We start from the raw sequence: 57,671 nt of genomic DNA, 5'->3' as shown, positions 1-57,671 counted from the left end.
GAATATACATGTATATACAACTATACATTTAACAAATATCCAAAGAGCAAAAGGAGTCAGACCGTGACCGCCCAGAATAATAAATTTCGTAATGTCGATATCCGGGCACCCAGAGGGACGCAACTCACAGCCAAAAGCTGGTTAACCGAAGCGCCTCTGCGCATGCTAATGAATAATCTTGATCCAGAAGTTGCTGAAAACTCGCATGAACTGGTGGTATATGGGGGCATTGGTCGGGCTGCCCGAAATTGGGAATGTTATGACAAGATTGTCGAAACACTGAAAAGGTTGGAAGACGATGAAACGTTGTTAATCCAATCGGGTAAACCGGTTGGGGTGTTTAAAACGCATAAAAATGCACCACGGGTACTCATTGCGAATTCGAATCTGATACCGCATTGGGCTACCTGGGAACATTTCAACGAGTTGGATGCCAAAGGGCTGGCTATGTACGGTCAGATGACGGCGGGTAGCTGGATCTACATTGGTAGCCAGGGAATTGTCCAAGGCACCTATGAAACGTTCGTGGAAGCTGGCCGTCAGCATTATAACGGTAATTTACAGGGGCGTTGGGTGTTAACCGCCGGTTTAGGGGGTATGGGGGGAGCGCAACCGCTGGCTGCAACATTGGCTGGAGCATGTTCTCTGAATATTGAATGTCAGCAAAGCAGGATCGATTTCCGCCTGCGCACTCGTTATATCGATGAACAAGCTAAGGATCTGGACGACGCACTGGCCCGGATCGAAAAGTACACTCAGGAAGGCAAAGCTATCTCTATCGCACTGTGCGGTAATGCCGCTGAAATTTTACCGGAATTAATTCGTCGAGGTGTGCACCCGGATTTGGTCACTGATCAGACCAGCGCACATGATCCTCTCAACGGTTATCTGCCGAAAAACTGGCGCTGGGAAGAGTACCGCCTGCGTGCCATTTCAGAGCCGGCGGAGGTTATCCAAGCAGCAAAATCTTCAATGGCGGAGCATGTTAAGGCGATGTTGTCTTTTCAGAGACAGGGAATTCCTGTTTTTGATTACGGCAACAATATTCGTCAAATGGCATATGAAGTCGGTGTAGAAAATGCTTTTGATTTCCCTGGTTTTGTTCCTGCCTATATTCGCCCGTTATTTTGCCGTGGTATCGGGCCTTTCCGTTGGGTAGCACTTTCCGGCGATCCACAGGATATCTACAAAACTGACGCCAAAATTAAAGAATTGCTGCCCGATGATAAACATTTGCATCACTGGCTGGATATGGCCAGAGAACGCATCAGTTTTCAGGGATTACCTGCCCGTATCTGCTGGGTTGGTTTAGGTGAACGCGCCAAACTCGGACTAGCTTTTAACGAAATGGTGCGCAGTGGAGAGCTTTCTGCGCCGATTGTTATTGGTCGTGACCATCTGGATTCCGGTTCTGTCGCCAGCCCGAACCGGGAAACCGAATCCATGCGTGATGGTTCTGACGCTGTTTCGGATTGGCCGTTGTTGAATGCCTTACTTAACACCGCCAGTGGTGCTACCTGGGTTTCTCTACATCATGGCGGCGGCGTCGGCATGGGCTTCTCACAACATGCAGGTATGGTGATCGTGTGTGATGGAACCGATGAAGCCGCAGAACGTATAGCCCGAGTACTGCACAACGATCCGGCTACCGGAGTGATGCGTCATGCCGATGCAGGTTACGAAATCGCTATTCATTGTGCCAAAGAGCACGGATTAGATTTGCCTATGCTCAATACAAAGTAAGGAACATTATGAAACAATTAACTATCTACCCAGGCAAATTGACCCTTGATGAACTGCGTCAGGTTTATCTGCAACCCATAAAAGTGACTCTGGATAGCCAGACTTTTCCGGCTATTGAGCACAGCGTGGCATGTGTTAATGCTATTCTTGCTGAAAAACGCATCGCGTATGGAATTAATACCGGATTCGGACTACTAGCCAGTACCCGGATTGAGGAAAATAACTTAGAAAAACTGCAACATTCGCTGGTCGTGTCTCATGCCGCTGGAATAGGTGAAGCGCTGGACGATAACATGACCCGGTTGATCATGGTATTGAAAATCAACAGCCTCTCCCGTGGTTACTCAGGCATTCGTCTGGACGTCATTCAGGCGTTGATCACTTTAGTGAATGCGGAGGTTTATCCCTGTATTCCCTGTAAAGGATCTGTCGGCGCATCTGGTGATTTAGCACCGTTGGCACATATGAGTCTGTTATTACTTGGGGAAGGACAGGCGCGTTATCAGGGCGAATGGTTGCCAGCCAAAGAAGCTCTGGCAAAAGCCAATTTACAACCTATTACATTGGCGGCCAAAGAGGGTTTAGCGTTGCTTAATGGCACTCAAGTCTCCACTGCTTTTGCGTTACGTGGATTATTTGAGGCAGAAGATCTGTTGGCGGCAGCAATAGTTTGCGGCTCTTTATCCGTAGAAGCGGCATTGGGTTCCCGCAAACCATTTGATGCCCGCGTGCATGAGGTTCGTGGGCAACAGGGGCAGATTGACGTAGCTGCATTGTATCGTCATGTATTGGGAGAGAGCAGTGAACTATCGGATTCTCATATAGACTGTCCCAAGGTGCAGGATCCCTATTCATTGCGTTGTCAGCCACAGGTCATGGGGGCTTGCCTGACCCAGCTCCGCCATGCTGCCGATGTTATTCTGACTGAATCTAATGCTGTATCTGATAATCCATTGGTATTTGCTGAACAGGGTGAGGTGATTTCCGGCGGTAATTTTCATGCTGAACCCGTTGCAATGGCGTCTGATAACTTGGCGCTGGCATTAGCGGAAATCGGTGCATTGTCAGAACGACGTATTGCATTGTTGATGGATTCACATATGTCACAGCTTCCGCCTTTCCTGGTTGAGAACGGTGGTGTGAATTCTGGTTTTATGATTGCACAAGTGACGGCAGCGGCTCTTGCCAGTGAAAATAAAGCGTTAGCCCATCCCGCGAGTGTTGACAGTTTACCGACTTCGGCCAATCAGGAAGATCATGTATCAATGGCACCGGCTGCCGGGCGTCGTTTGTGGGAGATGGCAGAAAATACCCGGGGTATTCTGGCAATTGAATGGTTATCGGCCTGTCAGGGAATAGACTTCCGAAATGGCCTGAAAAGCAGTCCGATTCTGGAAAAAGCGCGTCATATTTTGCGGGAAAAGGTAGATTATTACGATCAGGATCGTTTTTTTGCGCCAGATATTGCTGCTGCGGTACAACTATTGATTGAGCAACACCTTTCCTCATTACTTCCTGCTGGACAGATATTACAGACTAAAAATAACCGTTAAATAAACCGAGGGCCGGCTTCTGTCCGGCCTGATTGTTGCAGCTATCTTTCATAAAACCCAATAATAAAAGATAAGAGGGTAAATCATGCAAGCCACATTACACCTAGAACGGGGACTCAACGCTCGCCATATTCGGTTTATGGCGTTGGGCTCTGCGATTGGCACCGGTCTTTTTTATGGTTCGGCTGAAGCCATAAAAATGGCAGGTCCGGCGGTATTATTAGCTTATTTAGTCGGCGGCACCGCTGTCTTTATGGTCATGCGCGCTCTGGGAGAAATGGCGGTCCACAAACCGGACGCCGGTTCTTTTGCCAGTTACGCCCATCAATATTTAGGCCCGTTACCGGGGTTTATTACGGGTTGGACTTATACTTTCGAAATGATAATAGTCTGTCTGGCTGATGTAACGGCTTTCGGTATTTATATGGGGCTATGGTATCCGGAAGTACCGCGTTGGATATGGGTACTCAGTATTATTTTTATTATTGGCGCGCTGAATCTTTGTAAAGTCAAAGTATTTGGCGAAATGGAGTTCTGGCTATCGATTCTGAAAGTTGCGGCGATCAGTGCCATGATTATTGCTGGGGCCGGCATTATTCTGTTTGGTTTCAGCGGCCATTTTCAGGCAACAGGCGTTCAAAATCTGTGGCAACACGGTGGATTTATGCCTAATGGATTTGGCGGCATCATTGAATCTCTGGCCGTCGTTATGTTTGCTTTCGGTGGTATTGAAATCATTGGCATAACATCCAGTGAAGCTAAAAATCCGGCGAAAATGATCCCGCAAGCAATCAACTCTATTCCGGTTCGTATCCTGCTATTTTATGTACTGACTATTTTTGTATTAATGGCAATTTACCCCTGGAGCAGCATCGGCCAGGAAGGCAGTCCATTTGTCGCAATATTTCAGGGACTGGGAATTAGTTCGGCGGCAAATATTCTGAATATTATCGTGATCACAGCGGCAATTTCGGCTATTAACAGCGATATTTTTGGTGCAGGCCGGATGATGTACGGTATGGCGGAGAAAGGATTAGCGCATAAAAAATTTATGCAATTAAGCCGTAACGGCGTACCTTGGGTGACTATCATGGTGATGACATTGGCATTGCTGTGTGCTGTCGTTCTTAATTACTTACTCCCTAAACAGGTGTTTGTCATCATTGCTTCGATTGCCACTTTTGCCACGGTATGGGTTTGGTTAATGATTTTGTTTTCTCAGTTTGCTATGCGCAGAAAGATGTCACCAGAAGAAGCACAAAAATTAAAATTTCCAGTGCCGATGTGGCCTGTTGCACCGATTCTGACTATCGTGTTTATGATATTTATTATTGCTGTTTTGAGTTACTTCCCAGCGACACGAATCGCGTTCTATGTGGGAGGAGTATGGATCCTGCTGTTAACCGCAGCCTATTATTTATGGATTCGAAATAATAATGTCATCATTGTTAACGTTCAGTCTGCTAACGAGAAAACATAATATAAATATTATAGAAGCCGTCTTGTTGCTGACTGAATAAGACGGTTTCCGCGGAAAATTGGTCAAAAATCTGTAATAAAACACCGGCACCATCCTTTTATTGTCATTAGCCTGACATGAAAGCTGATTTGTCTCAGTGATCGTGGCAAACTAACGGGTCAATGAATTTACGGGGCTGGAGGGGCTTTTGGACAAGATTTTTATCGATGAGGCAGTGGCTGAATTATATACCATTCAGGATATGTTGCGCTGGTCTGTCAGCCGGTTTAATGCGGCGAATATTTATTACGGACACGGTACAGACAATCCTTGGGATGAAGCTCTGCAACTGGTTCTTCCATCGCTGTTTCTGCCGCTGGATATTCCACAGGAAATGATGACCGCACGGCTGACATCAACTGAACGTCATCGTATTATCGAGCGGGTTCTTCGCCGTATTAATGATCGTATTCCTGTTGCTTACTTGACTAACAGAGCCTGGTTCTGTGGTCATGAATTTTATGTTGATGAACGGGTTCTGGTTCCACGCTCCCCGATTGGGGAACTGATTAATAATGAATTTTCAGGGCTGATTTCTGATGAGCCAGTCAATATCCTTGATCTCTGTACAGGTAGTGGTTGTATTGCCATCGCCTGTGCATATGTTTTCCCGGAAGCGGAGATCGATGCGGTGGATATTTCCGCTGATGTATTGGCAGTGACTGAACAGAATATTCAGAATCACAACCTTGAGCATCGGGTCATTCCTATTCGTTCCGATCTGTTCCGCGATATGCCACCTGTTAAGTACGATCTTATCGTCACTAATCCGCCTTATGTCGATGCTGAGGATATGAGTGATTTGCCGGAAGAGTTCCGCCGTGAGCCTGAATTGGGGTTGGCTGCGGGTTCAGATGGTTTAAAACTGGCACGCCGCATTCTTGCAACCGCTCCCGATTTTCTTACAGAACAAGGTGTGTTGATTTGTGAAGTTGGCAACAGCATGGTGCATTTGATTGAGCAATATCCTGATGTGCCATTTACCTGGCTGGAATTTGAATATGGTGGAGACGGTGTATTTATGATGACACGTCAACAGCTTATCGAACATCACGAACATTTTCGTTTATTCAAAGACTGATAGTTGCGTGGGTAGTCGCTGCGGTCATTAATGCAGAACTTGCAGAATTAAATATAGAATTAAAAGAATTAAATAAAAGAACAATTAACAGGAAGGAACTGAGATGGCTGGAAATAGTATCGGGCAGTTTTTCCGGGTTACCACCTTTGGTGAATCTCACGGTTTGGCGTTGGGATGTATCGTCGATGGTGTACCGCCGGGTATCACAATCACCGAAGCGGATTTGCAAATTGATTTAGACAGGCGCCGTCCGGGAACTTCCCGTTATACAACGCAGCGCCGTGAGCCGGATCAGGTTCGCATTCTTTCCGGTGTATTTGAAGGGGTAACAACCGGTACCAGTATCGGTTTACTGATTGAAAATACGGATCAACGTTCTCAGGATTACAGTGCGATTAAAGACGTGTTTCGTCCGGGACATGCTGATTACACTTATGAACAGAAATATGGCATCCGTGACTACCGTGGTGGTGGCCGTTCTTCTGCCCGTGAAACGGCAATGCGAGTTGCGGCAGGTGCGATAGCGAAAAAATATTTGCTGGATAAGCATGGTATTCGTATCCGTGCCTGTCTGAGTCAGATGGGTAATATTCATTGCGAATTAAAAAATTGGGAACAGGTGGAACAAAACCCCTTTTTCAGCCCTGATGAAACCAAACTTGAACAACTTGATGCTCTGATGCGTGAGTTGAAAAAAGCGGGTGATTCTATTGGCGCGAAAGTGACGGTTGTAGCAGAGAATGTGCCAGCCGGATTGGGAGAACCTGTTTTCGACCGCCTTGATGCTGATATCGCTCATGCGTTGATGAGTATTAACGCAGTAAAAGGCGTTGAAATTGGTGAAGGTTTTGGCGTTATTAATCTGCGTGGCAGTGAAAACCGGGATGAAATGACGACTCAGGGTTTCACCAGTAATCATGCAGGTGGAATTCTGGGGGGGATCAGCAGCAGCCAGCCAATTATTGCTCATATTGCGTTGAAACCCACTTCCAGCATCATGGTGCCGGGCAAAACGGTTAACCGTCAGGGTGAAGAGATGGAAATGGTAACTCGTGGTCGCCATGATCCTTGTGTTGGTATCCGAGCGGTACCGATTGCAGAAGCCATGATGGCTATTGTTCTGATGGATCACCTGTTACGTCAGAGGGCACAGTGCGCGGATGTTGAATCCCGTCTTCCCCGTTGGTGATTAGGAAGATGAAGCTAGCCTTGAAATCCCGGATATTGAAATGGGTAGCTGAATACGGATAAGCGGTTTCTTTTGATGGGATAAAATATGGACTGGTTATTATCAGGAGCGGAAATTTATGGTCTGCTCTTTCTGGTTGCGATAATCGCTGGATTTATCGACTCGATTTCTGGCGGTGGCGGTTTACTGACCATCCCTGCGTTACTGTCAGTCGGCGTCTCGCCTGTGCAGGCGTTGGCGACAAACAAGTTGCAGGCAGTGGGTGGTTCCTTCTCTGCCAGTCTCTATTTTGTCCGTTATGGCGCGGTTGATCTCAAGTCTCAGCGCTTTGCCATACTGATGACATTGTTTGGTTCAATGGCTGGAGCCATGATTGTCCAGTTTATCAAACCCGATTTTCTCAGCCAGCTATTACCGGTTCTGGTTATTATTATTGGCCTTTACTTCCTGTTGACCCCAACGATAGGCAGGGAAGATCGCCATCGTCGTCTGGCTCCGGTGGCATTTGCCTGTCTTATCGGGGGTGGATTGGGCTTATACGATGGCGTATTTGGTCCCGGTGTTGGCTCATTTTATGCGTTAGCTTATGTTACCCTGTGTGGCTATAACCTGGCGAAATCCACCGCTCATGCCAAGGTACTGAACTTCGCTTCCAACATGGGTTCACTGGTGCTGTTTATCCTTGGCGGTCAGGTTTTGTGGGTACTGGGCCTTGTTATGCTGGCAGGGCAGGTAATCGGTGCACGGCTGGGCGCACGTTTGGTTTTAACACATGGTCAAAAACTTATTCGCCCTATGATCGTGACTATCTCTTTTTTAATGAGTATCAAATTATTGAATGATAATCACGGAGATACGATCCGTACCTGGCTGGCATATTATTTCTGATTCAGGATTTTGTTTTTAATTCATGACAACGCATAACTATCAACAAATTATAGATATTTTTAATCGCTGTTTTGGCGACGAATACAATACACGTCTGGTAAAAGGTGATAACGAACCTATTTACCTGCCGGCAGATGAAGACGTTTCTTATAACCAGATTGTATTTGCTCATGGTTTCTATGCCAGTGCGTTACATGAAATTGCCCATTGGTGCATTGCGGGTGAAAAGCGTCGGAAATTAGTGGATTTTGGCTATTGGTATTGCCCTGATGGGCGTGACGCACAGACGCAAAGTGAATTTGAGAAAGTAGAAATTAAACCCCAGGCGCTGGATTGGATGTTTTGTACCGCCGCAGGTTTTCCGTTCAATATCAGTTGTGACAACCTTGACGGGGATTTTGAACCTGACAGGCTGGCTTTTCAACGTAAAGTTCGTGCTCAGATCATGGACTATTTAGCGCAGGGAATACCGGCAAGAGCAGAGTGCTTTATTCAGAGACTACAATCGTTCTACAATACGCCCCCATTGAAAGCGGAACATTTTCCTTAGCCGGAAGATATATTCGCAGATTGAAACTGAATTTAAGGAAAGATGATGCTCGCTGAGTTTGAAACGCGTATTTTGGCGCAAATTGATGACATGGTAGATCATGCCAGTGATGATGAATTATTTGCTGGTGGCTATCTCCGCGGGCATCTCACTTTGGCGGTGGCGGAATTGGAACAAGAAGGTGCTCATACTGCTGAACAGCTTCATGATCGTGTTGAAGAAAGTATCCAAAATGCGATTAAAGCAGGAGAATTGGCACCACCGGATCAGATTCTGGTTCTCCATACTTGGCAGCGCCTGCTGGATAACGCTAAAACTCAATAAATTGATTAAAACAATAGAAAAGACAAACTGCACCCAAAAAACCATATAAGTTTCTGATAGCTGGCGGTGCAGTGCATTGAAGCGAAGACTTAATGGTGATTTCCATTTTAGCTGTTTGATGGCGGCCCAGGCTGTTTTCTTCCATTCAAGAACGAGCACGAAGTTTCCTGTTAATCAATTCTTGGGCTTCATCCATCATCTGCTGATGTGGGATAGGTGGACGCGTATCGTCGAGCGCTTCTTGTACTTTAGCACGAAACCAGGCGTCGTAAGTTTCCGGATCGGCAGTGAAGCCAGCAGGTAACGCTCCATCTTTGGCGACACGGGTTAGCAGGATACGCACGGCATCCGATATAGTCAGGCCTAGATTTGCGAGTTTTTCCGTCGCATCGGCCTTGAGTTTGTCGTCTACACGGACGTGCAGCATTGATGTTTGAGCAGCCATTTTGTGTCCTCCGTTTTATCAGGCTTTATTATGTATCTCATTTGAGATCTATCTGCAAGAAGATTGAGATGTATTGAGCTGCACCTCCCAAAAGTGACACAAACATTTCACTTCTTGGGCGGTGCCGTTTCTTATGGTTTTTCGGTTTTAACTTCGCGGCCTTTCAGTAGTTTTCTGATCCAAAAACGGTTTGGATGAAGGGCTGCCAGTGTTTCATTATCCAGTGGCAAGGGTTCACCAAAGATCTGCCCTGCAAGTATTTCCGCACTGAGTGGTGCAGAGCATAATCCACGGGAACCTAATGCTCCGATAACAAACAGATTGGAATAACAGGCGGCATCTGTGACAGGGTTTCCTGTGCGGATTTGTTCTGATAGATCCTGATAATTTTCCATTATTTCATTGAGATTCGGCACATTTCCCACCATTGGCATATGGTCACGAATAACGCAGCGAATGCCCTGGCGAGATTTTCCGGCAGAAACATCAACCTGACTTATCCATCCGGCATCAGGTAAACATTTCAGTAATCGATCACGATTCTCTTGTTGTTCTGTTGCAGAATATTCGCTATCAAGCTGATGGCGCTGATAACTGGCCCCGATGCAGTGGTACTGATTGCTTGGATTAGCAGGTGTCATATAGCCATCATAGCAAAGCACATTTTTCAATTTACTCAGCTCTGTTGTCGTTGGAATATGGCTGACTTGACCACGAACGGCGGTAACCGGCAATTTTTCGGTTTGTCTAAATTGGGGCAGTTGATAGCCATTGGCAATCACTACCGTTTTATGATGTGTGTTTAAGCGTTGCCCTTGATGCATCAAATGCAGCTGCCAACCCTTTTCGCTATGGTCAAGATCGGTAATTTCATGATTGAAGAAACAGAGCATTCCTTGCTGTTGTGCTAATTCTGTTGCCGCTTTGGTCAATTCGGCCGGACATAGCCACCCGCCTTGTGGATAGTGAATGCCGTGGTGATTAATATCCAGTCCACATTCTTTACTTAATTGGTGGTGACTCATACCAACAGCGATTTCATCCGGCCATTCTGTTGCCAGAATTTTTTCAATTTTCCTGCTACTTTTTTCATCATAAGCAAGTTGGCTGACACCACACCATTGATGGTCGAAATGAATTTCCTGAGCTGATAGTTGATCATACTGACGACGGGCAAAAGTAAATGCAGATATAAAGAATTTTTCGAGCCCACTATTATTACCGTTAAGTAACGGGTAGAGCGCTCCCTGACGATTACCGGACGCACCTTGTGCCGGAAATTCATCCTGACAATAAAGAGTAACTTGCGCGCCACGACGCAGTAGCGCAAGAGCGGTGAGAATACCGGCAATACCTCCGCCAATAATCGCGATATCATCTGTGTGGCTTGCCGCTGGACGAGCAAACCACGGTGTGGGCAATGACTGAGATTTCTGTGCTGCCAGAACCCCAGTCAGCATTTCTCTTTTGCGACCAAATCCTTTTACTTTACTGACACTAAAACCTGCTTGTTGTAAACCACGACGGACGATACCGGCAGAAGTGAAGGTTGCAAAGGTGCCGTCTGGGCGGGCAAATTGCGCCATTGCGGCAAACAGTTGTTCGCTCCACATTTGTGGGTTTTTTGCAGGCGCAAATCCATCTAAAAACCAGGCGTCTATTTTACCGTAAAGGTTGGAATCCATTGTTGGCAACAGATCATTGACATCACCAAACCATAAATCCAAGGTGACAGTTCCATTTGCCATAATTAGCCGGTGGCAGCCTGCCAACGGTTGAGGCCACTGCTGGCAGAGCTGTTGTGAAAAAAGGCCAAGCTCAGGCCAGCGTTGATGTGCAGCCCGTAAGTCACAGGTTTTCAGTGGGTATTTCTCGAAACTAATGAAATGCAGACGTTTCAACGGGGCATCAGGATTTTGCTGCCGAAATGCAGCAAATGATTGCCATAGTGTCAGAAAATTTAAGCCTGTTCCGAAGCCAGTTTCTGCTATGACACAGTTGGTACGAGAATGAGTACTGAATCGTTGGGGAAAGTGATTACCGTTAAGGAATACATAACGGGTTTCTTCCAATCCATCCTGATTTGAAAAATAAACGTCGTCGAATTGTGCTGAAACCGGAGTGCCTTGATCATTCCAGTTCAGGGTTGCGGTACGGATGGCAGAGTTTTTCACGGTAATGCCTGCAATGTTACTGATAATAATGTGATTTTAGCGATATTAGGCTTGATGTACCACCTGACAGGAGAAAAGATAGGAAACCCATAAACCAGAACGCTGGTGCTGATGAAAATCGCCGAGAAAAAGAATATTATCTGAAAAAACATAAAATGGTATCTTCATACTATCAGACTATTTACGGATTGCTTTATGAGGATAAAATAAAGGGGGTAACTTATAAAAACTGCTCAGAATTGCCAGTAAAACAGTATCAGTAAAGATAAAAGGCGAATATGATTAACATTGGTTAAACGTAAAACACAATATACCATGATGATTAAACTTAATAAAAATCAGACGTTAAAAGTGATAAAAACAACAGTGAAAACTTCATAAAACTCAGGTCGGGATCCCACTTTGGTTATAAAAAGAATATTATCTGAAAAACTGCACCTTAATCAGTTAGTATCCAACTTTTGGGGTGCAGTTCATTAAAATGGGGTTTAAGTTTATAAAGGAATATGAAATTCACACAATTTTTTAAATTCCTTCGACTGTGTTTCCTTTAAGTGTGAGGAAATAATATCAATCATTGATATCACTTTGCGCCTGGCTGCTGCTTTATCACCGTTCTTGTGATTGACCTCTTCAATATAAGATGAGCATAACTTACAAAATTCAGCTACTCTTTTTTCAAGGACATTTGAGTCTTTATCGATAAAATCGTAATGGCGGTGATTATTAGCCTGCTTTAGGTAATCTGAATTTGGTATAGGTGCCCGTATGAATGTTTTCTCTGAGTTTAATCCAGAAATATCCTTATCGTGGCTCTGGTATATAGACTCTAATAACCGCTGATTTTTACTGGATATAATCATAATTAGCCCGTAAAGTGTGATGAATGCTCCAATTAGGATATGGTTCTGTTGTGACACAACCAATCTAATATTGTTAATTTTGTTGCCGTATTGTGATGAGATATTTGTATCCATATTAAAAGCTACTAAAATCCATACAATACCAACGCTTAATAGAAGATAACCCAGTCCTCTCATTATTAACCCCCATAAAGTTAGTGGGTGGAAGTGCTCTAACTCACTTAGGTCTTACAATGAACCGACCATTTTATATGACGTAACATCATTACAATCATTTTGTATGTGAATAATGGCTTGATTACTAATAAAGTCAGAAAATTTTTTATTTCAAAATGTTTGTTACTGTAAGTTTGGAAAATTTAAGTAATTCTGCTAGTAAGATAACATAAGAGCCGGTTCTTTTCATAAAAATTCTATTCATGATTATAGCGGCTACTATTAAACTCGTTTCTAATTATAAGAAAACGTAATAAAAATAACGGACATAGTTGTCTCTATATAAATTAAACTTTTAATCATTGATTTAGATACCTGATAAACTCAGGTGTTTCCTAGTGTTATGACTTACCGGAAGAATCTTTACCTGAAATTTATTGTCATCCATTGCTATCTGAATAGTTTTTGCCATGTTCTATGTAGGTTAGTTGTTGTTTTGACCAGAAAATATATTGAAATCTTTCGATGGATGAATTTTTCTTCGTAATTTTATCCTGATCGGACTTGTTCGGCGTACAAGTGTACGCTAAAGTGCTGTTAGCATTGATAGAGATCCCGCAGATAAACATATTTAATGAGGTATTTAATGAAGCGTGCAGTGATCACTGGATTGGGTATTGTCTCCAGCATTGGTAATAACCAGAAAGAAGTACTGGCATCTCTGAAAGAAGGCCGCTCCGGGATAACTTTTTCCGAAAAATTCAAAGAGATGAAAATGAGAAGTCACGTCTGGGGTAATGTAAAACTGGATACTACAGGGCTAATAGACCGAAAAATTCAGCGTTTCATGAGTGATGCTTCTGTTTATGCTTATCTGGCGATGGATGAAGCAATTAAAGATTCTGGCCTGACTGATGATCAGGTTTCTAATATTCGCAGTGGATTAGTTGTAGGTTCTGGTGGTGGTTCTCCTCATAACCAGGTGGCTGCCGCTGATGGTATGCGTTCTCGTGGTCTGCGTGGTGTGGGGCCTTATATGGTGACTCGTGCAATGGCTTCCGGTGTGTCAGCTTGCCTTGCAACTCCTTTTAAAATCAAAGGGGTAAACTACTCTATCAGTTCTGCTTGTTCTACCTCTGCCCATTGTATTGGTCATGCGGCTGAACTTATTCAGTTAGGAAAACAGGATGTTGTTTTTGCCGGCGGTGGTGAAGAGCTGTGCTGGGAAATGAGCTGTGAATTTGATGCAATGGGTGCACTTTCAACGAAATACAACGAAACTCCCGAACAAGCTTCTCGTACTTATGATAAAAACCGTGATGGTTTTGTTATTGCTGGCGGTGGCGGTATCATTGTTGTTGAAGAGTTGGAACATGCATTAGCACGCGGCGCACACATATACGCTGAAATTGTTGGCTATGGTGCAACATCTGATGGAGCGGATATGGTGGTTCCATCCGGTGAAGGTGCAGTTCGTTGTATGCATATGGCATTGCAAGGTGTAGAAGGTTCTATTGACTATGTGAATACGCATGGTACTTCTACTCCAGCGGGTGATTTGAAAGAGTTGGAGGCTATCAGGGAAGTATTTGGTGATACAACACCGGCAATTTCTGCAACAAAAGCGATGACAGGCCATTCACTAGGTGCTGCCGGGGTACATGAAGCGATTTATAGCCTGCTGATGTTAGAACATAGTTTTATTGCACCGAGTATTAACATTGAAGATCTTGATGATAAAGCGGCTGGCATGAATATTATTACGAAACCTACCGAACAAAAGTTAAATACGGTAATGTCCAACAGCTTTGGTTTTGGTGGTACGAATGCTTCGCTGGTGATGAGCAAGTATTTGAGGTAATTCTCCTCATCAGGTTTGGACAGTGCTCAGGCAAAAGCAATAACTTTTGGCGCATTTTAGGCGACTAGGTGAGCGAAACGAGTTAACCCCGTGTACTAATATGTACACTCCTATTTCTGTGTGCTGTCCGTATTACTATTATTTTGTTTTCTGATCCTACTAATCACATACTCAGAAGAGAGTCCTTCAGAATATATGGGGATTAAAAGAAGACCGTCTTGTCGGATGATGTCAAGAGGTTGTATCCTCGTTGGGTTTAACACAAGGAACAGAGTGTAGAGCTCTGAAATAAAGAACTGGAAGTTATATGATAATGCGTTTATTGCCCTATTTTTTGTTACTTTTGCCATTTAATATATACGCTGACAGCGAATCTTGTATTCAAACAGGCGGCTATATTGAAATGAACATGCGGGGAAAAATGATAAATGATTTGAATATTCATTCTCAGGATGTTGATTTTAAAAAAACAAGAATCGAATTACTTTCTGATATCGAAATCAATAAAATTCTTGCTGCGGAATTTGCTAAAAAAGCGGTGGAAAAAGATAAATCGAGAGACAGTTCAGTTCGACTCAGGTATAAAGACTATTATGAAAATTATACAGAATATAATCCTCATAATTTAATTTTAAAATTTACCTACTTTAATAAACAAGACGATAGAAATATTTTTATTGCATCGGCAATTGTTAATGATATTGAGTGCTCTGTATCATTTAGTGATTATTTAACGGTAAATCGAGAGTTTTAAATCATGGGTTCATTAAATATTGCGATTTACCAAAGTTGAGGTTAAATATCAATGAAATTCCATCTTGCTGAATCTTAACTTTTTGTGAAATATAATATTAATGTGATGCGTGTTTTTATCATCCTGGAAATAAAATCCCATAATTTTTCTTGATAATAATTATAGGATTTTTCCTGTTAGGCTTTAAGTTTCAGTAACTATTTTTTGAATACGTCGTTTACGGATGATTCGTAATACTGGCGGAATAATCAGGACTAGTACGGCCAATACTAATAAACTCTGAGCAATTGTGCTGTTCCACAGAATTCCAAACTCTCCATTGCTAATAGAAAGTGCGCGACGTAAATTTTGTTCCAGCATTTCTCCCAATACGAAACCGAGAATTAATGGCGACATGGGGAAATTCATTTTCCTTAGAATGTAACCGAAAACGCCCAGCCCTATCATCAGCAAAAGATCGAATGTCGTACTGTGTACCGCATATACACCAACGGCCGAAACGGTAGCAATCGCAGGGACAAGGAACCATAACGGAATAGTTAACATTCGGGTAAACAGACCTATCATTGGGATATTCATAATCAGCAGGATAATATTGGCAATCAATAATGCTGCAATTAATCCCCAAACGATATCCGGTTGCTCAGTAAACATTCCCGGCCCTGGCGTAATGTTATAGAGCGTTAATGCACCCATCATGACGGCAGTGGTGCCTGAACCTGGAACTCCTAATGTTAGCATTGGAATAAAGGAGCCGCAGGCCGAAGCGTTGTTGGCAGCTTCCGGTGCCGCAACGCCACGAATATCACCTTTACCAAATGAATCGCTGTTTCCACTGATCTTTTTCTCGGTCATATAGGTAATTGCGCTGGCAATTGTCGCCCCTGCACCAGGCAAAATACCGACAAAGAAACCGATAAAAGATGATCTGATCGTTGGCATGGCGCATTCAGCCGCTTCCTTGCGATTAAACAACAAACGGCCTGTTTTGCGGATAATGGTTTTGCCGGTTGATGTATTCTCTAGCATCAGCAGAATTTCGCTGACAGAGAACAGTCCTATCACTACAACGATAAATTGAATGCCATCTGACAGATGAACGTTGTCGAAAGTAAAACGGTAAACCCCGGTGTTGGCGTCTACTCCGACAGTTGCCAGACCTAATCCGATCAGTGCCGCTAATAGTGATTTCAGCGGATTCTGACTCATCATGCTACCCAGACAGGCAATAGCAAAAACCATTAGTGCAAAATATTCAGCAGGGCCGAAAGCCAATGACCACTGCGCCAGTAATGGTGCAAATAAAATAATGCCGAAAATTGCCAGCAAAGAACCACAAAAAGAACTGACTGCGGAAATAGACAGCGCCACACCCGCACGGCCTTGTTTGGCCATCGGATAACCATCCAGTGCGGTCATAATGGCGGCAGCATCGCCGGGAACATTCAGCAGAATCGATGATATACGCCCACCATACTCACAGCCGATATAAACAGTTGCTAATAAGATCAGAGCTGATTCAGCAGGCAGTTTTAACGCGAAAGCCAGTGGCAAAAGAATCGCGACACCATTAATCGGCCCAAGCCCCGGTAACAGGCCAACAATCGTACCGACAAAACAGCCAATTAAAGCAATAATCAGGTTTTGCGGCACCATTGCAACTTCAAAACCCTGACTGAGATACATCCAAGTTTCCATAAAATTCTCCGTCAGTTGAGCCAGTTGCCAAGAGGCAGGGTTACATCAAGTAAGCGGTCAAAGGCGAAGTAGAGCGTGACGCCAAGGAACACCCCGGAAATGATTGCGGCAAGCAGTGTCGCGTTAAATAACAGAGCGACACTGAATGTCAGCAGAGCGGTAGCCAGAGGAAAACCTAGCCATTCAAATGCCCAGCCATAAATAACCAAAGAGACAATCAGTATCATCAGGCGACGAATAACCGATGCATCGGGCCAGTTGTTCTGTTCTGGTTTTTTGAAAAGCAGCAATAAAGCACAGAGAGCCATCAGAGACAGAATAATCATCGGAAAAGGTCTGGGCCCCAAGGGTTCATAAGTGTATTCACTCTGGATCCCCCAACCAATAACCATGCCGATGGCACAGAGTACTAACCAGACAGCCGCGAAGAGGCGATCGCTCATGATAATTACCCTGTTATTTGGCTAAACCAAAAGCTTTGGCTTGTTCATGATACTGTTCAACCTGTTTTTTCACATAGCTGTCCAGTTCCTTGCCGGTCATGTTAAATTCGAACAATCCACGGATATCACGCTGCTCTTTAAAAGCATCTGTTTGTTGTAATTTATTAAAAGTATCAACCCACCACTGATATGCTTCATCGGAGACTTTTGGTCCCATATAAAATCCGCGGATAATCGGCCATACCAGGTCATAGCCTTGCTCTTTGGCGGTAGGAATATTGGCTAAATCACCCTCCAGCCGTTTATCTGAATAAACAGCCAGAACACGGATTTTGTCTCCACTCAGGTAAGGCATCATCTCGCTCAGATCACCGGAGACAGCCTGAATATGGTTACCCAGCAGAGCCGTGACTGGCTCACCACCCCCCTCAAAAGCGACATAACGCATTTTGTGAGGATCAACACCAACCTCTTTTGCCAGCAGTGCTGTTTTCATCCAGTCCTGACTGCCGATAGAAGCGCCGGCACCAAACACAATGCTGGTGGGATCGTCTTTGAAAGCATTCATCAGATCATTCAGGGTGCTATGAGGAGAATCAGCACGAACGGCAATCATGCCATAATCAGTACCAACACTTGCCAGCCAGCGAACATCATTAACGTTGTAGCGGCCAAATTTTCCCTGAGACAAATTGAGCAGAGAGCCACCGGAAAAGGCAACGATGGTTCCCGTTTCAGCAGGTCGCTGTGCGACGATAGCGTTGTAAGCGACAGCACCGACACCACCGGGCATAAAGGTGACGCGCATGGGTTTACTGATCTCTTTCGTATCCAGTAATGAAACCTGTACCAGCTTGCAGGTCAGATCAAACCCGCCACCCGGTTTTGCCGGGGCAATACATTCGGTTCTACCAGGGGCGTCGGCAGCAAAAACACTGCTTGCGCTAAATAGTAAAACGGTTGCCGCTAATATTTTGATTGTTATCGTTTTCATTTATTTTCTCTCATCAATACCCGTGTAAGATATAGCCACCATAAACGGATCTGTTGACACAATTGATAATAACAAAACCTTTCATTTACCTTTCATTAACAAGAAAAGTTGTTGATATGTGATTTTAATCGCTTAATTTGCGTAGCGTTTCGCATTAATGAGTCAATAAATGGCGACAGACTTTCTTTTTTGTTTGGGTTTGTTGTAAGTTTCTCGTAGTGCTGATGTTGCTTTGTTTGGTGTTAGGTAACTCAAGGAGAAATTGTTCGAAGGTGGTGTGGTTTTTGGCAAAAATAGCCGTAACTTGCGCCCAATGCGGATGGAGATATAGAGTAAAAAGCCTAATCGAAACAGCCGCGTTATGGGCGGCTGTTTAATAGCTTTACATCTTCATACTTAATTTAAATCTTCGCTAGGAGCGCATAATTTCTTCAATGTCACTCAGTTTTGGATTTTGTTGGCAGCAAGGGCATGTTACGTCAGCTATTCCAAGTACTCTGTTTGAGTCAACTTCAGCTTGGAAGACTTGTTTCAAACATTCCGTATGCATTGGATGGCTTTCGGGGCTGCCATGATTGCAACTGAGTTGGTAAAAAGGCTTGTCGTTATTTTTAAGACAAATGGTACATTCTTTGGTTGTATTTGGTTCAATGTGTGGCATGTGACTTCTCCTATATGAGGGATTATTTCGCTTTTCTGGCTTAAATAGCGTTTCAAAACAGTAGATCACTCGAAGGGAACTTAATCTGGTTTTTGCGATCTGATTAATCGCAAAAAATCACAAATCACTCGTTGGACTGAGTTATGTCAATTATAGCACCTATATTTTGGAATGAATGGCGCTGAACGGTAAATAAAATGGGTTAAGTCAGATAGATTCTAAATGTCCGGCTATTTTTCAGAATATTACAACAGTAATATAAATCGTAAAAATAGTTATGTTTGTAATTATATTAATCGATTAGATATTTAAAATATGCGCTTACTATTAGTGGAAGACCACCCTGAATTATTGCATTGGCTGCAAAAAGCACTGAGTAGTGCAGGGTTTGCTGTAGATGTTGCTGGTGATGGTATCGTTGCCGATCAATTATTGCAGACAGAAAATTATGCCTTGCTGATTCTGGATGTTTCTTTGCCAAGGCTGGATGGTCTTTCACTGTTAGTTCGTTTGCGTAAGCGGGGACAAAATCTGCCGGTATTATTGCTAACGGCTAAGGCCGATGTTGCTGATCGGGTGAAAGGGCTTAATTCCGGCGCTGATGATTATTTGACTAAACCTTTTGATTTACAGGAATTGGAGGCGCGTATTCGGGCATTACTTCGGCGTAGTGCAAATGTTTCACAGGAGACCCTGACATTTGGCTCCTTGGTTTATCAGGATGAAGGTTACTTTATTTTGAACGATGAACCACTGGCTTTGACACCGCGGGAACTCTCTGTTTTGACAACATTGTTCCATCGTCGGGGAAGGCCAGTTTCTAAACAACAACTCTTTGAGCAGGTATTTGCACTGTCAGATGAGGCAAATCCACAAAGTATTGAACTTTATGTACACCGGGTCCGAAAAAAATTATCGGGTAGTAGTGTCGGGATCAGCACATTACGGGGATTAGGTTATCGTCTGGAGTGCCAGAACAGATGAAATTATTCAAAGTGCCGAAATCATTGTTTCATCAGTTACTCTTGTTTTTTGGCGTTCCGCTATTTTTGCTCGGTAGTTTATCTGTTTATACCCATTATTTCAGTGCGAAAAATGCGGCCACATTGGCTTATGACCGTACTTTATTGGCATCAGCCCGAACGGTGGCAGAACGGCTGACAGTTGAGAATAAACAGTTAATTGTTGATGTGCCTTATGTGGTTCTGGATAGTTTTGAGCGAAATATGCATGATCGTCTGTTTTATCAGGTGTTATCTCCTGAAGGGAAAACAATTTCTGGTTATGACGATTTGCCGTTAATACCTGAATATACGCCGCGCTCCAATTTATACACTGCATTGGTCTATTTTTATGATGCGAAATATCACGGTCAGCCTATCCGGGTTGCCGCACTTTATCAGCCGATTAATGAAGGCGGCATGATGGGAATGGCGTTAATACTGGTTGCTGAAACAGTGGCTTCCCGTCATTATCTTGCTCAACAATTATTAATATCTTCTTTGCTGAGTCAGGGAGCCGTTGTCGGTCTGACACTGATCCTGGCTTATTTTCTGTTGAAACAATTACTCAAACCACTACATAAACTTTCTGGTGTTATGGTTCGTCGCCCTGCTAATGATCTTACTCCGTTACCGGATATGTTACCGTGGTCAGAACTTTCTCCGTTATTACATGCATTTAATCGCTATATAGAACGGCTGAAACTGATGGTTAGCCGGCAGAAAAGATTCAGTGCGGATGCTTCTCATCAACTCAGAACACCGTTAACGGTATTGAAAACCCAGGTGGCGGTCGCGCTTGCCAGCCAAGATCCTGAACAATGGAAAGAGAGTTTACGGGCTATTGATAGCACGTTGGATAATACGATTTCTCTGACAGACCGTTTATTACAACTCTCTCGTTTAAAAGCACATGAAAAGGAAGCAGTTCAAGATTATAAGCCGGTTAATTTAGTCGAATTATTACAACAGGCGTGTTTTTCTCGCTTTCAACAGGCTGAAAGTAAGTATATTGACTTGGGTTATGAAGGAGAAAATATTCAGTGGATAAAAGGCGAACCTGTATTACTAACAGAAATGTGCGCCAACTTATTAGACAATGCAATTAAATATACGCCAGAAGGTGGCGTTGTGACTGCCAGAGTTATTCTCAGCCCTTGTAAGACATATTGTTATTTGGAAGTGGATGACAGTGGGCCGGGGATTGCTAAAGAAGAAGTCAATTTGTCACTGATGGCTTTTAATCGTCTTGATAATGCTGCGGGGCATGAAGGGGCAGGACTGGGATTAGCTCTGGTAAAAGATATCAGTCTTTATCATGGTACTCATCCCCAATTATTGCCCAGTGAAACACTGGGCGGCTTATTAGTAAGAATTCCTTTCAGGCTTTCTGATGATTAATTTTCTGCGGTTCTTCTGTTTTACGGCCAAAAAGAGGAACACGTAATTGTTGTGCCAGTATGACCCCTAATAGTGTTATGCCGCCTCCGATCAGATGGTAACTGTGAATTTTTTCGTGCAGAACCAGAATAGCGATAATGGTTGTAAATATCGGCGTCAAATTCATAAATATGGCAGCAGTATTAGCACCAAGTTTTATGACACCTTGTATCCATAAATAAGGGGCAAGGATAGAAGCGGGAATACCGGCAAATAAGACTAACGAGATATTGTTGGCATTCAATTGAACATCGTTGGTCAACAGGAAATTTGGCAGTAATAGCAGGACACCAAAAGTAATCTGCACATACAGGGATTGCCAGTTTGGCAATGGAATAGACCAGTGTTTGGTTAATACGCCATAGAGTGCGTAGGAGGTGGAGGCAATCAACATCATCAATTCACCGCGGCCTAAACCGTGTTGCAACAATGATATAGGATCTCCGGTACTGATCAACCAGACTAAACCAAGCAGCGATATAACAGTACCAAGAGCAATACCAACAGTAGGGACAACACGTAAAACAAATATACTGATGACAACAGTCAAAAGCGGAATCAATGAGCTAAGAATTCCCATAAATGTTGCACTGATACTGTGTGCAGCGTAATAGGCCAGGCTTTGGTAAAGTACCATCCCAAGTGCGCCAAGAATTAATAACTTCCACCAGTATTGACGGATTGTTTTCCATTGGCGAATAACAGGCAGCGCAACAAAGGGAGTTAAGGTGAGAAAGGCCAGGAACCAGCGATAAAAAGAAATTGCTGCCGGATCAATCGCTGTGGCAGAGGCTTTACTCACCACGGCATTAATTGACCAAATCAGGACTGCCAGAAGCGGGAAAATCATATTCATATAGATGAGTCGCATTGAGATAAAAATGAGTGTTTAGTCTAATGGTGTCTGATTTATTATATATAACGATAATCAGACAATGGATAAGGCAATTGAGACAATATGACAGAAAAATTTCATACCCCTGTGAAAGTCATGGATATTCCGGCCAGTATTTCTTTCCGCAGCGAATTATTCAGTGCTGACACCGAGTGTTTACGTCATACCCATCCATTCGGGCAACTTATTTATGTCGTCTGTGGTGTAATGGCAATGAATGTTGGAGAACAACATTTTTTAGCGCCACCGCAATTTTGTGTCTGGATACCGGAAGGAATAGAGCATTCGGGATATAGTAGAAAAGCAATGCGATTCAGGGCAATAGATATCTCTCCTGAATGGGGGAAATTATTGCCGGATGCGCCTTGTATTATCCGACTTAGCTCAATATTCAATACGATTATGGCTGATTGTTTTGAACGTGAATTGAAAATACCGGAAACAGAACAGGATTTACGGCTGGCTCAAGTGTTGATTGATCAGCTAATGCAGTCTCCTGTTCAGCATACCTATCTGCCTTTCTCTAAAGATAAACTTTTGGCACCGATACTACAGGAACTTGAACGTAATCCGGCTGATAATACGTCATTGCTGCAATGGGCAAAACAGCGTTATACCTCGGAACGCACTTTGTCACGGCGTTGCCGGCAAGAATTAGGTATGTCATTTAGTGAGTGGCGGCAACGGTTGCGGTTTATCCATGCTATTTCTTTGTTGGAACAAGGGAAAACCGTTAATGAAGTCGCCTTTGATGTAGGTTACAGCTCATCTTCTGCTTTTATTGCGATGTTTCAGCAACTGGCGGGTACGACACCGGAGCGTTTCAGAAAAAGTTAATAACAAAAGAAACTGTCGTGATGGGTTTTGTTACGATTAAGTGGCAAAATAGCCGGCTACGTCCGTTTTATGCCATAGGATGGAATTAAGTGAAGATTCTGGTTGATGAAAATATGCCTTATGCTGAACAACTGTTTCAGCAATTAGGGGATGTACACGCTATTTCGGGGCGTCCGGTGCCGGAAGGTGCACTGGATAACGCGGATGCGTTTATGATTCGCTCGGTGACTAAAGTTAATGAAGAATTGCTGAAAGGCAGCACGGTAAAATTTATCGGTACGGCAACAGCGGGTACGGACCATGTGGATCAACAGTGGTTATCTCAAGTGGGAATCGGGTTTTCTGCTGCACCGGGATGCAATGCCATTGCTGTGGTTGAATATGTTTTCTCAGCATTAATGTTACTGGCTGAACGTGACAATTTTGAACTCAAAGATAAAGTTGTCGGGATCATTGGCGTCGGTAATGTCGGTAGCCGGCTGGCAGAACGGTTATCTACCCTTGGCATACGGACACTCTTATGTGATCCACCAAGAGCTGAAAGAGGTGATGCCGGCGAATTTTGGCCATTGGAAAAACTGGCTAAAGAGGCGGATATTCTGACATTCCATACGCCACTGAATACATCAGGCCCATATAAAACACTTCATCTTGCGGGGGCTGAATTATTATCGGCTTTGCCGGATAACCGCATATTGATTAACGCCAGCCGGGGGGAAGTTGTTGATAATCAGGCACTGCTTGCCGAGTTGAAACGTGGTAAAAAACTCAGTGTTGTGCTGGATGTTTGGGAACCAGAACCTGATTTATCCCTGCCATTACTGGAATTAGTTGATATAGGTACTCCGCACATCGCGGGTTATACCCTCGAAGGTAAAGCACGCGGCACCACACAGGTATTTGAGGCTTATTGTGAATTCCTTGGTCAACCCCGTAAAGTTGCCTTATCTGAGTTGTTGCCTGAGCCTGATTTCAACCGGGTCGCCTTGCATGGAAATGTGACTCAAAGCACACTAAAGCGACTGATACATTTAGTGTATGATGTGCGCCGCGATGATACCCCGTTACGGCAGGTTGCCGGTCAGAAAGGGCAATTCGATCTTCTGCGTAAAAACTATTTGGAACGTCGGGAATGGTCATCCCTGACCGTGTGCTGTGATAACCGAGAGAGTGCTGAATTGTTAGCCGCTCTTGGTTTCAGTACAGAACTGATTTAATTGGTGCAGGCATATATCTGCATGTCAGAAAGATAAGGTGGAGAAAACCAACATGTCGGAAGGATGGAATATTGCCCTGTTGGGTGCGACAGGCGCGGTAGGTGAAGCGATACTGGCGTTATTACAGGAGCGTCAGTTTCCCGTTGGTGAACTGTATCCTCTTGCCAGTGAACATAGTGCCGGTGAAAACCTGCGTTTTAATGGTAAAAGTTTAATTGTCCGTGATGTTGCTGATTTTGACTGGTCACAGGTACAACTCGCTTTTTTTGTGGCCGGAACAGAAGCCACGGCACAGTATGCTGAACAAGCGGCAGAAGCAGGTTGTCTGGTGCTCGATAGCAGCGGATTGTTTGCTTTGGAGCCGGATGTTCCTCTGGTTGTCCCGGGTGTGAATCCTCATGCGTTGGCGGATTATCGTAACCGTAATATTGTCGCCTTGGCAAATTGCATGACCAGCCAAGTGCTGACAGCGATTAAACCGCTGGTTGATGCCGCAGGAATTGCACGCTTACATTTGACTAATTTGCTCTCTGTTTCTGTTCACGGCAAAGCCGCAGTTGATGAATTAGCCGGGCAAAGCGCCCGCTTACTTAACGGTATCCCGCCGGAGCCCGGTCGTTTTAGCAAACAACTGGCATTTAATCTTTTACCGTTGCTGGCAGATACGGAAGGCTCGGTGCGTGAAGAGCGCTGTTTGGTGGATCAGGTGCGTAAAATTTTACAAGATGAGGGGCTACCCATTTCAGTCAGTTGCGTTCAGTCTTCGGCTTTTTATGGGAATGCTCAGGTCGTCCATTTGGAAACATTGCGTCCGGTTGGTGTGGAAGAAGCTCGCGAAGAGTTAGAGCGGATGGTTGATATTAACGTTTCAGATGAAAGTGATTATCCGACTCAGGTGACTGACGCGTCTGGTAATGATTTGTTGAGTATTGGCTGTCTGCGCAATGATTATGGTATGCCGGAAGTATTACAATTTTGGTCTGTGGCCGACAATATCCGGTTTGGTGGCGCGCTGATGGCGGTTGAGACAGCAGAAAAACTGATTCAGGGGCAATTTTACTGATGCCTGGTACAGAACAAACAGCATCTGTGCCAGGTTCAAAAATGAAAATTGCATTGGGAATTGAGTACGATGGCCGCCGGTATTATGGTTGGCAGCGTCAGCAGGAAGTGAAAAGTGTTCAGGGGTGCCTTGAGGAAGCGTTATCAAAAGTCGCCAATGAGCCCATATCGGTATTTTGTGCCGGCCGGACTGATGCTGGAGTACATGCAACAGGGCAAGTCGTTCATTTTGAAACGTCTGCACAACGTAAGGATGCGGCGTGGACAATGGGGGTGAACGCACATTTACCGCCGGATATTGCTGTTCGTTGGGTGAAAGCCGTGGATGAGGATTTCCATGCTCGTTTCAGCGCGACTGCCCGGCGGTATCGTTATATTATTTTTAATCATCGTTATCGTCCGGCAGTACTGGCAAGTGGCGTGACACATTTTCATTATCCATTGGATGAAAAACGGATGCATCAGGCCGCGCAGTGTTTGCTGGGGGAAAATGATTTTACCTCTTTCCGTGCGGTTCAGTGCCAATCCAAAACACCCTGGCGTAATGTGATGCATATTAATGTCAACCGTTACGGGCATTATGTTGTGATGGATATTAAAGCCAACGCTTTTGTGCATCATATGGTGCGTAATATTGTCGGTAGTTTGATGGAAATTGGTTGTGGGAATCAGGATATTAACTGGATGGCTCAATTGCTTGCTGTAAAAGACCGGACGAAAGCCGCTGCGACGGCGAAAGCGGCAGGATTATATCTGGTGGCCGTTGATTACCCTGCACAGTTTGATTTGCCGGGACCGGTTATGGGGCCTCTGTTTCTGGCCGATGATCTGATTTAACATTTTGGTTGCCGACAAGGATGGTTGGGTATAACGGGGAATATTATGGAATATCTATCACATTTCGTTGATTTTGCTAAATTTATTATTGATTTTATTCTCCATGTTGACATTCATTTAGCCAAACTTGTCGCAGAATATGGTCATTGGGTGTATGGCATTCTGTTCCTGATTCTGTTTTGTGAAACAGGATTAGTGGTTACGCCATTTCTGCCGGGAGATTCTCTGCTATTTGTTGCGGGTGCTTTAGCGGCGTTGGATTCAAATGATCTGAATGTGCATATCATGGTGGTGTTGATGATTATTGCGGCCATTATTGGCGATGCGGTGAACTATGCTATTGGCCGTGTCTTTGGCGAAAGATTATTTTCCAATCCGGATTCGAAAATTTTCCGCCGGAGTTATCTGGATAAAACACATGAGTTTTATGAAAAACATGGTGGGAAAGCCATTATTTTAGCGCGATTTGTACCAATTATCAGAACATTTGCACCATTCGTTGCAGGCATGGGGAAAATGTCTTATCGTCATTTTGCTGCTTATAACGTGATTGGCGCACTGGTTTGGGTACTATTATTCACCTATGCTGGTTATATATTCGGTGATATGTCAATGGTACAACAGAATTTGAAACTATTGATTGTTGCTATCATCTTTATCTCAATCCTGCCCGGAGTGATTGAAATCTGGCGTCACCGCCGTGCGGTGATGAAACAGAAAACCAATAACCCGTAACAGGTTTGAGCAGTTTTTTATCCACACTGTAATAGCATTGTGGTTTAATGGCACACATAACAAAACTGGCATAAGCCAGATTCAGACGGAAAGATCATTCAATGAGCTGGATTGAAAAAATTCTTAATAAAAGCAACATTACCCAAACTCGTAAGGCAAATATCCCAGAGGGAGTTTGGACTAAATGTGATAGTTGCAGTCAGGTGCTCTACCGTGCTGAGTTAGAGCGCAATCTTGAGGTTTGCCCTAAATGTGATCATCACATGCGTATTTCGGCGCGTACCCGGTTGGAGACTCTTCTTGATGAAGGGATGAAAACTGAATTAGGGGAGGAGTTAGAGCCAAAAGATATTCTGAAATTCCGTGATTCTAAAAAGTATAAAGACCGTATATCGGCAGCACAAAAGCAAACTGAAGAGAAAGATGCACTGATCGTGATGAAAGGCACGTTGAGTGGTATGCCGGTTGTTGTTGCTGCTTTTGAATTTGCGTTTATGGGTGGCTCAATGGCTTCGGTTGTTGGTGCCCGTTTTGTTCGCGCGGTAGAACAGGCACTGGAAGACAATTGTCCTCTGGTCTGTTTTTCTTCCAGTGGCGGTGCCCGTATGCAAGAAGCGCTGATGTCACTGATGCAGATGGCGAAAACCAGTGCTGCTTTGGCAAAAATGCAGGAACGGGGTTTGCCTTATATCTCTGTGATGACTGACCCGACAATGGGCGGTGTTTCAGCGAGTTTGGCAATGTTAGGTGATATCAATATTGCTGAACCGAAGGCATTGATTGGTTTTGCCGGTCCACGTGTTATTGAGCAGACAGTACGCGAGAAATTGCCGCCAGGTTTCCAACGCAGTGAGTTTTTGCTGGAAAAGGGGGCGATTGACATGATTGTTCGTCGTCCTGAAATACGAGACACACTTGCCAGTTTGCTTGCTAAACTGACTCATCAGCCGCAGCCCGGTACTAAACCCGTTGTTGCTGAATTTGTGGCAGAACCCGCTGATGTTGAGGCGGATATTCAAATAAATACCAATAAAGAAGATGTCTGATACTTTACAAATTCTTCAAGCCACGTCGTCACTGACGACGTGGCTTTCCTACCTTGAAAACCTGCATACTAAAGCCATTGATATGGGGCTTGAGCGTGTAGGTAAACTCGCTCGAACCTTGGATCTGGTTAATCCTGCACCTAAGGTGATAACTGTATCCGGCACTAATGGTAAAGGCACCACCTGTTGCACTATCGAATCTGTTCTGCTGGCGGCTGGGCTGAGAGTGGGTGTTTACAGCTCTCCGCATCTTGTACGTTATACTGAAAGAGTTCGTATTCAGGGTAAAGAGTTACCTGAACAGGAATTCTGTCGTGTATTTGCGGACATTGAATCCCGTCGTGGTGGTATTTCACTGACTTATTTTGAATATGGCACATTAGCGGCTCTGCAATTGTTTAAACAAGCTGGCTTGGATGTGGTCATCTTAGAAGTTGGCTTAGGTGGGCGGCTGGATGCGACTAATATTGTGGATGCCGATATTGCAGCCGTTACCAGTATTGCACTCGATCACATTGACTGGTTAGGAGCTGATCGCGAACATATTGGTCGTGAGAAAGCGGGTATTTTCCGCAAAGATCGTTTTGCCGTGGTTGGTGAACCGGATATGCCATCTTCTATTGCGGAAGTCGCGGATGAATTAGGGGCCAGGTTGTTCCGCTGTGGTATTGACTGGCGCTTTTCTCAACAGGGGAAAGATTGGTACTGGCAATCTGATGATATGCTATTTAGTAATCTGCCTTTGCCAAATGTTCCTCTGATGAATGCCGCAACCGCAATGGGTGTTATTTGTTGCCTGTTACGACAAGGTGGTAAAGTTGGTCAGGCTATTAATGAAAATGCTATCCATCAGGGGCTGAAAAATGCGCAGCTGCCTGGGCGTTTCCAAATAATTCATGAAAAAAAGCCATTGTTGATCCTGGACGTGGCGCATAACCCACATGCAGCGGCTTATCTGGTACAGAAATTAGCCCTGTTGCCCCGTCAACCGGGCAGCAAAATTCTTGGTGTAGTGGGTATGCTTGGTGATAAAGATATTGCCGGCACACTGGCTTGCCTGTCACAGCAAATTAATGAGTGGTATTGCGCTCCGTTGACTGAACTGCGTGGTGCAGATGCACAGGCATTGGTTGAGCATCTTAAACAGCCACGGGTATTTACTGATGTGGAAAGTGCCTGGTATCAGGCAATGGCAGATGCTGATGACCAAGATATTGTTGTCGTTTGTGGTTCATTCCACACAGTGGCGCATGTCATGGAGGCTCTGGACAGGGAGAAGCGAAGTGGCAAGTAAATTTCAAAATCGTTTGGTCGGCACAATTGTATTGGTCGCACTGGGTGTTATTGTGCTGCCAGCATTGTTGGATGGCAACAAGAAATATAACGAAGATAAGTTTGCATCAATTCCCCTGGTTCCGAAGCCTGGGGATGAGCAAGAAATTGAATCTATTCCTCTCCTTAATTCGCCAATATTATCAATGCCTCTGGAAGATGAGACAGAGGCATTGCTGCCGGAAACACTGGAGCAGCCGGAAATACCCTTGATGACAGTTCCGTCGTCACCCGCACCGATAACGCCTCCTGCTGTTCAGCCAGAAGTCAAACTTCAACCACAGATTAAGCCTGAACAAAAACTGGACGTTAAGCAGCCAGTACCGACTAAACCAGAGATTAAACCGGGGCCGAAGCCTGAAATTAAATCCGTTGAAAAAGCGCCGCAAGGGCAAGCATATATCGTACAACTGGGTGCTTTGAAAAACGCTGGAAAGGTGGATGAAATCGTTGCCAGACTGCGGTTGTCGGGTTATCAGGTCTATACGGTACCTTCATCTCCGGTGAATGGGCAGTTAACCCGAATATATGTCGGTCCGAATGTTTCTAAACAACAACTCGACTCGGCGTTATCAGAACTGAAAAATCTGACAGGATTACAAGGGCAAGTAAGAAGCTATAGACCGTAATAAAGCTGACGATGCCTATGTGACGAATAGGATAATTGTGATGAAATTAAGTAGTAAATATTAAGTGACCGCGGCGATAATGAGTTTCCTATATCGCCGCTAACTATTTTCAGTAGAATAGGAAATCTGCTACGCAAACGTTTTCGTTTTCTGTTAGAATGCGCCTGAAACGGATGCCGAGCGTCTATTTTGGAATTAAAACATGGTTTGGATTGATTACGTTATTATTGCCATTATTGGCTTCTCGGCATTGGTTAGCCTGATTCGTGGGTTTATTCGTGAGGCGTTGTCACTGGTCACCTGGGGATGTGCTTTCTTTGTAGCAAGCCACTTCTACTCTTACTTAGCGGTCTATTTTACCCGTTTTGAAGATGAACTGGTGCGTAACGGAATCGCCATTGCGCTTCTATTTATTGCGACTTTGATTGTCGGTTCCGTGGTGAACTATGTGATAGGTTCTCTTGTGCAACGGACTGGATTGTCTGGTACTGATCGGGTACTTGGGGTCTGCTTTGGGGCATTGCGTGGTGTGCTGATTGTCGCTGCTATTCTGTTTTTTCTGGATACATTCACACCATTGCCGCAAAGTGATGACTGGAAGCAATCACAATTGATCCCACAATTCAGTCATATCATCAGGTGGTTCTTTGACTACCTGCAAAATGCGTCAAGTTTCCTGCCGGAGAAATATACCTCTCCGCTTGGCTGATGAGGAAAAACTACATGTGCGGTATTGTTGGTATCGTCGGTTTTACACCGGTTAACCAGTCGATTTATGATGCGTTGACGGTGCTTCAGCACCGTGGGCAAGATGCTGCTGGCATTGCTACTATTGATGGTAACAATGGGTTTCGTTTACGCAAAGCCAACGGCTTAGTGAGAGATGTGTTTGAAACCCGGCATATGCTACGTTTACAGGGAACGATTGGGATTGGTCATGTTCGCTATCCGACGGCGGGCAGCTCCAGTGCATCGGAAGCCCAGCCGTTTTATGTTAACTCTCCATTTGGTATTACATTGACACACAATGGTAATTTGACGAATGCGCATGAATTAAAAAGAATGTTGTTTGAAAATGCCCGTCGCCATGTGAATACCACGTCAGATTCCGAGATTTTGCTCAATGTTTTTGCTAATGAATTGGATCGTTTCCAGTATTATCCGTTGGAACCTGACAATATTTTTGCTGCGATAGCGGCAATGCATAAACAGGTTCGTGGCGCTTATGCCTGTATTGCGATGATTATCGGTCATGGGTTAGTTGCTTTCCGTGATCCGCACGGCATTCGTCCGTTGGTGTTAGGCAAGCGTACTCTGAATGATGGCCGTAATGAATATATGGTCGCTTCTGAAAGTGTTGCATTGGATACGTTGGGTTTTGAATTCCTGCGAGATGTTGCATCGGGTGAAGCGGTTTATATCACTGAGAAGGGCCAGTTATTTACCCGCCAGTGCGCTGAAAATCCTTCTTTGACTCCTTGTTTGTTTGAATTTGTCTATTTTGCCCGTCCAGACTCCTTTATTGATAAAGTTTCGGTTTATAACGCCCGTGTGCGGATGGGGCATAAGCTGGGGACGAAAATTGCCCATGAGTGGGAAGATCTGCATATTGATGTGGTTATTCCTATTCCTGAAACTTCCTGCGATATTGCTCTGGAAATTGCCCGTATACTGGGTAAACCCTACCGTCAGGGGTTTGTGAAAAACCGTTATGTTGGCCGGACATTTATTATGCCGGGTCAACAGGAGCGCCGAAAATCAGTCCGCCGTAAACTGAATGCCAATCGTGCCGAGTTCCGCGATAAAAATGTGCTGCTGGTGGATGATTCTATTGTTCGCGGTACAACATCAGAACAAATTGTTGAAATGGCTCGTGAAGCGGGAGCGAAGAGGGTTTATTTTGCTTCAGCGGCCCCGGAAGTGCGTTTCCCAAATGTTTATGGCATTGATATGCCAAATGCAAATGAATTGATCGCTCATGGACGTGAAGTTGATGAAATTCGCCAGCTCATTGGTGCAGATGCGTTGATATTCCAGGATTTGACAGATCTGATTGATGCCGTTCGTGAAGAAAACCCGGATATTGAAGAGTTTGAATGTTCAGTATTCAATGGCATTTATGTTACCAAAGACATTGACCAGACTTATCTCTATTATCTGGAAAATCTGCGTAAAGATGATGAAATGACATTGAATAATCAGAACGAAATCGAAGATCTGGATATCTATAATGAAGGTTGATGACCTTCGGATTTAAAATCGCTGTCCAGTGTCAGCTCGAGGAAAAAATGAAAAGATTGATCGTGGGGCTTACAGGGGCAAGTGGGGCTGTTTATGGCGTCAGGCTACTGCAAGTTTTACAGCCAGTTGAAGGCGTAGAAACACATCTGGTCATCAGTCAGTCCGCTCGCCAGACACTGGCGCTTGAAACAGATTATAGTTTACGGGATGTGCAGGCGCTGGCTGATGTTGTGTATGACAACAGAGATATAGCCGCTGCTATCTCTTCCGGTTCGTTCAAAACTTCGGGTATGGTCGTTTTGCCATGTTCAATGAAAACCCTTTCAGGGATTGTTCACAGCTATACCGATGGATTAGTGACCAGAGCGGCAGATGTTGTATTGAAAGAAGGCCGTAAGTTGGTGCTTGGTGTGAGAGAAACGCCATTGCATTTAGGGCATCTCAGGTTGATGACTCAGGCGGCCGAAATAGGTGCGGTGATTATGCCGCCAGTGCCTGCATTTTATCATCGGCCTGAACAGATTCAGGATATTATTGACCAAACGGTTAATCGGGTGCTCGATCAGTTTGATATCGAGCTACCTCATGATCTGTTTACCCGTTGGCAAGGCGCTAAAGGTGTTGAGATTTAGTGTTTAGCAGGTCTTCAAAAGCTTCCTTTAGCTGAAAATAGCGGAAGCCAAAACCTGCTTGTTCCAGTTTATGCGGTATTGCCTGCTGTCCTCCTAGTACCAGTGCCGCAGCTTCTCCCATGAATAATTTCAGCACAAAAGCCGGTATGCGGATAATTGCAGGGCGGTTCAATACTTCTCCGAGTGTTGCGGCAAACTGATCATTGTGTACCGGATAAGGGGCGGTGATATTAAAAGGACCGCTCAAACCGGGCGTCATCAACAGGTAATAGATGGCATTCACCATATCATCAATATGGATCCAGGGCAGATACTGCTTTCCGCTACCCATAGGTCCACCCAGCCCAAGACGGAAAAGTGGTAACATTTTTTTCAGTGCTCCGCCGTTTTTTGCCAATACAACGCCGGTACGCAAAAAACAAACACGGGTTTTATCACTGGCAGCTTGTAACGCAAGTTGTTCCCACCGTTTACAGAGTTGATGAGTAAATTCATCATTGGGTGGCTCATGTTCTGTCACAACTGCCTGATTTTGATCGCCGTAATAGCCCACCGCAGAGCCGGAAATAAATACTTCTGGTGGTGTCTGACTGGCATTAATTAACTTGCTGAGTTGTTCTGTTAGTGTCCAGCGGCTTTGGCACAGCTTTTCTTTTTGCGCTGAAGTCCACGGTTTATTTGCTATGGGTTCGCCAGCAAGATTAATAACGGCATCAAAATCATTGAGGTCCGTTTTATCTTTCAAAGTGGTCCAGCATTCAGCTTGTTTACTGAACAGAGAGTACACTTTTTGCGGTGAGCGGCTCAGAATGGTAATGGAATGGGATAGGGAAAGAAGCTGGCAAACCAGACGGCTACCAATCAAGCCTGTTCCTCCGGTGATTAAAATATGCATAACCACTCCTATAACCTAAGTTCATATAGAAACTATAGCAGGGATATCAAGGCTGATGATTTAAAATACAACTATCTGTTAGCCGGATCAAGTTTTGCGGGGAAATAGTTACCCCGCAAACAGGTATCAGGCTTTGCTGTAGGCTATTTGGGTAGTGCGGCGTTGGCTAATAGTATCAAACCATTTTTTCACTGCCGGGTAATCGCTCAGATCAATATTTTGACGCTCATAGGCACGAACCCACGGATAAGTTGAGATATCAGCGATACTGTATTCCTGACCACCCAGATAGGGTGTTTTTTCCAATTGAGTATTCAGAACCTTATACAAGCGTTTTGTTTCTTCTTGATAACGATTAATCGCGTAAGGGACTTTCTCAGGCGCAAAGTGACTAAAATGGTGATTTTGTCCCAGCATTGGGCCAAAGCCACCAATTTGCCAAAACAGCCATTGCAGGCTTTGAATACGTTCACGCACATTTTTGCTGAGTAACTTACCCGTTTTTTCTGCCAGATAAGTCAAAATGGCACCGGATTCAAAAATGGTGACAGGTTTACCGCCATCAGCGGGTTGCTGATCAACAATAGCCGGAATTTTATTGTTAGGAGAAATTGCAAGAAATTCAGGTTTAAATTGATCTCCCGCACCAATATCAATTCGGTAAATATTGTAAGGAAGGCCTGCTTCTTCAAGAAAAAGCGTGATTTTGTGACCATTTGGTGTTGGGGCATAATACAGGTCGATCATAGAACCTCCAGTGGGACATGAAATTGTATTACATATTACATTACCTTAGATCTATCCAAGAATAGCTAATTCAGACTTTTTGCTAATTCCCGCACTGGCTGGCGATCATCCGTATTGCCGGGGGTGAGTTTAACCGACAACAACTCCCCCGGTCATCAATCAAAAAGAATAGTTATCTGGAATTCGCTCTTATACTGCCATCTGCGTTAACCGCTGCCCGACTTCCGCCGTACAGATCTTTATTGAAAGTAGAGTAATCTGTACGGACATCTTCACGATTTTCCAATTCTGCCAATATTTCCTGGCTGGATATGCTAAATCCCTTGGCATATATAGGAGAAGAGAAGGGTTCGGTATAGAGATTCAATCCCCATTGAGATTCTAAACCGTGGTTAGCTGCCCCTAAATTAACTTCAATCATAGAATGATGATTATCATCAACCAGATAACCGGTTGCCAGCCATCGGGTTAGCTCTTTCATTTCCCGTTCCCCGCGTTGAATTGACTGCTCCGGTGATTCTCCATGAGTAGGCGTACCTAAAGAGAGATCATTTTTCAGCCCCGTACCTAATAGTCTGGCCGCAGTAATAAAACGATCCGTGGTGCCTGAAGGTGCAGCGACAGTTGGCAAATTATGTAAGGCTGCATCCTTAGAAAATCCTGTATTTTCTTTCACATTCCAGACAGCAAAACCATTACCACGTTGTACTATAATGTTTTCCTTCGCTAATTCTTGATGTGCTTTGATGGGTTCTGACCGACCAAATTGATAGTCGGTTCTGTCCAGCCGGTTGCGAGGGTTTAAACGGGCAAACGCCAACTCCCGATTGGTCAGACGATTATCGGCCTCAAGTGAAGCGGCAGATGACCAGACATTATCCTTATCAGGAGCCGGTGTTCTGAAATCATTTTGGACTTTTGTCAGGCTGTTGCCAGCCAGCGCTGGATTACTGGTAACTTCTTTCCCTTTTTCCTGTTTTGTCACCTGATATAATTCGGGATTTTCAGAGGCACTCAATTTATTTTCATTTTTAAATGTGTAGAGAGCCAACTGATCAGGTAAGGGATTTTCTTTAGTGGCACCACGGGCAGGTGCAAAGTTTTTACTTTCCAGGTAACCAATATCAATTATATCCTTGAATTCTGATTTCAATTCAGGTGATGAATAAATTTTCTCCAGAGTATCCCGGAAATAAGCTGAATTGGTAAGATCATAGTAAGCCGTGGCTTTCTCCCTCAATGTTAGAGGTTCTGTATTTGCCCTATCAGGTCTAACATCGCTTTGCTGTGCTTCGCTAATGATTCGAGTAAATCCACCCGCACCAAGCTGACCTAAAATACTAAACCCGGGTTTATCTCCGGTATAGGCATTAAGCATTTTGGTGATTGCGGTTAACTCATTACCCTCTACCCGAACAAAAAGTTTTACTAAGTTGGACAAGAGAGAATCAACCGTTTTATGAGCGGCGGTGCTTTCGCTGGCTAAACGGGAAATATTAGCTTCAACTTGTTTATTGGTCACGACGGATTTTTCATTCCATCGTGTGATAACCGAGGTTGGCGCTGTAAGTGGATTATCAATGGTATTATTTAGTAATGGCTCGCAGCAATGACAAGTTTTATCTGTTGAAGCCGCTTGATGCAACTCATTATGATTAATATCAATCCTGGTATCAGCTCTCTGTATTGAAAAGTGTGGCATACTTTTTCTCCATTATTTTTTATGTGAGCCCATTGAGTTTACTTTCTAAAAAAATAGGTCAAACGAAAATATCGTGGGTTGAAGCTGAAGTGGTCTGCTTAATTTCTGGTAAAGGGAGTTCAGCTCTTATTTTTTGAAGATTTCCCAAAATATTAACTAAATCAGTAGAATCGATTCGTGTTATATCTTGAAGCAAACAGAGACGAATAGTTCGCGTTGGCTGATGTAATGCGATCCATGCTCCTCCAAGTATATTGATATTACTGTTTAATGAGAGCCAAAATTCTGCATCATTATCCACAAACGAAGTGATTGTATGATGGAAAGTCAGCATAGATCCTGTTGAATCCACCTCTAACCACCAAGAGCCATAATCACCAATATTCAATTGCACTGCGCCCGTAGAAAGATTCAACATAATGTTGGTTTGAGCGGCAAAATCTGCACATAATTTTTCTAATTTGGACATCAATAAATCTCATAAAAATAATTGAATACGACTAAAATATTGTCCAAATTATGTGGTTGTAGTACAGGATCGTCTATCAAAAACAGACGATGATATTGTAAAAATTAATCAGATAAATTGGTTCTGTTGTGTTAACAAAACAATACCATCTTTTATGAAGAACCGGAGCGGGATAAGGTGGTGTGGTCAACCTTATCGCCGCGTTGGGCTATGGTTTCCCCAAATCCTCGTAGATTGAGTGAATAGGCCAGGTACTGAAAGAACCAATGAACTGCATATTTTTTGAATAATGTTTAAATGGAAATATATTCTAAATAATTGGTATGATATTTATATCAATAATAAATTGTTAGTATCTTACCATTAGGTTTTTATTGTTATTTTGATTTTAAATAAATGGAATGTTTTTATTATTTGGTTCATTTAAATAAAATTTAACTATTCATCATGACAGTTAGAGTGATAAATGTTTTTACATGTTATTCAATATGTTGTTTTTTCCTATGATGGAAATAAATTTTTGTTAAGTGAGTTAATGCTAGGATTTTTATTTTGTAGGTTTAATGTTTATTAGGCGAAGTAATTAAATAAATTGAATTTTTCCTGCTTTCTCATTTTTTGCCCTGTGGTTTTTCATAATTATATTCATTTGGCATTTATTGAATTTTATTATTATATTACGCTTGAGAGAATGAATTTTCTCTCCCACTATTATTAGTGTATCGAACTGATAATAAGCGTTGTATTACTTTCTCAGAATAAAAAAGGAAAATAATAATTATGAACGAATTATGCCCACGAGACTCTATTGATGGTCAAAAAATTATGGAACATTGGGTGGAGTTCCAACTTGTTGATGAACAAGGTAATCCATTAGTTAATATGCCTTATCGCCTGATAAGCCAGAGGGAGCCGTGTGATGAACGTAAAGGAGTAACTAATGATCAAGGATTGCTTAGGGAAGAAAGTTTGTCGCCAGATCCAGTAACGTTGTATATCAGTGCTCAACCATTAGCCGATGAAATGGAGCAGCGCCCATTACGAGAAAAGCGCGATATCAATGCATCGGTAGTCAAATCGAAAACCAAAGCAGAAGGCCATCAATATCGTTATGTGACCATTGGTCAGATAAGTGATGGCTTACCTGTAATTGATAAATGGAAAGAAGATAAACCGCCAGGCTATCATTTCCCAGACCCGGTACCGAAAGGTTTTGGAATTCCCTCAATAAATTGCCGGTATGTTCTGGAAGTGTGCCCATTTCGGGCCTGGGTATTATTGTTACATCATCAGCTTGATTACTCCTTGGTGAATGCTTATAACCTGGCGTTAATGGGGGTGCTATCATATTCTAATAATAATGTTGATGTGGCAGGTTCTATTACCCATTTTTTTAACCGACAGATGCTGGATATATCCCAATTACCCAATAAAATAGAAAAAATAGCGCGTTCCCCGATTGTTTATGATGTGCCATTTCGTGAACGTTACACTGATGTTGTATTTATTGATTCGAAAGCGAGTCAAAACCTATTAGGAGACACTGAGTTATTTTATGCATCGAATCAACAAGATATTATTGTCAGTTGGCGGGGGACGGCCAGTATAGATAATGCCCTCACTGATATTATGTACCAGCCATTGAGGTTGGGCTGTGGTCAAGGCGGCGTATGTAGTGGTTTTATTGAAAATGGTAAGGTCCATAGAGGTTTTTGGGAAGCATTTAATCTTATTAGCAAATTAAAAGCTCCCGGCTCTGATAAAAGTATGTTTGATAAAATTATTAGTTTAGTTAAAAATCGAAATTTATTTATCTGTGGTCATAGTTTAGGCGGTGCTCTGGGATTATTGCACAGCGCACAACTGAAAAAATACCATCCTTGTTTGTACAGTTATGGGATGCCGCGGACATTAACCCGTAGTGCGGTAAAAGAACTGGAAGATATTACACATTATCGTCATCTAAATGAAAATGATTTGGTTCCCTCAGCTCCCCCGGAAAAAGACCTGGATAACTGGCTTTATGATTATTGGGGGCCGCTGGGCTATTTATTCAGCACTATTGAATTGTTGGGTTTGACAAAAGGTGATGAAGTTTTCTTGCATCATGGAAAAATAGTTCACTTTTATAAAGCTAATCTGATTATTGAATCTTTAAAAAAGAGTGATTCAAATAACTTTATACGGCTGAGTGATATATTACCTGTCGACGTAAAATTGTATTTAATTCCGTCATTGAATCATGAGACGGAAGATAATATGAAGGAAGCATTAGAGATTCAGAAAGAATTTTTTAAACATATAAGTGACTCTGATAGGGCTAAATGGTTTCCTCGTAATGACAACCCGAAGTTAAAAGATGCTTTGAATCTGCCTGATCACCGTATGTTTAAATATATTCATTACATCGGTGATCGAATTGCAGAGTTGGTTGAACCGAGGAAATATCATTTTTATCGGGATAAAGCGCGATTATTTGAAAGAACAATGGAGGAAAGGTCTGATATTGTTTCTGATATTCGGCAACGTAATAGCCTATTTTTACATATGGATGATCAGTTAACACAAGCACTTATTTATACTAGGCAAAATAAATGGGGTAATTTGGCTTTGAAACGCTATACGGATAATTTTGTACTGATTGGAGAGGATTGGATGTGATGAATATGGGAAAATGCTTGTCAGTAACATTAATATCAGGTTTTACGCAAGTATTAAGTCATATAAGGTATTGAGATTAAAGCAGATCCGTATGAATATACCGAAGGTGGCTATAATTAGTGGAAAGGATGAGTGGGTTGAGTACCCCAATGGGTGAATTGATATTAATAGCCAAACGGTAGGTCATTGTAAAATAATGTTGGCATAATGAGGGGCATAAATGGATTAGCCCCTCTTTTCTGGTTTTTGAGGTTGATAAGGTGCAGATAATCAACCCCGTTATCACTGCGGGTAAAAACCGTATCGCATTACGGTTCATCAGGAGCCCTATTTCGGGTTCAGTTAAAGGGTTGCATGAAGCGTCCGAAACGAATAACTTCGTAGAGCCTCTATCAATTTGGTTATTTTGAATAGGTTAACCATTCTATAGACTTGCAATTTCTTGCTAATAAAAAAGGTTTTTTGAAGATGGAACAAGAGAATACAGAGGGTGTTGAGTGGATTGATATTGTCAATGAAGACAATGAAGTCATTGCTCAGGCTACACGTCGGCAGATGCGCGCCCAGTGTTTACGGCACCGTGCCACTTATATCGTAGTTCATAATGGTATGGGAAAAATTCTGGTTCAGCATCGTACAGAAACTAAAGATTTTTATCCGGGAAAATTGGATGCGACCGCAGGTGGAGTTGCGCTGGCGGGTGAAAATATGTTGGATGCAGCCCGGCGCGAGGCAGAAGAAGAATTGGGTATCGCAGGCGTTCCTTTTGCCGAGCATGGTAGTTTTTATTATGAGGAAGAGAATTGCCGTATCTATGGCGCATTATTCAGTTGCATCAGTCATGGCCCATTTGCTTTACAGGAAGCGGAAATTGACGATGTGTGCTGGCTGATACCGGAAGAAATCACCGCGCGTTGTGACGAATTCACCCCCGATTCGTTGAAAGCGCTTTCTCTGTGGTTGACTCGTAATAATGATTTCGATGAAGTTATTTTTAATAAAAAAACTGACTGATTCAGCTGTCTGTTTTAATTGAGTAATTAAGCTCCCAGCAGGTGGAGCTTTTTCTGTCATACTTAAATCCGGCGGATTCACATGATAAGTGCAACATCGTTAGTCTGGAAGTAAACAAGTTCGTATTCCTTTAAATAACTCATTCGGTGTTTTCCCACCCCGTGTATTGCGTGATCGAACACCAGAGCTCTCCGGACAAGATGATAGCATTTCGATTGATACGTTACAGTATTTCAGCCATGCAACGGCATCTGGAGCAGGGACATGAAAAATTGCCGCTGGTCATTCCGGTGTTGTTCTATCACGGGAAAATACAGCCGTATCCCTGGAGTACCAACTGGCTCGACTGCTTCGATGATCCGGCGCTGGCGAAGGAAATCTATTCCGGTCCATTCCCGCTGGTCGATGTGACGGTGATACCGGATGATGAAATCCTGACGCATAAACGGATCGCGCTACTGGAAATGGTGCAAAAGCATATTCGGCAGCGAGATATGGCGGAGCTGCTGCAAGAGTTGGTCATACTGCTGGCGTATGATTACTATACGGATGAACAGTTAAAAAGCGTGCTAAACTACTTATTACAGGCGGGAGATACCGCCGATCCAGAGGGTTTTATCCGGCGACTGGCAGAACAGTCTCCGAAGTATGAGGAGGTACTGATGACAATAGCACAAAGATTGGAACATAAAGCACGTCAGGAAGGACGCAAGGAAGGGCGCCAAGAGGGGCACCAGGAAGGGCACCAAGAGGCAACTTTGAAAATTGCTCATGCATTGCTGAACAGAGGAATCGATCGTGAAACGGTGATGAAAACCACCGGTCTGAGCGAGAACGAGCTTAAGCAAATACGCCACTAACTCGTGTTGAGAGTGCTTAATCAGCATTCAACGATGCGTGTTAAAAGAGGATGTTACGGTGACTGTCAGAACAGTCACCGAAGTATAAATGGTGATGAAAATCATCGGACTGAGCTTGAACAAGTGTCTAACAAACTTACTGTTGATACGTTATCGGCATAAAAATGCTTGAGTCAATGTACGAAACGCATAGAAGCGGCACATTTACATTCCAAACGATAAGGCCAAGTCTGAATCTACTGTAAAAGTGATAATCAAGATATAAGGTTAATAAGGCAACAACACAGTGAAAATAGAGCTAAAACAACACCTTCGTATCCTGATAGGATTAGCAGCAATACTGATCATAACCCAATTGTTTGATAGTTTAACCGGCGGCGCACTAAACAATTTCGGTATTATTCCCCGATATGCTCAAGGGTTAATCGGTATTCCACTATCTCCATTCCTACATGGTAGCTGGGAGCACTTGTTCAGCAATCTCCCCGTATTATTAGTATTGAGTGCGTTACTGATGACACACTCCATTCGTTATTATGTGCTAGCTAGCTTATTTATTATCTTTGTGGAAGGCATATTAGTCTGGTTATTTGGACGCACTGCTATTCATATTGGTGCTAGCGGATGGATTTTTGGTCTGTGGGGATTACTGCTGGCTAACGCCTTTTTCCTGAGAAGAGCAAAAGATTTCTTCTTTGCGATTCTCGTGTTTGTGTACTACGGTGGGATCGTATTTGGCCTGTTACCGTGGCAAGAAGATATTTCAACGGAAGCACATATCTTTGGCGCGATATCTGGATTGATTTTCTCTTGGCTGTCAAAGAAATGGGTAAAAAATGAACCTGGTTATTCTTGTTCCAAGAATAAATAAATGACCATTTAAAATAGAATGACAACTAATAGCCCGTTTATGATAACGGGCTGGTAATGGATATAATCACTGATTTTTTGATTTAGCTTGATTATGTCCATTTCAACGCAGCATCATCGATAGGCTGCTCCAAAACCTGTTTATCTTTTTTATAATCATGTGGAACCTGCCAGGTTGAACTGCGTCCTTGACGAGGAAGAGAATCCGCTGCACGTTTTATATAACCAGACTTCAAAGCACCAAAAATATTTTCGTCCTCCAGCATTTCACCTGGTTGAGCATAGGGTGTTACAACCGTCGCACCGCGACGCTCCATCTCGTTCAACAAGCGGCAGATATATTCCGCAGATAGATCAACTTTCAACGTCCAAGCGTTATTGATATAACCAAACAGACAGGCAAAATTAGGGATATTCTGTATCAACGTCCCCTTATAGAGCATTCGATCATGACTTTGCTGCTTTTGCCCATCAATAGAGAGTTCAATCCCGCCAATAAAATGTAATTTCAGCCCAGTCGCTGTAACAATAATATCTGCGGGTAATTCTTTGCCGGATTGTAACAAGATACCGTTTTCAGTTATGCGTTCAATATGGTCAGTAACGATAGAGGCTTTACCTTCTTTCAGTACTTTAAATAGGTTACTACTGGGAATAAAACATAGCCGTTCATCCCATGGCATATATTTTGGAGTAAAATGCTTCATGTCAAAATCTGGACCGACACGTTTGCGAGCAGACGCCAGCAAAAACGATTTCAACAAGTTAGGTAAATGTCGACTCGTTTTATAAAGTAAACGGTACAGAAAGAGATTGCGATTTCTACTCAATGTGTAAATCCAGCGCTGTGGAATAATGCCTTTGCAGTACTCTGCTATCTTATCTCTTCCCGGTATTGAAAAAACATAACTGGGGGAGCGCTGTAACATCGTGATATGTTCAGTATCATTTGCCATAGCAGGGAGTAAAGTGACTGCTGTTGCGCCGCTACCAATGACAACAACCCGCTTTCCTTTATAATCCAATCCTTCAGGCCAGTGTTGAGGGTGAATTACCGGGCCTTTGAAATTTTCAATGCTGGGGAATTTAGGTAAATAAGGTTCATCATAGTTGTAATAACCTGTTGCAGCGACGAGAAAATGACAGGTAAATTGCCGGGTTTCTCCACTGATTTCATCAATTGCGGTGACGGTCCACTGGCGAGTTGCATTTGACCAGTCAGTCTGAGTGATTTTTAGCCCAAACTGTATTTTCTTATCAACTTCATACTCTTTTGCTGTTGCATGGATATAACTTTTAATTGAAGGCCCATCTGCAAAAATACTGGTGTCTGTCCAAGGGCTGAATTTATAGCCATAGCTCATCATATCTGAATCCGAGCGAATGCCCGGATAGCGAAACAAATCCCAGGTACCGCCTATCGTATGGCGACGATCTAAGATAATAAATTTCTTATCAGGACATTTCTTTGTTAAATGACATGCTACGCCAATGCCAGCAATACCCGCGCCAATAATCAAAACATCATAATGGTTATTCATTGTTATTTCTCCCACTAGGTCATCTTTTGATGATATAAATATCCCGTAATCAAGTTATGTTATTTTTTATTCAGTAGGATTTCCACTGTTAGAAACAGTGATTATTTCGGTTGAAATAAGTTGGAACAACATGAATCGGAACTAAGATCCTTCTCAATCCATAAAGGATTAATTTTGTGTCGGAAGACGGAGAGGGCAGAGCACCGTATCTCAGTGATCCGTTCAATATCCTGTTGGAACATAAAATAATCTGGAGATAAAGGAGATGCTCTGAATTATTTCAAAGATGTAGATTAACTTTTTCCTGAATTGAACTAAGATGATTTAATAGAAGAATTCAATAAGTATTATATAGAGAATTCTATTGAATTTGTCCTGCTTAATTCTTTTTCACCTAAAAATCTCATAGGCTTTGCTAGTATTTTCATTCTGGTGTATTTTGTCAGCAGGAAAACCTATTGATTGTTTATTTATTGTGGTTTAATAATATTGGTTATCCACTGGAATCTATAATCAGCATCCACGGATTCAGGGTTTACAGTTATTTTTGAAACAAGTTGGTTTTGTTAGTGGTGGCTCTCAAATTTTTGCAGGTATTGGGGTGTGCGTGGCCTCTCTTGGTGCAGCTTGTACGGGTTTTGGTGTTCCATTATTGGTGCAAGGAGGAAATAATGTTTATGAGAATGGGTATTACCTGTTATTAAGAAAGGAGGTTTCAGATCCGGCAAGAGATGTTTATCGTGATGTGGCTAAAACACTTGGTTATAGTGAAGCTGATGGTGATAGAGTTTACGGCTATGTAGATCTGGGGTTGTCTGGGTACGGAATGGTAAGATCTATTGTGAGGCTTGGGACTTTTCGTCTATTTAGATATATTAAATCTGATTACATCAGAGGGTGGCAAGAGATGGGGAAAGTACCTTTGATTGCTGAAATTATCGGTGATGCTGTGACTGGTTTCAGTATTTATTCGATTTCTAATGGTGAAAAAAATGAATAATGATGTGACATTGTCATATTACAATATCTTTTTTGTTATTGTTTATTACGCAATATCTATTTTAGTGTTTATTATACTTTTTAAGCTGAGATGGCACGTGAAGGATTATATTCAAGCAGTGTTTTTTTCTATTGTTCTTTCAGTTTTCACTATTATTCAATATAATATTTTAGCAAATGGTGGGGTGCTGATATATATATATCCTCATTATTTTAGTATTTACGATTATAGTTCAATTCGGTTTGGTGGTTTGTTCTTTCTAATTATATATTCCTGTTTGATGCCTGTGAGTCAATTTTATCGTGAGGAAAAAGAAAAGAAGAGCAAAGGTAATGGTGAAAAAAATGAATAATGATGTGACATTATCATATTATAATTTCTTTTTTGTTATTATTTATTACTTAATGTCTATTTTCGTATTTATTATGCTTTTTAAGCTTAGGAGGTACGTAAAGTTCCATATTCACGCAGTGTTTTTTACTATTTTTCTTATAGTTGTTGATACTGTTCAATATAATATTGCAGTAAATGGTGGTGTGCTGATATATATATTTCCACATTATTTTAGTATTTACGATTACGATTACGATTACGATTACGATTCGATTTTTTATGGAGCTTTGTTTTTTTTAACTGTATATTCTTGTCTTTTGCCTGTGAATAAATTTTATCGTAATAAAGAAAATAAAGAAAATAAAGAAAATAAAGAAAATTGAGACTTATTTAATAGTTTACAAAGCGCAGCCTGTTTTAAAGTTGTAAAACCCCACCTACCAAAGAAGTGGAGATTTTATTAGGTATTAATATACCGTATCTTCCCATGTACTATAACCACTCGTCCCTACAATAATATAGATCCATATTATGCTTTTATATATTAATAACAATGTTTCTTGAGGTTGTTGGTCATTATGTTCTAAAAAGTTAGGATGGAGGATACTGTATTCCAATATCTTAGCTCCGATGAGCTTTAATTTAAAATATAATTCCAGTCCTCTATTTGAACTTGTCCGATAAAGATCAATGAAGCAATCCAATAATTCATTATTGGAAATTGTAACACCTAATAAAGGCGTTGATTTATCGACAGGCTTTTTAATTATCACCGGTTGATGATTGACATTTTTCTTACGTAACATTGAGTGGCTTAAACTGTAAACCAAAATTTCATCCTGATGACTCGCTTGGTATGATTCATTAGCGATATCGGTATTGCTAATATGACATTCAACAATGTTGGCTTTGGTACTTGGATATTCTGTTAGGAGTTATTGCTCATTGATTTTACTGATCGGCAAGAAAAACGCAGGAACAGGATCCCCGGGAGGGATATTCCACCCCGGGTTTTTCAGCAAATTGTAAACAGCATTATCTCTTATCGTTATATTGCTGTGGCTTATTTCACTTCTGGCATCACACCAATAAAAGCGGTTTTCTTCCTTGGCTCAGATATCAGGGATTCAAGCTCTTCAACACATTTCAGATAATGAAGTGTTTTTTTATGTGCATTGGCAGCTTCTTCATCGACATACGCTTCATAAATATAAAAACGGGTAGGAATATTTTCATCCCGTAATACATCAAAGCGCAGATTACCTTCTTCCTGAATTGAACCCAGATGATTGAAGCGGAAAACGTCAAGAAACTTATCTAATTTGTCTTGTTTAACATTAATTTCAACCATAGTGACATGCATTTTAATTCTCCTCACCCTTTTTCACTTAAAAATAATTCATAAGCTTTGCTGGCATTTTCATTCTGGTGTACTACCGCGTGAACAGCTTTCAACATCGCAACCGGTGCTTCGGATTGGAAAATATTGCGCCCCATATCGACACCCGCAGCGCCTTGATCAATTGCCTGATAACACATCGCCAGCGCCTCTTTTTCTGGCAGCTTTTTACCACCAGCAATCACGATAGGTACTGGGCATCCGCTGGCAATACGCTCAAAGCCAGTATCGACATAGTAAGTTTTGATAATTTGCGCGCCCATTTCAGCAGCAATACGGGTCGCCAGAGAGAAATAACGCTGATCCCGCACCATATCCTTACCAACGCCGGTGACTGCCATGGTTGGCATCCCATAGCGCATTCCCTGATCGACTAACTTGATAATATTTTTGATCGACTGATGCTCATGTTCAGAGCCGATATACACCTGAGCGGCTACCGCACAGACATTCAGGCGCAAAGCATCTTCCATAGCAACAGCGACTGCTTCATTGGACAATTCCGTCAGAATCGAGTTGGCACCGGAAGCACGTAACACCACTGGTTTATTGGTTGCGGGCGGAACCTGACTGCGAAGAATACCGCGGGTACACATCAATACATCAGTATGTGCAAACAACGGGGCAATATTGATATCAATGCGTTCAAGGCCAGTTGTTGGCCCTTGAAAGTAACCGTGGTCGAAAGCCAGCATAACAGTTCGATTGGTTTTGGGATTGAAAATACGTGATAGTCGTGATTGCATTCCCCAATCAAGTGCACCACAGCCTTTCAGTTCAAATAAACGGTTCTTCTGCGGGACATCAAGACCAAAATCTTTACCATCTTTAATATCGTCTAAATCTGCCATTTTTCCTCTCCTAACTAGCTTACACTGGGCCAGCAACCCTTAATGGCGGAGATTGCCGGACAGTAGAATTAGAAATCGTACTGATTGATATTGTCTTTGGTGAAAATCACCCGTTCAGGCAAAATAACAATACCGTTTCCTTTGGCTTCATAGCTGTAGCCCTGAATACTGTTTGGTGCAACTTCGACGGTGCCAATATCAGGAATATCGAGTTTATCTCCGACATTTAAATCACCTCTCCTGAGTAATTCGTTGGCAACATGGATTGAAATCTTGCCTTGACTAACAACATCCCACAGCCCGAATTGCTTCACGGTTCCGCGTTCGACATAAGGGCGCATGACATTGGGGGTGCTGAAACCCACTATTGCAACGTTTTGTCGTTTCAGATTTTCCGCAGCCTGTGCAGCCGCAGGCAGCGCATTGGCATCCGGGGCAATAATCGCATCGAGATCACCCCAAGCTTTTAAAATTCCTTCCGCAGTTTGTAAGGATTTTGTCGCATCGTTATAACCAAACTGAGTGGTAACAATTTCCCAACCCGGATGTTCTGCGGCGATTTTATCTTTGGCTTGTTTTACCCATTGGTTTTGGTCGGTGACTGTTGGGCTGGAGTAAAAAAATGCAACTTTGGCCTGCGCTTTTTTCACCTGATTAGCGGTCATATCTACCAGCATTCCGCCCAGTTGATTTGGTGTTCCCTGATTGATATAGATAGAACGGCATTCCGGTGAAGTGTCTGAATCCCAGGTCAGAATTTTCACTCCCCGCTGCATTGCCCGTTTGAGTGCAGGACACAAGCCTTCCGGTGAAACCGCAGACACCACAATAGCGTCATAACCCTGATTGACGAAATTATTGATAAGCTGGACCTGTCCGGTAACACTGGGCTCTGTTGGTCCATCATAGGTAACATTGACCCCGAGCGCTTTTCCGGCTGCTACGGCCCCCTGACCTCCACTGGTAAAAAAGCCGACACCGACCAGTTTAGGGATAAAAGCGATTCTTTCCGCCGCATGTACCCAAGAGGTGCAAACCAGACTTAATACACTGATCAGCGCCAGTTTTTTCAGGATTGGTGCTTTCATTACTTTCTCCTCATTGTTAGGTTTCAGCATGGCATTACCTCTGTCAATCAGGAAGGTAATCTCTGATTGCGCCAGCGCTGCATCCAGCCACGGATTTGGTGGCGATGTAAACTGATTGAACGGCCTACTACCGCAATAATCAGCAGTGCGCCGGAAAGGGCGCTGGATATCTGGTTCGGTATACCGATCATCTGTAATCCCTGTTGCAAATAACCGATTAACAGCATAGCCAGCGCTGTACCGATAATTGAACCTGAGCCGCCGTAAATATTGGCCCCACCTAATACCACGGCGGTGATTGCCGGCATCAGAAATGACGAACCAAGATCAGAACGCGCCGATCCAAAATAGGAAACCAGCACAATAGCGGCGATAGCGGCGGCGATACCTGTCAGGGAATAGATAAGATACAGGGTTCGGGCAACCGGAATGGCGGCATAGTGGGCAGCTTTGTTGTTTTGACCCATCAGAAAAATGTTGCGTCCACTGTGAGTACGATGCATGAAAAGCCAGAAAACCAGTACACAGATGATAAACAGAGTTAATGGTACAGGCAGACCCAATAAAGTCAGATTGACGAAGTCAGTGAATGCCGGTGGAAAGCCGCCAATCCCTTCATAACCTGTGGCGCCGAAAATACCGGAAAGCAGCAGCGCACTGCCACCAAACAGGTACAGCGTACCGAGCGTAATAACCAAGGGGTTAACGCCGGTGTATAAAATCAGCGCTGCATTGATGATTCCACACATTGCACCGACCATCAGCGTCAGGGGAATGACGGCGGCCATCGGGATCGCCGCCTGATTCATCACACCCAGCGATATTGCACACAGGCCAATTGTTGAACCGAATGAAATGTCAATACCACCACTGACGATAACCATCGTCAGTGGCAAGGCAACAATGCCGATACAGATAAAATCACTGGTACTGAATAACAGTATATTGATATCCAGCATTCGTGGGTTTGCTATACCAAATAACAAAATTTCCATAACCAGTAATACAGTTAAGGTTAATTCCCAGCCATAACGCTGACCGATATTCATCATGTCACCTGATCATTGTTGTCATTTTTGAGGAAACGGGCATATTTCTGCTGGCGGATATTCTTTTCAATCGCACAACGAAGGCGTCCGTCAAAAACCAACACGGCCAACAGAACAAATCCGGCAATAAAATCGTTCCACCAGGCAGGAAGTTTTAGCAGTATTAATCCGCTGTTTATCTGGGTCAGAAAAAATGCGCCTAAAATAGCACCAATTACCGAACCTGTCCCGCCGAGCAAACTAATACCGCCCAGCACACAAGCGGCAATCGCTTTCATTTCTAGCCCATTACCGGTTTGATTGGGGATAAAACCAATCTGGGAAGCAAAAACAATCCCGGCCAGAGCCGCCATCACGCCGTTAACTGAAAAAGCGATAATTCGGATGCTATTTGTACGAACACCAAGCTGACGGGCACCTTGCAGGTTGTCACCTATTGCGTAAAAGCCACGGCCGAAAGCGGTTTTTGCCAGTATCCAGGCCATTGCCAGTATCAGAATCATTAACAACCAGCCGATGGGGGAAATATTCAGCCATAGCGGCGCGGAAAGACTTTTCAGTTCATCAGGTAAACCTTCAATCCATTTACCATCGGTGAGCAGGAGCATGAATCCACGGTAAAGCCCCAGCGTGCCAAGGGTGGCAACAATAGCGGGAATTTTCAGCCAGGTGACCAGCACGCCGTTAAACAACCCGGCACACATACCGAGCAGAAGAGTGAACAGACAGGAAACGGGCAAACTGAATCCTGCATTTAGTGACATCCCCATAATAACCGCGCATAAGCCGGTAATGGAGCCGACAGAAACATCAATATTGCGGGTCAGCATGACCAGTGTCGCACCCATCGCAAGCAAGATAAGGATTTGCGCACTGCTGAAAATCAGGGTAACGGTTTGCAAACTAAAATACTGTTGATCGATAACACCCAGTAAGCCAAACAGGCCAAGAATGGCGATCAATGCGGTTATTTCACGGTTATTCTGGATAAATCTCAACATGATGTCGCCTTATCTGTTTTTATGGTGGGGACAGTCTGTTGTGATTTATATCCACCAAAAGCGATATGCATAATAGTATCGACATCCATCTGAGGTTGAATCAATTCGCCATTAATTTCTCCCTGATGCATCACCAATACCCGATCCGCTGTCTGAACTATTTCATCCAGATCGGATGAAATAAAAATGATCGCCACCTGTTGCTGGGCGATATGACGAATCAGTTGGTAAATATCATTGCGTGCCGCGACATCCACGCCACGTGTGGGTTCATCAATAATGAGCACTGCGGGGTGAGCCTCAAGGCATTTAGCAATCAGAATTTTTTGCTGATTACCTCCAGACAGGGTTTTGACTGGCTGATTGATATGGCTGAATTTGATATTTAAAGCTTGGCGATAGCGTTCAACGACGGCGGCATCATAGGTCGGGTGTATCCAAAATGAGCTGTTGTTATGGGTTAACGCGCAGATATTCCAGCTTAGGGATGAATCCGGAAATAACCCCGATGATTGTCGGTCCTCTGGTAAATAGACCAATCCTTGTTTCAGACGTTGAACGATTTTTAGCTTGGTAATTGAACACTGTTTTAATTTGATTTCACCAGATACCACAGGACGCAGGCCATAAAGTGTTTCAGCTAATTCTGTACGACCCGCACCGACAACACCGGCCAAACCCAGAATTTCGCCGGGTTTCATGGAAAACGTGATATTGCGGAAACCTTCACCATTCAGGTCAGTCACGGTCAATACAGGTAAATCAGATGAGATCTTTTGCTGATTATTGTTCAGCTCCGGCCACAATTTTTCTGTGTCGGTTAAGGGGTTATTTTTTGCTGTGGGGGTAATGGCTCGAATGATGTCATCGGTTGTGTAATCACCGGTTTTACCACTCAGCGCAATGCTGCCATCACGCATGACACTCACTTGATCCGCCAGCTGGCGAATTTCAGGGATTTTGTGAGAAATAAAAATAATGCCGACGCTTTGCTGCTGTAGTTCACGGAGCCGGGTAAATAAGCGTTTGGTTTCTGCCGGTGTCAGGGAGGCGGTAGGTTCATCGAGAATTAAAACGTTTGAATTACGCATCAGGCCACGCATAATTTCGACCAGTTGTTGATCGGCAACATTGAGACTGCCCGCACTGACATTGAGATCTAATTGACAGCCAAGTAATGCCAGCAAATGTTTCATTTTGGCCTTATCTGCCTGACGCTTGGGCAAACGGAACAGTATATTTTCCTGTACAGACAAATTAGGAAACAGCAAGGGTTCCTGTGGTATCAGATAAATACCAAGTTGATGTGCTTTGGTGGGATTGAGATGGCTGACATTATTGCCATCAATCTTGATAGATCCTTTATCCGGTTGTTCTATACCGGCAATGATCTTCATCAGTGTTGATTTGCCTGCACCATTACCCCCTAACAGAGCATGTATCTGCCCTGGAAGCAGAGTAAAATCAATATGTTTCAGTACCATTACGCCGGAAAATTGCTTACTGATGCCACTGACTTCTAATAGCGGTGGTACTGCGGTGTTGTTATGTAACATCGCGGCATCCTCTTAATGCAGGTGCTGAGGCAAACAAAATGAACATTTATGTAACTAAAAAACAATTGTTCAACATGGTAGCTGTTAAATTGTGACATTGGCACTATTTAGATCACATTTTGTGAAAAAATTAGATCTGCGTAATATTATGTTCAAATTTTTACGGTAAGACTCTGGCGTGTTATACGTTTTAATGGTTATCTGTTGAGTGCGGATAAAAGAAGTGGTTATGTCAATAAAATCAGCGAAAGAAAAAGCAGTTAAAGAGAAAAATGTGTCGTCCGAGGACACCTATCCGGGTAATAGCATGAGTGAAGAAGAGCTGCTTGCGCGTATTGCATGGTTTTACTATCACGATGGCCTGACACAAGGGGACATCGGCGATCTGTTGGGTTTGAGCCGGTTAAAAGTTTCCCGGTTATTGGAAAAAGGGCGGCAGTCAGGTGTGATTCGGGTACAAATTAACTCTCGTTATGAAGGGTGTCTGGAGCTGGAAGATACCCTGCAAAAACATTTCTCTTTGAAACAAGTGCGCGTTTTACCTGCGCTGGCTGATATGAATCTTAATGCCAGATTGGGGGTTGGGGCGGCCCATTTGCTGATGGCGTTGATTGAACCACAGCAATTACTGGCAGTCGGGTTTGGTGAAACCACCATGTGCACATTGCAGCACCTCAGTGGTTTTATCTCATCACAACAAATCAGGCTAGTGACGTTATCTGGTGGTGTTGGTCCTTATATGACCGGCATCGGCCAACTGGATGCCGCCTGTCCAATCAGTATTATCCCCACACCACTGCGTGCTTCGACTGCTCAGGTCGCCGAAACATTCCGTCAGGAGAGCAGCGTCCGTGATGTGCTGTTGGCGGCTTGCGCGGCTGATGCGGCTATCGTTGGTATCGGCGCGGTTAATCAGAAACAGCAGGCGACCATTATGCGTTCTGGCTATATCAGCGGTGGTGAACAACTGATGTTTAGCCGGAAAGGCGCGGTGGGCGATATCCTTGGTTATTTTATGCAAGCGGATGGTCAATTGGTGGACAATATGCAGATTCATCAAGAACTTATTGGCATCTCTATGCTGGAACTGAAAACGATTCCAACGGTTATTGGGGTTGCGGGAGGAGAGGATAAAGCGGAAGCCATTGTTGCTGCACTTAATGGTCAATATATCAATGCGCTGGTAACGGAAGAGCAGACCGCCAGAGCGATGCTGAATTTGTTGCGCTGAACTCGCATTCCATCTATCCGCAAATAAACAGAAAAAATTTGAGGTAAGGCTATAAGTTCAAAAAGTCATTAAACTGAGGATAGCATCATGAATCAACGCCGTAGTGTTAATCCATCGGGAAAATATCTGATGGCGCTTGATGCAGGAACAGGGAGTGTTCGTGCAGTAATATTTGATCTTGAAGGGAATCAGATAGCCGCAGGGCAGGCTGAATGGATACATCAGCCTGTACCTGATGTACCGGGCTCAATGGAGTTTGATTTAGTGAAGAACTGGCAACTGGCTTGCCAGTGTATCCGCCAGGCACTGAAAAAAGCGGAATTGCCCGCCAGTGCTATCCAGGGGGTGGCGTCCTGCTCCATGCGGGAAGGGATCGTGCTTTATAACAGCAACGGTGAGCCAATTTGGGCCTGTGCCAATGTGGATGCGCGTTCCAGCCGTGAAGTGAGTGAATTGAAAGCGCTGTATAACAACACCTTTGAATATGATGTTTATCAGTGTTCAGGGCAAACGTTAGCACTGGGGGCGATGCCCCGTCTGTTATGGCTTGCGCATCACCGTCCGGATATTTACCGTCAGGCAGCCGCCCTAACGATGATCAGTGACTGGCTGGCAAATATGCTCAGTGGTGAATTGGCCGTCGATCCCTCTAATGCCGGTACAACCGGAATGCTGGATTTGGTAAGCCGTGACTGGCGTCCCAACCTGCTTGAGATGGCCGGTTTACGTTCTGATATTCTTTCTCCGGTAAAAGAGACAGGAACCCTGTTAGGTTACATCACTGAAAAAGCCGCGTCTCAATGCGGACTTAATATTGGAACACCGGTCATTATGGGGGGAGGTGATGTACAGCTCGGTTGTCTTGGCTTAGGGGTTGTCAAGCCGGCACAAACTGCGGTTCTGGGTGGTACTTTTTGGCAGCAGGTTGTCAATTTGCCAGAGCCGGTTACGGACCCGAATATGAATACACGGATAAACCCGCATGTTATTCCCGGTATGGTTCAGGCGGAATCCATCAGTTTCTTTACCGGTTTGACAATGCGTTGGTTCAGGGATGCATTTTGCGCGGAAGAGAAATTATTGGCGGAGCGTCTTGGTGTTGATACTTATAACTTACTGGAAGATATGGCCGCCAGAGTACCCGCTGGCGCTTATGGCATCATGCCGATTTTTTCTGATGTAATGCGGTTTAAAGCCTGGTATCACGCGGCACCTTCTTTTATTAACCTGTCGATAGATCCTGAGAAATGCAATAAAGCGACATTATTCCGCGCATTGGAAGAAAATGCGGCGATTGTCTCGGCTTGTAATCTGGATTTGATTTCTGCATTTTCGGCGGTTAAACCGGATTCATTGGTATTTGCCGGCGGTGGTTCGAAAGGAAAATTATGGAGCCAGATTTTATCTGATGTGACAGGGCTGCCGGTTCGGGTACCAATGGTTAAAGAATCTACTGCCTTGGGATGTGCAATCGCCGCTGGAGTAGGGGTTGGACTTTATGATGCCATGAGCACGACGGGGGAAAAGCTGGTACGTTGGCAACATGAATATCAGCCAAACCCTGAACATTATGAAGTGTATCAAAAGGCTAAAAAGAATTGGCAGGCGATATATGCCGATCAGCTAACTTTGGTCGATCATGGTTTGACAACTTCATTATGGAAGGCTCCGGGATTATAAAAATTTCAGGTGTAATCTTGCCCCTGATTTTCATTTTCTTGTTATGCTTTTTTACTACCTATCCCATTAAGGCTATTTTATTTGTTCTTCTTTGTAATAAAGAGTGAACCTGTGGTGGGATAGGCTCTTAGAATCACATTTTTTCATTATTATCAATGCGATTTTTTATCTGCAATTCTTTAATTCTTATCCCTTTATTCGAGATATATCCGGTAATCTTGTGGTAATATTTACCCTGAAAGACTTCTATTGATGGGCCTTAATGTCTTTAGTTTCATATTTCGGGTTAGTTGATGCAGTAATAAATTAAAAATAATAACGTCAATTATATTTTTCATAGTAATAATATAAGCATAAATAAAATTAACACAGAAAGTATTAAAACAGTTTTCTTTACGATTGGTGATTCAATATGAATAGCACTAAAACAGTCAATGTCCAACATATTATTAATAATCAAAAACTTTCGAAAGTTCAATGGCAAGTATTAATTCTCTGTTTTTTAATTGTTGTTATTGATGGTTTTGACACTGTATTAATGGGATATATTGCACCAGCAGTAATAAATGATTTTAAAATAGAAGGTGCTATTCTTGGGCCAACTATGAGCGCTGCACTTTTTGGGTTATCATTGGGTTCGATCTTTTCTGGGCCACTTGCAGATCGGTTTGGTCGAAAGTCAGTGCTGATGACATCAGTCACTGTTTTTGGCCTATTTAGTCTTGCCACAGCTTTAGCCGGTTCAATACAGACATTAACTATTTTGCGTTTTTTGACTGGGTTAGGTCTTGGTGCCGCAATGTCAAATGCGGTAACTCTAATGTCTGAATATGCACCAGAGCATCGGAGATCTTTGTTAATAAATATCGTTTTTTGTGGTTTTCCTCTTGGCGCAGCAGTAGGGGGAATAGTTTCCGCATGGATTATTCCATATTTTGGTTGGCGGGGTGTTCTGATTTTAGGGGGGATTTTGCCATTATTTCTGTCTCTATTTCTCCTCTCTTTATTACCTGAATCACTTAGGTATCTGGCTTTGAAAGGGGGAGCCGAAGGTAATATAAGGCGGATTTTGTCTAAAATGACCGGTAATTCTTTAAATGATATAAATAAGTTTATCTTTGATGAAGAAGAAATTATACATAAGTCGTCAGTTAAAGCGGTTTTATCTAATCGATTCTTACTTGGGACTAGCATGTTATGGACAACTTATTTCATGGGAGCGTTGGTTTTTTATGTGCTGACAAGTTGGTTGCCGTTTTTAATGAACGATGTTGGTTTCAGTATTAGCATGGCGGCAACACTGACAGCATTATTTCCTTTGGGGGGCGTAATAAGCGCTGTTTTTTCCGGTTGGTTAATGGATCGAATTAATCCTCATAAAGTGGTAGCAACTAATTATATATTAGCGGGTATTTTTGTTTTCTTTATTGGTCAGGGAGAGAATGTATTATTACTGAGTATTTTTATATTTCTTGCCGGAATAACAATGAATGGCGCTCAAGCATCAATGGGGGCCATCTCCGCACAATTTTATCCGACTCATTGTCGGGCAACGGGGGTTGCCTGGATGTTAGGATTTGGAAGATTCGGTGGAATTTGCGGTGCTTTATTTGGAGCAGAATTGATCAGATTTGAATTAAATCATAGCAGTATTTTTGCAATTTTATCCATTCCTGCTATTTTAGCTGCTTTAGCATTGATATTTAAAAATATGAGTGATAGAAGGCGTAAATAAATAACTTTATGAGGAGATTACAAATATATTTAATTAATATCATTCTTATTAGGGATTATTTTATTAAATGAATCCACATGGTTTATGAAAAAGTTTATTCCCTAGGTTGAAAATGTTATTAAAGTCGATTGTTTTTTAATATATTATCTGATTAACTTATTTTATATTCTTATTTGTTTTTTTACGGTGTATATAAGCATTAATAAAGAAAATGATCTTTCTCATTTTCACTGAAAGATTTATGATAGGAAGATTTTTAACTGTTATTAAAAGCCATCTTTTTAATCTCTGGTTTTAATTAGTATAATAAGGTGTTAGCCGTTTTTTTTATTTGCTTTTTATTAAATTTAATCATCATGGTATATTGTATTTTACGTTTAATCAACGTTAATTATATTCGCTTTTTATCTTTATTGAAGCTGTTTTACTGGTAATCTTGAGTAGTTTTCACAAGTTACCCTCTTGTATTTTATCTTCATAAATCAACCCATAAATAGCTTGGTAGTATAAAGGCACCTCTTTTTTTTACGGAAAATATTCTTTTTCTCGCTGATTTATTTTAAGTTTTCTGTTAATGATTAATGTCATTTAAAAAACTGTACTTATTAGTCGAATCCGCTTCCGTCTTTTATATATACCCGTAATCATTGAAGATGCTTGATTTTATCCGAAATGGAGATCATTATCCTCGCTATGAAAATATTTATTACATCAGAACAAAAAATCAAACTTGAACGTCTTCACGACACCACTCGTGATGGTCAAGTACGAGACAGAATAAAAGCTATCCTTCTGGCTTCTGAAGGCTGGAGTTCTGTCATGATAGCCCAGGCATTGCGACTCCATCAGACCACCGTTGACCGCCATATCCGTGATTACCTCAATCAGGGGAAACTTAAATCTGATAATGGGGGGTCTGATAGTTTACTTTCTTGAGAGCAAACTGATTTTTTCATCAACCACTTATCTCAAAATCTTTTCCATTACACACATGAAATCGTGGCCTATGTTGCTCAGCTCTGGAATATGACCTTTAGCATTCCAGGCATGAATAAATGGCTACACCGTCAGGGGTTTTCTTATAAAAAACCTTGTGGGATCCCTCATAAATTCGAGGCGGAAAAACAGAGACAATTTATTGAATATTATGAACATCTTAAAGTCACAGCGAAAGATGAACCTATCCTCT

52 protein-coding genes and 3 pseudogenes are annotated in these 57,671 nt (G+C 43.0%); 34 read left to right on the top strand and 21 right to left on the bottom strand.

The genetic code is table 11. The annotated features are described in order from the left end of the window. The first annotated feature begins 63 nt into the window (after window positions 1-63). From hutU to ACGF7G_RS08000, 8 genes are all read left to right on the top strand, one after another. A complete protein-coding gene (hutU, locus tag ACGF7G_RS08035; RefSeq protein WP_387464627.1) occupies window positions 64-1,743 on the top strand; it encodes a urocanate hydratase in 1,680 nt (559 codons plus the stop codon). An 8-nt stretch (window positions 1,744-1,751) separates the two neighbouring features. Continuing rightward, window positions 1,752-3,296 (top strand): histidine ammonia-lyase, encoded by a 1,545-nt coding sequence (hutH, locus tag ACGF7G_RS08030; protein ID WP_387464625.1) that lies wholly within the window; start codon window positions 1,752-1,754, stop codon window positions 3,294-3,296. Window positions 3,297-3,381: 85 nt separating this feature from the next. Continuing rightward, window positions 3,382-4,776, top strand: coding sequence for an amino acid permease (locus ACGF7G_RS08025; protein ID WP_387464623.1), 1,395 nt, complete (start codon window positions 3,382-3,384; stop codon window positions 4,774-4,776). A 187-nt stretch (window positions 4,777-4,963) separates the two neighbouring features. After that, window positions 4,964-5,896, top strand: a complete 933-nt coding sequence (gene prmB / locus ACGF7G_RS08020; protein WP_387464621.1) for a 50S ribosomal protein L3 N(5)-glutamine methyltransferase — start codon at window positions 4,964-4,966, stop codon at window positions 5,894-5,896. Window positions 5,897-5,999: 103 nt separating this feature from the next. Beyond that, window positions 6,000-7,085, top strand: a complete 1,086-nt coding sequence (gene aroC / locus ACGF7G_RS08015) for a chorismate synthase (RefSeq protein WP_133814883.1) — start codon at window positions 6,000-6,002, stop codon at window positions 7,083-7,085. Window positions 7,086-7,172: 87 nt separating this feature from the next. Further along, on the top strand, window positions 7,173-7,973 hold the full coding sequence (locus tag ACGF7G_RS08010) for a sulfite exporter TauE/SafE family protein (RefSeq protein ID WP_387464619.1): 801 nt from the start codon (window positions 7,173-7,175) through the stop codon (window positions 7,971-7,973). 22 nt (window positions 7,974-7,995) lie between these two features. Continuing rightward, window positions 7,996-8,523, top strand: coding sequence for an elongation factor P hydroxylase (locus ACGF7G_RS08005; RefSeq protein WP_387464617.1), 528 nt, complete (start codon window positions 7,996-7,998; stop codon window positions 8,521-8,523). Between the two features lie 45 nt (window positions 8,524-8,568). After that, window positions 8,569-8,847, top strand: coding sequence for a YfcL family protein (locus tag ACGF7G_RS08000; RefSeq protein WP_036838273.1), 279 nt, complete (start codon window positions 8,569-8,571; stop codon window positions 8,845-8,847). Between the two features lie 145 nt (window positions 8,848-8,992). On the opposite strand, the gene ACGF7G_RS07995 is transcribed toward ACGF7G_RS08000, so the two are convergent. From ACGF7G_RS07995 to ACGF7G_RS07985, 3 genes are all read right to left on the bottom strand, one after another. Further along, window positions 8,993-9,292 carry a type II toxin-antitoxin system RelB/DinJ family antitoxin gene (locus tag ACGF7G_RS07995; protein ID WP_133814886.1) on the bottom strand — a complete coding sequence of 100 codons (300 nt, stop codon included), beginning with the start codon at window positions 9,290-9,292 and terminating at the stop codon, window positions 8,993-8,995. A gap of 131 nt (window positions 9,293-9,423) precedes the next feature. Continuing rightward, window positions 9,424-11,466 (bottom strand): bifunctional tRNA (5-methylaminomethyl-2-thiouridine)(34)-methyltransferase MnmD/FAD-dependent 5-carboxymethylaminomethyl-2-thiouridine(34) oxidoreductase MnmC, encoded by a 2,043-nt coding sequence (gene mnmC, locus ACGF7G_RS07990; protein ID WP_387464616.1) that lies wholly within the window; start codon window positions 11,464-11,466, stop codon window positions 9,424-9,426. 494 nt (window positions 11,467-11,960) lie between these two features. After that, the gene (locus ACGF7G_RS07985; RefSeq protein WP_387464614.1) at window positions 11,961-12,506 is read right to left on the bottom strand and encodes a hypothetical protein; all 546 of its coding nucleotides are present in this window, start codon (window positions 12,504-12,506) and stop codon (window positions 11,961-11,963) included. A gap of 625 nt (window positions 12,507-13,131) precedes the next feature. On the opposite strand from ACGF7G_RS07985, the gene fabB reads away from it, so the two are divergent. Together fabB and ACGF7G_RS07975 are read left to right on the top strand one after the other, a co-directional pair. Continuing rightward, window positions 13,132-14,346 carry a beta-ketoacyl-ACP synthase I gene (fabB, locus tag ACGF7G_RS07980; protein ID WP_387464612.1) on the top strand — a complete coding sequence of 405 codons (1,215 nt, stop codon included), beginning with the start codon at window positions 13,132-13,134 and terminating at the stop codon, window positions 14,344-14,346. 307 nt (window positions 14,347-14,653) lie between these two features. Further along, window positions 14,654-15,100 carry a hypothetical protein gene (locus ACGF7G_RS07975; RefSeq protein WP_387464610.1) on the top strand — a complete coding sequence of 149 codons (447 nt, stop codon included), beginning with the start codon at window positions 14,654-14,656 and terminating at the stop codon, window positions 15,098-15,100. Window positions 15,101-15,283: 183 nt separating this feature from the next. On the opposite strand, the gene ACGF7G_RS07970 is transcribed toward ACGF7G_RS07975, so the two are convergent. The 4 genes from ACGF7G_RS07970 to ACGF7G_RS07955 all read right to left on the bottom strand — a co-directional run bounded on the left by ACGF7G_RS07970 (window position 15,284) and on the right by ACGF7G_RS07955 (window position 18,896). Next, window positions 15,284-16,798 (bottom strand): tripartite tricarboxylate transporter permease, encoded by a 1,515-nt coding sequence (locus ACGF7G_RS07970; protein WP_133814891.1) that lies wholly within the window; start codon window positions 16,796-16,798, stop codon window positions 15,284-15,286. Between the two features lie 11 nt (window positions 16,799-16,809). Beyond that, window positions 16,810-17,241, bottom strand: coding sequence for a tripartite tricarboxylate transporter TctB family protein (locus tag ACGF7G_RS07965; protein WP_387464608.1), 432 nt, complete (start codon window positions 17,239-17,241; stop codon window positions 16,810-16,812). Between the two features lie 13 nt (window positions 17,242-17,254). Continuing rightward, on the bottom strand, window positions 17,255-18,235 hold the full coding sequence (locus ACGF7G_RS07960; protein WP_387464606.1) for a Bug family tripartite tricarboxylate transporter substrate binding protein: 981 nt from the start codon (window positions 18,233-18,235) through the stop codon (window positions 17,255-17,257). 412 nt (window positions 18,236-18,647) lie between these two features. After that, window positions 18,648-18,896, bottom strand: coding sequence for a hypothetical protein (locus ACGF7G_RS07955; RefSeq protein ID WP_133814894.1), 249 nt, complete (start codon window positions 18,894-18,896; stop codon window positions 18,648-18,650). Between the two features lie 315 nt (window positions 18,897-19,211). Here ACGF7G_RS07955 and tctD point away from each other — a divergent pair, with 315 nt between their 5' ends. Beyond that, window positions 19,212-19,880 (top strand): transcriptional regulator TctD, encoded by a 669-nt coding sequence (gene tctD / locus ACGF7G_RS07950; RefSeq protein WP_133814895.1) that lies wholly within the window; start codon window positions 19,212-19,214, stop codon window positions 19,878-19,880. Beyond that, entirely contained in the window at window positions 19,877-21,298 is a 1,422-nt protein-coding gene (locus ACGF7G_RS07945) for a sensor histidine kinase N-terminal domain-containing protein (RefSeq protein ID WP_387464604.1), read from the top strand. Before tctD ends, ACGF7G_RS07945 begins: the two co-directional genes overlap by 4 nt. Here the strand turns inward: ACGF7G_RS07945 and ACGF7G_RS07940 are convergent. After that, on the bottom strand, window positions 21,279-22,193 hold the full coding sequence (locus ACGF7G_RS07940; RefSeq protein ID WP_387464602.1) for a DMT family transporter: 915 nt from the start codon (window positions 22,191-22,193) through the stop codon (window positions 21,279-21,281). The two genes, ACGF7G_RS07945 and ACGF7G_RS07940, sit on opposite strands and share 20 nt — an antisense overlap. A gap of 102 nt (window positions 22,194-22,295) precedes the next feature. On the opposite strand from ACGF7G_RS07940, the gene ACGF7G_RS07935 reads away from it, so the two are divergent. The 11 genes from ACGF7G_RS07935 (at window position 22,296) to ACGF7G_RS07885 (ending at window position 32,800) form a co-directional block, all read left to right on the top strand. Beyond that, window positions 22,296-23,069, top strand: coding sequence for a helix-turn-helix domain-containing protein (locus tag ACGF7G_RS07935; RefSeq protein WP_133814898.1), 774 nt, complete (start codon window positions 22,296-22,298; stop codon window positions 23,067-23,069). A gap of 89 nt (window positions 23,070-23,158) precedes the next feature. Next, window positions 23,159-24,286 carry a 4-phosphoerythronate dehydrogenase PdxB gene (gene pdxB / locus ACGF7G_RS07930; protein ID WP_133814899.1) on the top strand — a complete coding sequence of 376 codons (1,128 nt, stop codon included), beginning with the start codon at window positions 23,159-23,161 and terminating at the stop codon, window positions 24,284-24,286. Window positions 24,287-24,338: 52 nt separating this feature from the next. Further along, window positions 24,339-25,349, top strand: a complete 1,011-nt coding sequence (locus ACGF7G_RS07925) for an aspartate-semialdehyde dehydrogenase (protein WP_387464600.1) — start codon at window positions 24,339-24,341, stop codon at window positions 25,347-25,349. 41 nt (window positions 25,350-25,390) lie between these two features. Then, the gene (gene truA / locus ACGF7G_RS07920; protein ID WP_387464667.1) at window positions 25,391-26,185 is read left to right on the top strand and encodes a tRNA pseudouridine(38-40) synthase TruA; all 795 of its coding nucleotides are present in this window, start codon (window positions 25,391-25,393) and stop codon (window positions 26,183-26,185) included. Between the two features lie 45 nt (window positions 26,186-26,230). Further along, the gene (locus ACGF7G_RS07915) at window positions 26,231-26,920 is read left to right on the top strand and encodes a DedA family protein (RefSeq protein WP_133814901.1); all 690 of its coding nucleotides are present in this window, start codon (window positions 26,231-26,233) and stop codon (window positions 26,918-26,920) included. A gap of 101 nt (window positions 26,921-27,021) precedes the next feature. Further along, the gene (gene accD, locus ACGF7G_RS07910) at window positions 27,022-27,966 is read left to right on the top strand and encodes an acetyl-CoA carboxylase, carboxyltransferase subunit beta (protein ID WP_387464598.1); all 945 of its coding nucleotides are present in this window, start codon (window positions 27,022-27,024) and stop codon (window positions 27,964-27,966) included. Next, the gene (gene folC, locus ACGF7G_RS07905; protein WP_133814903.1) at window positions 27,959-29,260 is read left to right on the top strand and encodes a bifunctional tetrahydrofolate synthase/dihydrofolate synthase; all 1,302 of its coding nucleotides are present in this window, start codon (window positions 27,959-27,961) and stop codon (window positions 29,258-29,260) included. Before accD ends, folC begins: the two co-directional genes overlap by 8 nt. Then, window positions 29,250-29,927 carry a cell division protein DedD gene (gene dedD / locus ACGF7G_RS07900; RefSeq protein WP_133814904.1) on the top strand — a complete coding sequence of 226 codons (678 nt, stop codon included), beginning with the start codon at window positions 29,250-29,252 and terminating at the stop codon, window positions 29,925-29,927. The genes folC and dedD overlap by 11 nt, the downstream gene beginning before the upstream one ends. Before the next feature lie 202 nt (window positions 29,928-30,129). Beyond that, window positions 30,130-30,636, top strand: a complete 507-nt coding sequence (gene cvpA / locus ACGF7G_RS07895; protein WP_133814905.1) for a colicin V production protein — start codon at window positions 30,130-30,132, stop codon at window positions 30,634-30,636. Window positions 30,637-30,650: 14 nt separating this feature from the next. Further along, window positions 30,651-32,168: an amidophosphoribosyltransferase gene (gene purF, locus ACGF7G_RS07890; RefSeq protein WP_133814906.1), complete on the top strand. Its 1,518-nt coding sequence runs from the start codon at window positions 30,651-30,653 to the stop codon at window positions 32,166-32,168. Between the two features lie 47 nt (window positions 32,169-32,215). Beyond that, a complete protein-coding gene (locus tag ACGF7G_RS07885; RefSeq protein ID WP_387464595.1) occupies window positions 32,216-32,800 on the top strand; it encodes a UbiX family flavin prenyltransferase in 585 nt (194 codons plus the stop codon). Here the strand turns inward: ACGF7G_RS07885 and ACGF7G_RS07880 are convergent. The 5 genes and pseudogenes from ACGF7G_RS07880 to ACGF7G_RS07860 all read right to left on the bottom strand — a co-directional run. After that, window positions 32,781-33,695, bottom strand: a complete 915-nt coding sequence (locus ACGF7G_RS07880; RefSeq protein WP_387464594.1) for a TIGR01777 family oxidoreductase — start codon at window positions 33,693-33,695, stop codon at window positions 32,781-32,783. The genes ACGF7G_RS07885 and ACGF7G_RS07880 overlap by 20 nt on opposite strands. Window positions 33,696-33,821: 126 nt before the next feature. Continuing rightward, window positions 33,822-34,442 (bottom strand): GSH-dependent disulfide bond oxidoreductase, encoded by a 621-nt coding sequence (gene yfcG / locus ACGF7G_RS07875; RefSeq protein WP_387464592.1) that lies wholly within the window; start codon window positions 34,440-34,442, stop codon window positions 33,822-33,824. A gap of 172 nt (window positions 34,443-34,614) precedes the next feature. After that, window positions 34,615-36,144, bottom strand: a complete 1,530-nt coding sequence (locus tag ACGF7G_RS07870; RefSeq protein WP_387464590.1) for a hypothetical protein — start codon at window positions 36,142-36,144, stop codon at window positions 34,615-34,617. Window positions 36,145-36,202: 58 nt separating this feature from the next. After that, window positions 36,203-36,613 (bottom strand): type III secretion system chaperone, encoded by a 411-nt coding sequence (locus tag ACGF7G_RS07865; protein ID WP_133814911.1) that lies wholly within the window; start codon window positions 36,611-36,613, stop codon window positions 36,203-36,205. Window positions 36,614-36,780: 167 nt separating this feature from the next. Beyond that, window positions 36,781-36,885, bottom strand: a pseudogene (locus tag ACGF7G_RS07860) (IS6 family transposase); the annotation flags it as partial. 508 nt (window positions 36,886-37,393) lie between these two features. On the opposite strand from ACGF7G_RS07860, the gene ACGF7G_RS07855 reads away from it, so the two are divergent. The 4 genes and pseudogenes from ACGF7G_RS07855 (at window position 37,394) to ACGF7G_RS07840 (ending at window position 42,019) form a co-directional block, all read left to right on the top strand. After that, complete coding sequence (locus ACGF7G_RS07855; RefSeq protein WP_133814912.1) at window positions 37,394-39,274, top strand: lipase family protein; 1,881 nt, start codon at window positions 37,394-37,396, stop codon at window positions 39,272-39,274. 468 nt (window positions 39,275-39,742) lie between these two features. Continuing rightward, a complete protein-coding gene (gene yfcD, locus ACGF7G_RS07850) occupies window positions 39,743-40,288 on the top strand; it encodes an NUDIX hydrolase YfcD (RefSeq protein ID WP_166295570.1) in 546 nt (181 codons plus the stop codon). A gap of 161 nt (window positions 40,289-40,449) precedes the next feature. Continuing rightward, window positions 40,450-41,148, top strand: a pseudogene (locus ACGF7G_RS07845) (Rpn family recombination-promoting nuclease/putative transposase); the annotation flags it as partial. A gap of 286 nt (window positions 41,149-41,434) precedes the next feature. Next, window positions 41,435-42,019 carry a rhomboid family intramembrane serine protease gene (locus tag ACGF7G_RS07840; RefSeq protein WP_133814913.1) on the top strand — a complete coding sequence of 195 codons (585 nt, stop codon included), beginning with the start codon at window positions 41,435-41,437 and terminating at the stop codon, window positions 42,017-42,019. 91 nt (window positions 42,020-42,110) lie between these two features. Here the strand turns inward: ACGF7G_RS07840 and ACGF7G_RS07835 are convergent, their stop codons facing one another. Further along, a complete protein-coding gene (locus tag ACGF7G_RS07835; RefSeq protein ID WP_133814914.1) occupies window positions 42,111-43,559 on the bottom strand; it encodes an NAD(P)/FAD-dependent oxidoreductase in 1,449 nt (482 codons plus the stop codon). A 547-nt stretch (window positions 43,560-44,106) separates the two neighbouring features. Between ACGF7G_RS07835 and ACGF7G_RS07830 the strand changes: the two genes are divergently transcribed. The 3 genes from ACGF7G_RS07830 (at window position 44,107) to ACGF7G_RS07820 (ending at window position 45,275) form a co-directional block, all read left to right on the top strand. Further along, window positions 44,107-44,559, top strand: a complete 453-nt coding sequence (locus tag ACGF7G_RS07830; protein WP_133814915.1) for a DUF4225 domain-containing protein — start codon at window positions 44,107-44,109, stop codon at window positions 44,557-44,559. 97 nt (window positions 44,560-44,656) lie between these two features. Continuing rightward, window positions 44,657-44,911: a hypothetical protein gene (locus ACGF7G_RS07825; protein ID WP_133814916.1), complete on the top strand. Its 255-nt coding sequence runs from the start codon at window positions 44,657-44,659 to the stop codon at window positions 44,909-44,911. Next, on the top strand, window positions 44,904-45,275 hold the full coding sequence (locus ACGF7G_RS07820; RefSeq protein ID WP_387464587.1) for a hypothetical protein: 372 nt from the start codon (window positions 44,904-44,906) through the stop codon (window positions 45,273-45,275). Before ACGF7G_RS07825 ends, ACGF7G_RS07820 begins: the two co-directional genes overlap by 8 nt. An 84-nt stretch (window positions 45,276-45,359) precedes the next feature. Here the strand turns inward: ACGF7G_RS07820 and tssD are convergent, their stop codons facing one another. From tssD to lsrA, 7 genes are all read right to left on the bottom strand, one after another. Beyond that, window positions 45,360-45,764: a type VI secretion system tube protein TssD gene (tssD, locus tag ACGF7G_RS07815; RefSeq protein ID WP_133814917.1), complete on the bottom strand. Its 405-nt coding sequence runs from the start codon at window positions 45,762-45,764 to the stop codon at window positions 45,360-45,362. A 191-nt stretch (window positions 45,765-45,955) separates the two neighbouring features. After that, complete coding sequence (gene lsrG, locus ACGF7G_RS07810) at window positions 45,956-46,255, bottom strand: (4S)-4-hydroxy-5-phosphonooxypentane-2,3-dione isomerase (protein ID WP_133814918.1); 300 nt, start codon at window positions 46,253-46,255, stop codon at window positions 45,956-45,958. An 11-nt stretch (window positions 46,256-46,266) separates the two neighbouring features. Then, the gene (gene lsrF / locus ACGF7G_RS07805; RefSeq protein ID WP_133814919.1) at window positions 46,267-47,142 is read right to left on the bottom strand and encodes a 3-hydroxy-5-phosphonooxypentane-2,4-dione thiolase; all 876 of its coding nucleotides are present in this window, start codon (window positions 47,140-47,142) and stop codon (window positions 46,267-46,269) included. 68 nt (window positions 47,143-47,210) lie between these two features. Next, window positions 47,211-48,230 (bottom strand): autoinducer 2 ABC transporter substrate-binding protein LsrB, encoded by a 1,020-nt coding sequence (gene lsrB, locus ACGF7G_RS07800; RefSeq protein ID WP_133814920.1) that lies wholly within the window; start codon window positions 48,228-48,230, stop codon window positions 47,211-47,213. A 47-nt stretch (window positions 48,231-48,277) separates the two neighbouring features. After that, window positions 48,278-49,279, bottom strand: a complete 1,002-nt coding sequence (gene lsrD / locus ACGF7G_RS07795) for an autoinducer 2 ABC transporter permease LsrD (protein WP_133815011.1) — start codon at window positions 49,277-49,279, stop codon at window positions 48,278-48,280. Continuing rightward, window positions 49,279-50,280 (bottom strand): autoinducer 2 ABC transporter permease LsrC, encoded by a 1,002-nt coding sequence (gene lsrC, locus ACGF7G_RS07790; protein ID WP_133814921.1) that lies wholly within the window; start codon window positions 50,278-50,280, stop codon window positions 49,279-49,281. Before lsrC ends, lsrD begins: the two co-directional genes overlap by 1 nt. Continuing rightward, on the bottom strand, window positions 50,274-51,836 hold the full coding sequence (lsrA, locus tag ACGF7G_RS07785) for an autoinducer 2 ABC transporter ATP-binding protein LsrA (protein ID WP_133814922.1): 1,563 nt from the start codon (window positions 51,834-51,836) through the stop codon (window positions 50,274-50,276). The genes lsrC and lsrA overlap by 7 nt, the downstream gene beginning before the upstream one ends. Before the next feature lie 229 nt (window positions 51,837-52,065). On the opposite strand from lsrA, the gene lsrR reads away from it, so the two are divergent. The 4 genes and pseudogenes from lsrR to ACGF7G_RS07765 all read left to right on the top strand — a co-directional run. Next, window positions 52,066-53,067 carry a transcriptional regulator LsrR gene (gene lsrR, locus ACGF7G_RS07780; RefSeq protein ID WP_207627112.1) on the top strand — a complete coding sequence of 334 codons (1,002 nt, stop codon included), beginning with the start codon at window positions 52,066-52,068 and terminating at the stop codon, window positions 53,065-53,067. A gap of 87 nt (window positions 53,068-53,154) precedes the next feature. Continuing rightward, window positions 53,155-54,747, top strand: coding sequence for an autoinducer-2 kinase (lsrK, locus tag ACGF7G_RS07775; RefSeq protein ID WP_133814924.1), 1,593 nt, complete (start codon window positions 53,155-53,157; stop codon window positions 54,745-54,747). A gap of 412 nt (window positions 54,748-55,159) precedes the next feature. Then, on the top strand, window positions 55,160-56,482 hold the full coding sequence (locus ACGF7G_RS07770) for an MFS transporter (RefSeq protein ID WP_387464583.1): 1,323 nt from the start codon (window positions 55,160-55,162) through the stop codon (window positions 56,480-56,482). A 693-nt stretch (window positions 56,483-57,175) separates the two neighbouring features. After that, window positions 57,176-57,671 (top strand): annotated as a pseudogene (locus ACGF7G_RS07765) (winged helix-turn-helix domain-containing protein); the annotation flags it as partial.

Source organism: Photorhabdus sp. RM323S (assembly GCF_042879375.1).
In the GTDB taxonomy this organism is placed as follows: Bacteria; Pseudomonadota; Gammaproteobacteria; order Enterobacterales; family Enterobacteriaceae; genus Photorhabdus; species Photorhabdus tasmaniensis.
The sequence above is the reverse complement of the archived record's forward strand: the minus strand, read 5'-3'. Positions and strand labels throughout refer to the sequence as shown.

Excerpts from the sequence above, each read along its gene's own strand:
- lsrA (WP_133814922.1), bottom strand. The coding sequence starts at position 51,836 with ATGTTACATAACAACACCGCAGTACCACCGCTATTAGAAGTCAGTGGC.
- ACGF7G_RS07820 (WP_387464587.1), top strand. The coding sequence starts at position 44,904 with ATGAATAATGATGTGACATTATCATATTATAATTTCTTTTTTGTTATT.
- ACGF7G_RS07870 (WP_387464590.1), bottom strand. The coding sequence starts at position 36,144 with ATGCCACACTTTTCAATACAGAGAGCTGATACCAGGATTGATATTAAT.
- ACGF7G_RS08025 (WP_387464623.1), top strand. The coding sequence starts at position 3,382 with ATGCAAGCCACATTACACCTAGAACGGGGACTCAACGCTCGCCATATT.
- accD (WP_387464598.1), top strand. The coding sequence starts at position 27,022 with ATGAGCTGGATTGAAAAAATTCTTAATAAAAGCAACATTACCCAAACT.
- cvpA (WP_133814905.1), top strand. The coding sequence starts at position 30,130 with ATGGTTTGGATTGATTACGTTATTATTGCCATTATTGGCTTCTCGGCA.
- ACGF7G_RS07965 (WP_387464608.1), bottom strand. The coding sequence starts at position 17,241 with ATGAGCGATCGCCTCTTCGCGGCTGTCTGGTTAGTACTCTGTGCCATC.
- ACGF7G_RS07855 (WP_133814912.1), top strand. The coding sequence starts at position 37,394 with ATGAACGAATTATGCCCACGAGACTCTATTGATGGTCAAAAAATTATG.
- ACGF7G_RS07880 (WP_387464594.1), bottom strand. The coding sequence starts at position 33,695 with ATGCATATTTTAATCACCGGAGGAACAGGCTTGATTGGTAGCCGTCTG.
- folC (WP_133814903.1), top strand. The coding sequence starts at position 27,959 with ATGTCTGATACTTTACAAATTCTTCAAGCCACGTCGTCACTGACGACG.
- ACGF7G_RS07925 (WP_387464600.1), top strand. The coding sequence starts at position 24,339 with ATGTCGGAAGGATGGAATATTGCCCTGTTGGGTGCGACAGGCGCGGTA.
- ACGF7G_RS07985 (WP_387464614.1), bottom strand. The coding sequence starts at position 12,506 with ATGAGAGGACTGGGTTATCTTCTATTAAGCGTTGGTATTGTATGGATT.
- ACGF7G_RS07945 (WP_387464604.1), top strand. The coding sequence starts at position 19,877 with ATGAAATTATTCAAAGTGCCGAAATCATTGTTTCATCAGTTACTCTTG.
- ACGF7G_RS08010 (WP_387464619.1), top strand. The coding sequence starts at position 7,173 with ATGGACTGGTTATTATCAGGAGCGGAAATTTATGGTCTGCTCTTTCTG.
- lsrB (WP_133814920.1), bottom strand. The coding sequence starts at position 48,230 with ATGAAAGCACCAATCCTGAAAAAACTGGCGCTGATCAGTGTATTAAGT.
- lsrG (WP_133814918.1), bottom strand. The coding sequence starts at position 46,255 with ATGCATGTCACTATGGTTGAAATTAATGTTAAACAAGACAAATTAGAT.
- lsrF (WP_133814919.1), bottom strand. The coding sequence starts at position 47,142 with ATGGCAGATTTAGACGATATTAAAGATGGTAAAGATTTTGGTCTTGAT.
- ACGF7G_RS07940 (WP_387464602.1), bottom strand. The coding sequence starts at position 22,193 with ATGAATATGATTTTCCCGCTTCTGGCAGTCCTGATTTGGTCAATTAAT.
- yfcD (WP_166295570.1), top strand. The coding sequence starts at position 39,743 with ATGGAACAAGAGAATACAGAGGGTGTTGAGTGGATTGATATTGTCAAT.
- lsrR (WP_207627112.1), top strand. The coding sequence starts at position 52,066 with ATGTCAATAAAATCAGCGAAAGAAAAAGCAGTTAAAGAGAAAAATGTG.
- fabB (WP_387464612.1), top strand. The coding sequence starts at position 13,132 with ATGAAGCGTGCAGTGATCACTGGATTGGGTATTGTCTCCAGCATTGGT.
- ACGF7G_RS07955 (WP_133814894.1), bottom strand. The coding sequence starts at position 18,896 with ATGCCACACATTGAACCAAATACAACCAAAGAATGTACCATTTGTCTT.
- ACGF7G_RS08000 (WP_036838273.1), top strand. The coding sequence starts at position 8,569 with ATGCTCGCTGAGTTTGAAACGCGTATTTTGGCGCAAATTGATGACATG.
- ACGF7G_RS07835 (WP_133814914.1), bottom strand. The coding sequence starts at position 43,559 with ATGAATAACCATTATGATGTTTTGATTATTGGCGCGGGTATTGCTGGC.
- ACGF7G_RS07935 (WP_133814898.1), top strand. The coding sequence starts at position 22,296 with ATGACAGAAAAATTTCATACCCCTGTGAAAGTCATGGATATTCCGGCC.
- truA (WP_387464667.1), top strand. The coding sequence starts at position 25,391 with ATGAAAATTGCATTGGGAATTGAGTACGATGGCCGCCGGTATTATGGT.
- aroC (WP_133814883.1), top strand. The coding sequence starts at position 6,000 with ATGGCTGGAAATAGTATCGGGCAGTTTTTCCGGGTTACCACCTTTGGT.
- ACGF7G_RS07995 (WP_133814886.1), bottom strand. The coding sequence starts at position 9,292 with ATGGCTGCTCAAACATCAATGCTGCACGTCCGTGTAGACGACAAACTC.
- ACGF7G_RS08005 (WP_387464617.1), top strand. The coding sequence starts at position 7,996 with ATGACAACGCATAACTATCAACAAATTATAGATATTTTTAATCGCTGT.
- lsrC (WP_133814921.1), bottom strand. The coding sequence starts at position 50,280 with ATGTTGAGATTTATCCAGAATAACCGTGAAATAACCGCATTGATCGCC.
- ACGF7G_RS07960 (WP_387464606.1), bottom strand. The coding sequence starts at position 18,235 with ATGAAAACGATAACAATCAAAATATTAGCGGCAACCGTTTTACTATTT.
- ACGF7G_RS07770 (WP_387464583.1), top strand. The coding sequence starts at position 55,160 with ATGAATAGCACTAAAACAGTCAATGTCCAACATATTATTAATAATCAA.
- ACGF7G_RS07975 (WP_387464610.1), top strand. The coding sequence starts at position 14,654 with ATGATAATGCGTTTATTGCCCTATTTTTTGTTACTTTTGCCATTTAAT.
- tctD (WP_133814895.1), top strand. The coding sequence starts at position 19,212 with ATGCGCTTACTATTAGTGGAAGACCACCCTGAATTATTGCATTGGCTG.
- purF (WP_133814906.1), top strand. The coding sequence starts at position 30,651 with ATGTGCGGTATTGTTGGTATCGTCGGTTTTACACCGGTTAACCAGTCG.
- lsrK (WP_133814924.1), top strand. The coding sequence starts at position 53,155 with ATGAATCAACGCCGTAGTGTTAATCCATCGGGAAAATATCTGATGGCG.
- ACGF7G_RS07970 (WP_133814891.1), bottom strand. The coding sequence starts at position 16,798 with ATGGAAACTTGGATGTATCTCAGTCAGGGTTTTGAAGTTGCAATGGTG.
- ACGF7G_RS07915 (WP_133814901.1), top strand. The coding sequence starts at position 26,231 with ATGGAATATCTATCACATTTCGTTGATTTTGCTAAATTTATTATTGAT.
- lsrD (WP_133815011.1), bottom strand. The coding sequence starts at position 49,279 with ATGAATATCGGTCAGCGTTATGGCTGGGAATTAACCTTAACTGTATTA.
- yfcG (WP_387464592.1), bottom strand. The coding sequence starts at position 34,442 with ATGATCGACCTGTATTATGCCCCAACACCAAATGGTCACAAAATCACG.
- ACGF7G_RS07865 (WP_133814911.1), bottom strand. The coding sequence starts at position 36,613 with ATGTCCAAATTAGAAAAATTATGTGCAGATTTTGCCGCTCAAACCAAC.
- hutH (WP_387464625.1), top strand. The coding sequence starts at position 1,752 with ATGAAACAATTAACTATCTACCCAGGCAAATTGACCCTTGATGAACTG.
- ACGF7G_RS07885 (WP_387464595.1), top strand. The coding sequence starts at position 32,216 with ATGAAAAGATTGATCGTGGGGCTTACAGGGGCAAGTGGGGCTGTTTAT.